This is a genomic window from Streptomyces sp. NPDC089919 (assembly GCF_040684615.1).
In the GTDB taxonomy this organism is placed as follows: domain Bacteria; phylum Actinomycetota; class Actinomycetes; order Streptomycetales; family Streptomycetaceae; genus Streptomyces.
Window position 1 is genome coordinate 1 of record NZ_JBFBGK010000015.1, and the last position, 57,671, is coordinate 57,671.

Annotated in this window: 39 protein-coding genes (1 of these 39 running past the window's edge); 21 read left to right on the forward strand and 18 right to left on the reverse strand. The window is 72.9% G+C overall.

Features of this window, described 5'->3' with window-relative positions:
• Positions 1–245: 245 nt before the first annotated feature.
• The 5 genes from AB0O40_RS09165 to AB0O40_RS09185 all read left to right on the forward strand — a co-directional run bounded on the left by AB0O40_RS09165 (position 246) and on the right by AB0O40_RS09185 (position 7,557).
• Positions 246–647, forward strand: a complete 402-nt coding sequence (locus AB0O40_RS09165; protein ID WP_365037289.1) for a peptidoglycan-binding protein — start codon at positions 246–248, stop codon at positions 645–647.
• A gap of 210 nt (positions 648–857) precedes the next feature.
• Positions 858–4,298 carry a phosphocholine-specific phospholipase C gene (locus AB0O40_RS09170; protein ID WP_365037291.1) on the forward strand — a complete coding sequence of 1,147 codons (3,441 nt, stop codon included), beginning with the start codon at positions 858–860 and terminating at the stop codon, positions 4,296–4,298.
• Between the two features lie 291 nt (positions 4,299–4,589).
• Positions 4,590–5,588 (forward strand): AraC family transcriptional regulator, encoded by a 999-nt coding sequence (locus AB0O40_RS09175; RefSeq protein ID WP_365037293.1) that lies wholly within the window; start codon positions 4,590–4,592, stop codon positions 5,586–5,588.
• Positions 5,589–5,640: 52 nt separating this feature from the next.
• Positions 5,641–6,558 carry a helix-turn-helix domain-containing protein gene (locus AB0O40_RS09180; RefSeq protein WP_365037295.1) on the forward strand — a complete coding sequence of 306 codons (918 nt, stop codon included), beginning with the start codon at positions 5,641–5,643 and terminating at the stop codon, positions 6,556–6,558.
• Positions 6,559–6,705: 147 nt separating this feature from the next.
• Entirely contained in the window at positions 6,706–7,557 is an 852-nt protein-coding gene (locus AB0O40_RS09185) for a carbohydrate-binding protein (protein WP_365037297.1), read from the forward strand.
• Positions 7,558–7,615: 58 nt separating this feature from the next.
• On the opposite strand, the gene AB0O40_RS09190 is transcribed toward AB0O40_RS09185, so the two are convergent.
• Together AB0O40_RS09190 and AB0O40_RS09195 are read right to left on the reverse strand one after the other, a co-directional pair.
• Complete coding sequence (locus AB0O40_RS09190) at positions 7,616–10,813, reverse strand: M28 family peptidase (RefSeq protein WP_365037299.1); 3,198 nt, start codon at positions 10,811–10,813, stop codon at positions 7,616–7,618.
• Positions 10,814–11,057: 244 nt separating this feature from the next.
• Positions 11,058–12,488, reverse strand: coding sequence for a helix-turn-helix transcriptional regulator (locus AB0O40_RS09195; protein ID WP_365037301.1), 1,431 nt, complete (start codon positions 12,486–12,488; stop codon positions 11,058–11,060).
• Positions 12,489–12,807: 319 nt separating this feature from the next.
• Here AB0O40_RS09195 and AB0O40_RS09200 point away from each other — a divergent pair, with 319 nt between their 5' ends.
• Positions 12,808–14,169, forward strand: a complete 1,362-nt coding sequence (locus AB0O40_RS09200) for an FAD-dependent oxidoreductase (protein WP_365037303.1) — start codon at positions 12,808–12,810, stop codon at positions 14,167–14,169.
• 108 nt (positions 14,170–14,277) lie between these two features.
• Here the strand turns inward: AB0O40_RS09200 and AB0O40_RS09205 are convergent, their stop codons facing one another.
• The 3 genes from AB0O40_RS09205 to AB0O40_RS09215 form a co-directional block, all read right to left on the reverse strand.
• Entirely contained in the window at positions 14,278–15,099 is an 822-nt protein-coding gene (locus AB0O40_RS09205; RefSeq protein WP_365037305.1) for a hypothetical protein, read from the reverse strand.
• A 93-nt stretch (positions 15,100–15,192) separates the two neighbouring features.
• Positions 15,193–16,935: a hypothetical protein gene (locus AB0O40_RS09210; RefSeq protein ID WP_365037307.1), complete on the reverse strand. Its 1,743-nt coding sequence runs from the start codon at positions 16,933–16,935 to the stop codon at positions 15,193–15,195.
• Between the two features lie 67 nt (positions 16,936–17,002).
• The gene (locus tag AB0O40_RS09215) at positions 17,003–18,481 is read right to left on the reverse strand and encodes a cytochrome P450 (protein WP_365037309.1); all 1,479 of its coding nucleotides are present in this window, start codon (positions 18,479–18,481) and stop codon (positions 17,003–17,005) included.
• Positions 18,482–19,061: 580 nt separating this feature from the next.
• Between AB0O40_RS09215 and AB0O40_RS09220 the strand changes: the two genes are divergently transcribed.
• Positions 19,062–25,721: an RHS repeat-associated core domain-containing protein gene (locus tag AB0O40_RS09220; RefSeq protein ID WP_365037311.1), complete on the forward strand. Its 6,660-nt coding sequence runs from the start codon at positions 19,062–19,064 to the stop codon at positions 25,719–25,721.
• On the forward strand, positions 25,722–26,210 hold the full coding sequence (locus AB0O40_RS09225; protein WP_365037313.1) for a hypothetical protein: 489 nt from the start codon (positions 25,722–25,724) through the stop codon (positions 26,208–26,210). It begins immediately after the preceding gene.
• 63 nt (positions 26,211–26,273) lie between these two features.
• Here AB0O40_RS09225 and AB0O40_RS09230 read toward each other — a convergent pair whose 3' ends face one another.
• The 3 genes from AB0O40_RS09230 to AB0O40_RS09240 all read right to left on the reverse strand — a co-directional run bounded on the left by AB0O40_RS09230 (position 26,274) and on the right by AB0O40_RS09240 (position 29,781).
• Complete coding sequence (locus AB0O40_RS09230; RefSeq protein ID WP_365037315.1) at positions 26,274–27,200, reverse strand: DUF4436 family protein; 927 nt, start codon at positions 27,198–27,200, stop codon at positions 26,274–26,276.
• Positions 27,201–27,376: 176 nt separating this feature from the next.
• Positions 27,377–27,940, reverse strand: coding sequence for a hypothetical protein (locus tag AB0O40_RS09235; RefSeq protein WP_365037317.1), 564 nt, complete (start codon positions 27,938–27,940; stop codon positions 27,377–27,379).
• A 356-nt stretch (positions 27,941–28,296) separates the two neighbouring features.
• Positions 28,297–29,781 carry an alpha/beta hydrolase gene (locus AB0O40_RS09240; RefSeq protein ID WP_365037319.1) on the reverse strand — a complete coding sequence of 495 codons (1,485 nt, stop codon included), beginning with the start codon at positions 29,779–29,781 and terminating at the stop codon, positions 28,297–28,299.
• A 316-nt stretch (positions 29,782–30,097) separates the two neighbouring features.
• Between AB0O40_RS09240 and AB0O40_RS09245 the strand changes: the two genes are divergently transcribed.
• The 6 genes from AB0O40_RS09245 (at position 30,098) to AB0O40_RS09270 (ending at position 39,964) form a co-directional block, all read left to right on the forward strand.
• Positions 30,098–31,405 (forward strand): sensor histidine kinase, encoded by a 1,308-nt coding sequence (locus tag AB0O40_RS09245; RefSeq protein ID WP_365037321.1) that lies wholly within the window; start codon positions 30,098–30,100, stop codon positions 31,403–31,405.
• 126 nt (positions 31,406–31,531) lie between these two features.
• On the forward strand, positions 31,532–32,632 hold the full coding sequence (locus AB0O40_RS09250) for a serine hydrolase domain-containing protein (protein ID WP_365037323.1): 1,101 nt from the start codon (positions 31,532–31,534) through the stop codon (positions 32,630–32,632).
• A 180-nt stretch (positions 32,633–32,812) separates the two neighbouring features.
• Complete coding sequence (locus AB0O40_RS09255; RefSeq protein ID WP_365037324.1) at positions 32,813–34,570, forward strand: VCBS repeat-containing protein; 1,758 nt, start codon at positions 32,813–32,815, stop codon at positions 34,568–34,570.
• Between the two features lie 831 nt (positions 34,571–35,401).
• Positions 35,402–36,826: a lamin tail domain-containing protein gene (locus AB0O40_RS09260; protein WP_365037326.1), complete on the forward strand. Its 1,425-nt coding sequence runs from the start codon at positions 35,402–35,404 to the stop codon at positions 36,824–36,826.
• Between the two features lie 124 nt (positions 36,827–36,950).
• A complete protein-coding gene (locus AB0O40_RS09265) occupies positions 36,951–37,721 on the forward strand; it encodes a GNAT family N-acetyltransferase (protein WP_365037328.1) in 771 nt (256 codons plus the stop codon).
• Between the two features lie 251 nt (positions 37,722–37,972).
• Positions 37,973–39,964: a calcium-binding protein gene (locus AB0O40_RS09270; RefSeq protein WP_365037330.1), complete on the forward strand. Its 1,992-nt coding sequence runs from the start codon at positions 37,973–37,975 to the stop codon at positions 39,962–39,964.
• Between the two features lie 99 nt (positions 39,965–40,063).
• Here AB0O40_RS09270 and AB0O40_RS09275 read toward each other — a convergent pair whose 3' ends face one another.
• A complete protein-coding gene (locus tag AB0O40_RS09275; RefSeq protein ID WP_365037332.1) occupies positions 40,064–40,846 on the reverse strand; it encodes a TetR/AcrR family transcriptional regulator in 783 nt (260 codons plus the stop codon).
• 87 nt (positions 40,847–40,933) lie between these two features.
• Here AB0O40_RS09275 and AB0O40_RS09280 point away from each other — a divergent pair, with 87 nt between their 5' ends.
• Together AB0O40_RS09280 and AB0O40_RS09285 are read left to right on the forward strand one after the other, a co-directional pair.
• On the forward strand, positions 40,934–41,323 hold the full coding sequence (locus tag AB0O40_RS09280; RefSeq protein WP_365037334.1) for a VOC family protein: 390 nt from the start codon (positions 40,934–40,936) through the stop codon (positions 41,321–41,323).
• Positions 41,324–41,438: 115 nt separating this feature from the next.
• Complete coding sequence (locus tag AB0O40_RS09285) at positions 41,439–42,107, forward strand: hypothetical protein (RefSeq protein WP_365037336.1); 669 nt, start codon at positions 41,439–41,441, stop codon at positions 42,105–42,107.
• Here AB0O40_RS09285 and AB0O40_RS09290 read toward each other — a convergent pair.
• Positions 42,061–44,358, reverse strand: a complete 2,298-nt coding sequence (locus tag AB0O40_RS09290) for an MMPL family transporter (RefSeq protein ID WP_365037338.1) — start codon at positions 44,356–44,358, stop codon at positions 42,061–42,063. The genes AB0O40_RS09285 and AB0O40_RS09290 overlap by 47 nt on opposite strands.
• A 174-nt stretch (positions 44,359–44,532) precedes the next feature.
• Here AB0O40_RS09290 and AB0O40_RS09295 point away from each other — a divergent pair, with 174 nt between their 5' ends.
• Entirely contained in the window at positions 44,533–45,705 is a 1,173-nt protein-coding gene (locus AB0O40_RS09295) for a histidine kinase (protein WP_365037340.1), read from the forward strand.
• Entirely contained in the window at positions 45,680–46,342 is a 663-nt protein-coding gene (locus AB0O40_RS09300) for a response regulator transcription factor (RefSeq protein WP_365037342.1), read from the forward strand. Before AB0O40_RS09295 ends, AB0O40_RS09300 begins: the two co-directional genes overlap by 26 nt.
• 23 nt (positions 46,343–46,365) lie before the next feature.
• Here the strand turns inward: AB0O40_RS09300 and AB0O40_RS09305 are convergent, their stop codons facing one another.
• The 3 genes from AB0O40_RS09305 to AB0O40_RS09315 form a co-directional block, all read right to left on the reverse strand.
• A complete protein-coding gene (locus tag AB0O40_RS09305; protein WP_365037344.1) occupies positions 46,366–47,337 on the reverse strand; it encodes a sensor histidine kinase in 972 nt (323 codons plus the stop codon).
• Positions 47,334–48,116 (reverse strand): MEDS domain-containing protein, encoded by a 783-nt coding sequence (locus AB0O40_RS09310; RefSeq protein WP_365037346.1) that lies wholly within the window; start codon positions 48,114–48,116, stop codon positions 47,334–47,336. The genes AB0O40_RS09305 and AB0O40_RS09310 overlap by 4 nt, the downstream gene beginning before the upstream one ends.
• 179 nt (positions 48,117–48,295) lie before the next feature.
• A complete protein-coding gene (locus AB0O40_RS09315; RefSeq protein WP_365037348.1) occupies positions 48,296–49,609 on the reverse strand; it encodes a lipase family protein in 1,314 nt (437 codons plus the stop codon).
• Between the two features lie 339 nt (positions 49,610–49,948).
• On the opposite strand from AB0O40_RS09315, the gene AB0O40_RS09320 reads away from it, so the two are divergent.
• Both AB0O40_RS09320 and AB0O40_RS09325 read left to right on the forward strand, forming a co-directional pair.
• Positions 49,949–51,184, forward strand: a complete 1,236-nt coding sequence (locus AB0O40_RS09320) for a cytochrome P450 (RefSeq protein WP_365037350.1) — start codon at positions 49,949–49,951, stop codon at positions 51,182–51,184.
• 251 nt (positions 51,185–51,435) lie between these two features.
• A complete protein-coding gene (locus AB0O40_RS09325) occupies positions 51,436–53,673 on the forward strand; it encodes a hypothetical protein (protein ID WP_365037352.1) in 2,238 nt (745 codons plus the stop codon).
• 53 nt (positions 53,674–53,726) lie between these two features.
• Here the strand turns inward: AB0O40_RS09325 and AB0O40_RS09330 are convergent, their stop codons facing one another.
• Both AB0O40_RS09330 and AB0O40_RS09335 read right to left on the reverse strand, forming a co-directional pair.
• Positions 53,727–54,632 (reverse strand): class I SAM-dependent methyltransferase, encoded by a 906-nt coding sequence (locus tag AB0O40_RS09330; protein WP_365037354.1) that lies wholly within the window; start codon positions 54,630–54,632, stop codon positions 53,727–53,729.
• A 52-nt stretch (positions 54,633–54,684) separates the two neighbouring features.
• Positions 54,685–55,062, reverse strand: a complete 378-nt coding sequence (locus AB0O40_RS09335; RefSeq protein ID WP_365037356.1) for a helix-turn-helix domain-containing protein — start codon at positions 55,060–55,062, stop codon at positions 54,685–54,687.
• 141 nt (positions 55,063–55,203) lie between these two features.
• Between AB0O40_RS09335 and AB0O40_RS09340 the strand changes: the two genes are divergently transcribed.
• Positions 55,204–55,611, forward strand: coding sequence for a Rid family hydrolase (locus AB0O40_RS09340; protein WP_365037358.1), 408 nt, complete (start codon positions 55,204–55,206; stop codon positions 55,609–55,611).
• Here the strand turns inward: AB0O40_RS09340 and AB0O40_RS09345 are convergent.
• From AB0O40_RS09345 to AB0O40_RS09355, 3 genes are all read right to left on the reverse strand, one after another.
• Positions 55,601–56,638: a helix-turn-helix domain-containing protein gene (locus tag AB0O40_RS09345; RefSeq protein ID WP_365037360.1), complete on the reverse strand. Its 1,038-nt coding sequence runs from the start codon at positions 56,636–56,638 to the stop codon at positions 55,601–55,603. The genes AB0O40_RS09340 and AB0O40_RS09345 overlap by 11 nt on opposite strands.
• Before the next feature lie 246 nt (positions 56,639–56,884).
• Complete coding sequence (locus AB0O40_RS09350) at positions 56,885–57,481, reverse strand: NAD(P)-binding domain-containing protein (RefSeq protein WP_365037362.1); 597 nt, start codon at positions 57,479–57,481, stop codon at positions 56,885–56,887.
• Positions 57,482–57,520: 39 nt separating this feature from the next.
• Positions 57,521–57,671, reverse strand: partial view of a 3'(2'),5'-bisphosphate nucleotidase CysQ gene (locus AB0O40_RS09355; RefSeq protein ID WP_365037364.1) — the end only. It continues 665 nt past the right edge of the window; the window shows 151 of its 816 coding nt (coding positions 666–816); the start codon falls outside the window, past its right edge — the gene reads right to left on this strand; it ends in the stop codon at positions 57,521–57,523.

Below are 57,671 nucleotides of genomic sequence, written 5' to 3' on the forward strand. Positions count from 1 at the left end.
GGCCATGTCCCAACGGCGGCCGTCCCGCGGGACGGCCGCCGGCCGGGATCTTCCGAGACGCGCTGGGACGGTCACCGCCCCGGGGCGCGGACTACGGTTCGCAGCGTCGACACCACGGCCCCGGTACCCATCAGCACTGCCGGGTGATCACGTCGACGCCACCGACGTGACCGCGAGGCGGCGGGATCCCCCCTGCCCGACCTGCCGGACCGTCGCACGCCACTCAGCGAAGGGCTCCATCACCCATGTTCAAGAAGATCGCCACCCGTGCCGGTGTCGTCGCCGCCGCGACCGCGCTCGCCGCCCTGGGCCTGGCCGGCAGCGCCGAGGCCAAGCCCGGCGTCCCGTACATCGGCTACGGCAAGACCAACAACACCCACGCCGTGTGGTGCGTCCAGCACCAGTTCAACTACCTCGTCCGCGTCAACGGCCCGTACCACCCGCAGATCGCGGAGGACGGCAAGTTCGGGCCCCAGACGGACGAGGCCATCCGCTTCCTGCAGAAGATGTGGTGGGGTGACGAGGGCACCGACGGCATCGTCGGCCCGGCCACCGGCGGGATGTTCCTCACCTGGGGCGACCCGGTCTACGGCACGGTCGCGGGCGAGCGGGGGTACTGCTACGACTACATCCCCAGCTACCAGTAGACCGACCGCGCCGGCCGGCACACGCGGTGGCCGCGGTGCCGGTCGGTGCTGCTCGCTTCCCCGGCCTCGGCTTGGCCCTCGGAGCTGCCGGGCGGGCCGGGGTGAGGGCAGCTGACCTGCGAGAATCGTTCGCGACCCGGGCGTGAACTCTCGGCGAACCCCTGGTCGGCGGGGTTTCGGGGGCAGTTCGCGCCCCATAGCCTCCCCTTCATGCACGACTTCTCGCGCCGCAAGGTCCTCGGCACGCTCGCCGCCGGCTCCGCGCTCTCCGTACTGCCGCCCTCCCTCCTGCAGGCCATGGCCGCGCCGATGCCGCGCGGGGGTCTGCGCGGCATCGAGCACGTGATCGTGCTGATGCAGGAGAACCGTTCCTTCGACAACTACTTCGGCACCCTCAAGGGCGTCCGCGGTTTCGGCGACCCGGCGGCGCTGCGGCTGCCGAGCGGGACGAGCGTCTTCGAGCAGCCGCGGGCCGGCGGCCCGGCCGTCCTGCCGTTCTCGGCGCGGCAGGCCGCGGTGGAGGCCGGACGGCCCGAAGGGGACATCCAGTACCTGGGGTCGCTGCCGCACGGCTTCGCCGACGGGGTGCAGGCCCGGGCGAACGGCTGGTGGAACGACTGGATCGCGGCCAAGGGCCAGAGCACCATGGCCCACTACGACCGGCGCGACATCCCGCTCCAGCACGAGCTGGCCGACCGGTTCACGATCTGCGACGCCTACTTCTGCTCGGTGTTCGGCTCGACGAACCCGAACCGGAACTACCTCTGGACGGGCACCACCGGGTTCGAGCCGGGCGGCGGCGGCCGGGCGGTCACCAACGCCGCGTACTCCTACGCGCACGCCGGCTACGACTGGACGACGTACCCCGAGCGTCTCGAGGCGGCCGGGGTCTCCTGGCAGATCTACCAGGAGTGGGACAACTTCACCGACAACGCCGTCGAGTACTTCAAGCCGTGGAAGCGGATCGGTCGCAAGATCCTCACCGCGGCCGGGTTCCCGTACGCCACGACCGAGGAGTTCTACGACAAGCTGTGGGACAAGGCGCCCGCCGAACGCGCCGACGCACTGGCCCGGTTCGACGCCGCCGTGGCCGGGCTGCCCGAGGACGAGCGCAGGCTCTTCCGGCGCGGCGCCCACCGCTCCGAGCCGGGCACCCTGGTCACCCGGATCAAGGACGACATCCGCAACGGAACGTTGCCCAGGGTGAGTTGGGTGGTGCCGACGGCGGCCCTGTCCGAACACCCCAGCTCCTCCACCCCCGTCGGCAGCGCGGGACTGGTCTACGACCTGCTCGACGCCATCGCGAGCGACCCCACGACCTGGTCCAAGACCGCCCTGTTCATCAACTTCGACGAGAACGACGGGTACTTCGACCACGTCCCTTCGCCCACCGCCCCGCGACCGGAGAGCGGCGAGGGGGACGACTGGACCGGCGGCCGGCCGGTCGGCCCCGGCCCCCGGGTGCCGATGACGGTGGTCTCGCCGTGGACGGTCGGCGGGTTCGTCAGCTCCGAGCAGTTCGACCACACCTCGGTGATCCGGTTCCTGGAGAAGTGGACGGGGGTCCAGGAGCCGAACATCAGCGCCTGGCGCCGCAGCGTCTTCGGCGACCTGACCTCCGTGTTCGACTTCGACCGGGCGCACCGGCAGCCCGAGGTGGCGCGTCCGGGCGCGGTCCCCGCCCCGATCGGCCGCTGGAACCCGGTACCGCCGGCCCGCCAGGCGCTGCCGGGGCAGGAGGCCGGATCGCGGGCGGCCCGTCCCTCGCCGTACCGGCTGTCGCTGCGCGCCACCGTCACCGAGGGCGAGGTCGGACTGCGGATCGGCAACACCGGCTCCCGGGCGGCCGCGGTCACGGCGTACCCGGGTGACGGAGCCGCGCCGCGGACCTCGACCGTCGCCGGCGGCGAGGCCGCCACCGACGCCTTCCCGGACGGGCCCGAGGGCTACGACCTCCAGGTGCACGGGCCGGGCTGGTCCCGGTGGGAGCTGCGCGGCGCCGGTGCGGGGGCCGAGGCCCACGTGGTGGAGCGGCCGGGCGCCCGGCGGGTGGACGTGGAGTGCGCGAACCCGTCGGACCGCACCCGTACGCTGCTCGTGGGCGAGTCCACGCACGCCCGCCGGGGTGAGGACCAGGTGGTCCGGGTCAGGCTGGCACCCGGCCGCAGGCGGACCGTGTCCGTTCCGCTCGCCCGGCACGGCTGGTACGACGTCGTGGTGCTGGACGAGGGCGACCCGCGCTTCCTGCGCCGGGCCGCCGGGCGGGCGGCCGACGGCCGTCAGGGCACCACCGATCCGGCCATCGGCTGCGCACCGGTGCTGACCGCGTCGATCGCGCTGCCGGAGCCGATGCCGCCGCTCAAGGCACCGCTGGTGCAGGGCAGTCCGTCCGAGGTCCTGGTGACCGTGCGCAATCAGGGCGAGCGCGTGCTGCGGGACCTGGGCGTCTCGCTGTCGGTCCCGAAGGGCTGGACGGCCGAACTGCGCGACCCCCTCCCCCGGCGGCTGGAAGGCGGCGGTTCCGCGGAGCTCCGCTTCACCGTGACCCCGGCCGCCGACGCCACCTCCGGGAGGCTGGCGGTCGCGGTGCGCGGTGAGGGCGAGGGGCTGCTGCGGACCGCGGACGCCCGGGTCCGGGCGGAGGTGGTCCCGGCCCTGAGCCTGACGCTCACCGCGCCGGCCAGCTCGCCGGGTACGGACGGCTGCGTGCTCTCCCCGGGACGGCCGCTGGCGGTGACGGCGACGTTGACCAACGCCGGGAACGTCCCGCTCACCGGGCTGACGCCGGCGCTGGCCGTACCGGAGGGATGGCGTGCCGTGCTCGCCCCCGGCGCCCCCGCGTCGGTACCCGCCCGGTCCTCGGCGAAGGCCGTGTGGGAGGTCTTCGCCCCGGATGCGGCGGCCCGTACCGCCGCGACGCTGAAGGCCACCGTGGCCGGCCGCGGCGCGGGCGGCGGCGCGGTGCAGCGGGAGTCGGCGCTGGCCGTCCGGGTCGGTCCGGTGATGAGCGGCTACCTGCTGGCCGAGGACTTCGAATCCCTCGCCCCGCTCCTGCAGCCGGCCGTGGACCTCGCCCGGCCCGGCCTGCGGGGCTGGACCCGGACGGCGCCGGAGGGCTGGACGGTCACCAACGCGGCCGGGATGCCCCAGGGCACCACGGAGCTCAACGGCTGGTCCTTCCTGTCGAAGGACTTCTGGTTCCCGGCAGGGCAGGAGCGGCAGGCGTTCGGCCGGTCCCTCGGGATCGTCGCCGTCGCCGACCCGGACGACTGGGACGACACCGGTGCCCCGTCCGGCCGCGGCTCCTTCGACTCGACGCTGGTCACCCCGGCGGTGTCGATCCCGGCCGGCACCCCGGCCCTGCACCTCGCCTTCGACTCCCACTACCGGCAGGAGAGCCCGCAGGAGGCCGAGGTGACGGTCACCTTCGACACCGGCGCCACCTCCCGGGTCGTGACCTACTCCAGCGCGGCCTCGGGGAACACCAACGGCGGGCGGGACCAGCAGAACCGCCTGGTGACCTGCTCCTTCCCGGTGCCCTCCGACGCCACCTCGGTGAAGATCGGCTTCCGTATCCACCACGCAGGCAACAACTGGTTCTGGGCCCTGGACAACGTCCGCCTGGGCACCACCCCGCCACAGGACGCCTGACCCCTTCCGGCATCCTCGCCCCCGGTCCCGTCCCTGAGCTGACGCCGCCCAAAACCCCCGTCCTCGGGCGGCGTCCGCTCATGACCGGGTCCGCGCGGGGCCCGGGGCGTCGGTGGGGGCGCCGGTCTCCCGTCGCCGCACCGACCCTCTGGCGCCCACTCTGCCAAGGCGCCGCGCAGCGCGCATTGGCCTGGCGTGCACACTGTCTTGACGGAGAGTCGACCCGCTGCCCGTGGCCCCGGGGGCCGGCTCGGTTGCGCGGGCCGCCGCAGCCGAGGTAAACCCGTGATCATGCTGCCCGAGAGAACGTTCCGCAGCGCGGAACTGACGCCCGCCGACCGGTTCGAGAGCTGGCGGGCCCTCATGTCGGAGACGCATGCGCCCATGGAGATGCGCAGCGAGCACGCCGCCGACTTCTGGGTGAACCAGCGCGTGATCTCGCTCGGTGGGATCTCGGTCTACCCGATGGAATGCCTTCCCCTGACCTTCCTGCGCACCCCGAAGCTGATAGCGAGATCGGACCCCGAGGCCTTCCACCTCTCGCTCATCAAGCGCGGGGCGGGTGCGGTGACGCTGGGCAAGGACACCGTGGTGCACGGCGTGTACGACATCCACACCAGTGACACGTCACGGCCGTTCGAGATCAGCTCCGGCCCCCATGCCGTCGAGATCATCGGGGTCGAGCTGCCCAAGGCACTGCTGCCGCTGCCTCCTGACACCGCCGGCCGGGTCATCGGCAAGCGCATCTCGGCCCGGGAGGGCATGGGAGCCCTGCTGGCCACCTTCCTGGACCAGGTGACCCGGGACAGCCGGTCCTACCGGGCCGTGGAGGGCCCGCGCCTCAGCGGCGTGCTGGCCGACCTGGTGGCCTCGCTCTTCGCCGGCGTCCTCGAGGCGGACCGGTCCCTGACCCCGGAGACGAAGCGGCGCGCGCTGGCCCTGCGCGTGATGGCCTTCGTCCGCGACCACGCCGACGATCCGTTGCTGGACGTACCCGCGATCGCCGCCGCCCATCACATCTCCGTCAGCTACCTCCACCGGCTGTTCCAGCAGGAGGGGGACGGGACCACGGTCGCGGCCTACCTCCAGGGCCGACGGCTGGCGCGCGCACGGCAGGACCTGGCGGATCCGCTGCTCCGGGGAGTTCCCGTGCACGTCATCGGCGCCCGGCGGGGCTTCCGGCACGCGTCCGCGTTCAGCCGGGCGTTCCGCGAGGCCTACGGCGTACCCCCCGCGGCGTTCCGCGCCCAGGCCCAGGCGCAGCACCGGGCCGAGCCGGACCTCTCCTAGGTTGCCCGGGATTGGTCTGGACCTGCGGAGGGGGTGGTCGCAGACTGCGGCGATGAGCGACCTGTGCAAGCCCCGCCTGCCCGCCATCCCACTGCACCGCCTGGAGGTGCCCCTGCCGCACCTGCTGCCCTTCGCCATCGGCACGTTCGACACCATCGGCCCGCTCTCCCGGGCGGCCTTCCCGCACCGGCACACCTTCTACGAGATCGTCTACGTCACCGGCGGCCGCGGCGCGCACGTCCTGGACCTGGCCCACAGGACCCTGGAGCCACCGCAGTTGTGTGTCATCACGCCCGGCCAGGTGCACCACTGGGCCGACGCCGACGGGCTCGCCGGGCAGGTGGTGCTCTTCAACGAGGACTTCCTTCCCCCCGACTCGCAGGACGCGGCCGCGCTGCGCACGCTGGCCACCCGGCCCGCTCACCCGCCCGGCGACGAGAGCGGGCCGATAGCGGCGCTGCTGGCCGACATGGGGCGCGAGTACCGGGAGCTGAGGAGCGGCTACCAGGGGGTGCTGCGCGCCAGCCTGCACATCCTGATCCTGCGCGCACTGCGCGCCGGTGCACCGGACGGCCGGCTTCCCGACCGCGATCGGGCCGATGAACTCGCCGCCGCGTTCACCCGGTTGACCGGCCGGCCGGGGGCGGCCCGGCGGTCGGTCGGTTCGTACGCCCGGGAACTCGGTGTCTCCGCAGGCCACCTGTCCACGACGGTGCGGCGGGCGACCGGCCGGACGCCGGCGAGCCTGATCCGGCAGCAGACGACCCTGGAAGCCAAACGCCTGCTGACCGGCACCCGGTTGACGGTGCGCCAGGTGGCGTCGGAGCTGGGGTTCGCGGATCCGGCGTACTTCTGCCGCTTCTTCCGGCGGGAGACCGGGTTGTCTCCCGGGCGCTTCCGGGCCGGGGCCGTCGGAAAGCACCACGATCCCCGGATCGGGTCCATCGCGGCCGCCCCGGACGATCCGTAGTTTTGCTGCTGGCCCACGCGGCCCGCCCGGATCTCCGGTGCAGGGCCGGGCCGGGTCCTTGCCATGGCGCGCCATGCTGCGCAGCACGCCCCCCACCCCATGGCAAGGGCCGATTCCCTTCCCCCTCGAGCATCAAGGAGTCGGCGCATGCCCGCGACAGAGCACCCCATCGGAGAACCCGCCGCCCACCACGACGGCCGGATCAGCCGCAAGAGCCTCCTGCACGGCGTCGCCGCGCTCGGCGCCGCTCCCCTGCTGCTGGGCGGCGGCGTGGCGTTGGCCCGCGACCGCACGGCGGCCGGCGCGGCCCCGGAGCTGACCCCTGACTGCCACGACGGCGACGAGCCGACCGTGGAGCAGACCGAAGGCCCCTACTTCAAGCCCGGCTCTCCGCTGCGCACCTCGCTGGTCACGAGCAGCACTCCGGGTGTCCGGCTGACCGTCAGCGGCTACGTCTTCGGCCTGGCCTGCCTCCCGGTCTCCGGCGTGCTCCTGGACTTCTGGCAGGCCGACGACAACGGCGCCTACGACAACGGCGGCTACCGGTTCCGTGGCCACCAGTTCAGCGACGCCCGGGGGGCCTTCAGCCTGACCACCGTCGTGCCCGGGCTCTACCCAGGACGCACCCGACACCTCCACGTCAAGCTCCAGGCCCCCGGTGGCCGGGTGGTCACCACCCAGCTGTACTTCCCCAACGAACCGCGCAACAGCACCGACACCATCTTCGACGCCCGCCTCCTGATGAACGTCCGTCAGGCGGGCCCGGCGCGTGAGGGCACGTACGACTTCGTGCTCGACGTGCGCCAGACGCCGACGACCCCGCCGAGCACCCCGCCGCCCACCACCGCCCCGCCGGCCGGTACCTGGGCCGCGGGCACGTCCTACCGCGTCGGCGACACGGTCACGTACGGGGGCTCGTCGTACCGCTGCCTCCAGTCCCACACGGCGTACCCGGGCTGGGAGCCCCCCAAGGTCCCCGCCCTCTGGCAGCTCTCCTGAACGCGGCGGGGCGGTCGGGGAACGTCCCCGCCCGCCCCGCCCTGCCCGTGCCGACGGGTCAGATGCGGCCCCACAGGGCCGGTACGTTCGGGGGTTCCCAGCCGGGGTCGGCCGTGTGGGCCTGGATGCAGCGGTAGCGGACGCCGTTGTAGGTGACGATGTCGCCGACGGCGTACCTGCCGCCCACCTGCCAGGTGGTCTCGCCGCCGCCACCGGTCACCGTGAGGGTGTAGGTGGTGGTGTGGGTGACCGCGCCCGTACCGGTGAGGGTGAGGGTGTAGGTGCCGCCGGCCGTGCCCGCGGCGACCTGGACGGTGGCGGTCGAGGACTGGCCGGAGAGCACCGAGGACGGGCTGAACGACACGGACACCCCGGACGGCGCGCCGGAGGCGGACAGTTGGACGTTCTGCGCGTTTCCGCTGACGGTGGCGGTGTTGACCGTGAACGTGGCGGAGGAGCCGGGATCGGCCGTGCCAGTCGCCGGACTGGCGCTGATCGAGAAGTCGTTCACCGGCGTGGTGTCCTGGCCGACGGCCGTCTTCCAGATGGTGTACGCGATGCCGTCCGCACTGCGGTTGAGCGCGGTGGCGTTGATGTTGGAGGTGGTGTCACAGGCGGAGTGGTAGCAGGAGTCGTAGGCGCGGCCGGCCGTGCCGCCCCACTTGGCGGCCTCGGAGGAGGACTTCACGGCCGAGGCGCCCGTGGCGTAGCCCGAGGTGGGGATGCCCACCTGCTGGAAGGAGTAGTCGTCGGAGCGGCCCTGTCCCTCGACGTTCTCCTGCGGGGCCAGGCCCAGCGAGTCCCAGTAGGCCTTCATCGGGGCCGCGGCCGCGGAGTTGAGGTTGTTGACGAAGTAGCCCGCGTTCGTCGAGGCGACCATGTCGAAGTTGTAGTAGGCCTTGATCTTCGCGCGCTCGGCGGCGGACAGCGTCCCGGCGTAGAAGGCGGAGCCGTTCAGGCCCTGCTCCTCGTCGGTCCACCAGCCGAAGCGGACCCGGTTCTCCATGGTGGGGTTGGTCTGCGCCAGGGTGAGTGCGGCCTCCAACAGCGCGGCGGATCCCGAGCCGTTGTCGTTGATGCCGGGGCCCGCGGAGACGCTGTCGAGGTGCGCGCCGAACATGCGGACGCTGTCGGCGTTGCCCTTCGGCCATTCCGCGATGAGGTTGTTGCCGGCGCCCGCCGTGCAGCCGGAGGTGCAGGTCTGCTCGGTGACGGTGTAGCCGGCGGCTTGGAGCTTGCCCTTGATGTAGGCGAGCGAGGCGCGGTAACCGGCGGTGGTGGAGCGGCGGTTGCCGCCGTTCTGCTGGGCGACGGCCTCCAGCTGGGACAGGTGGGCCTGCACCTTGGCGACGTCGACGTCGGGCGGGGTGCCCGGGTTGCCGTTGCCGCCGCCGACCCGCAGCGTGTACTGCGCGGTGTGGGTGGTGGCGCCCGCGGTGCCGGTGACGGTGATCGGGTAGGTTCCGGCGGCAGCACCGGAGGCGGCGGTGACGGTCATGGTGGCGTTGCTGCCGGAGGGGACCGTCGCCGGGCTGAAGCTGACGCTCACGCCGGCGGGGGCGCCCGCGGCCGACAGTGCGATCTGCTGCGAACTTCCGCTGACGGTGGTTGTGTTGACGGTGGCGCTCACCGAGGAGCCGGCGTTGACGTCACCGGCCGCGGGGTTGAGCGCGAGCGAGAAGTCGCTCTGCTGCCCGGTGCACGTCGGGTCGCCGGTCTGGGCGGTGATGCTGATCGCGTCCCAGGCCGCCTTCGTGGTGTTGAACAGGCCGCAGCTCGCGTCGAGGTTCTTGGCCGCGGTCAGCGTGGCGGTGCGGTAGCGCTTGTAGGTCATGCCGCTGGTCTTGAGCAGCATCCCGCCGTAGAAGATCCGGCCGGCGTTCTGGATGCCGACGCCGGTGACGGTGGAGTTGTTGCAGGTGGAGCTGGAGGGCTTGCCGCCGCCGGGGTTGGAGCCCTCGGCGAGCAGGTAGAACCAGTGGTTGAGCGGGCCTGCGGCCTTGTGCTCCTCGGTGCTGGGGATGGAGGAGGAGTAGCAGGCCGGGTCGCCGAGCGCCCCGGGGTTGTACATGTTGCGGATCGGGCCCTGGCCCTGCAGGTTGATCATCTCGCCGACGGTGTAGTCGGGCGTGTCGTAGGGGGCGGGTTCGCTGGCGTACGCCTCGGTCAGGGCGCCCATGATGTCGCCGGTCGCCTCGCCCAGGCCGCTCTCGTGGTTGGATCCGCCCGGGGTGTTGGAGTCCAGGCCGTGTCCGAACTCGTGGCCCACCACGTCCAGGCCGGCGATCCACTCGTTGGCGGTGTTGTGGCCGATGGTGATCGTGGAGCCGTCCCAGTAGGCGTTGACGTCGTTCAGGCCCACCCGTATCGGCCAGCTGCCGCCGTTGCCGTTGTGGCCGTTGCGGCCGAGCCAGTTCTTGAGCATGTCCGATTCCTTCTGCGCCGCGAACATCGCGTCGACGCAGCCGGTCTCACGGCTCGTGGGGTTGCCGGTGCCCCAGTCGTCGGTGGACTTGGTGTACACGCCTCCGTTGTAGTCCGAGCACTGCAGGCCCGGGCGGGTGCTGTCGCGCAGGACGTACGAGCTGCCCGAGCGCGAGGTGTCGATGGTCAGGGGGTCCGGGCCGTTCCACTTGCTGTGGCCGGTGCCGGCGCGTACGTCGTCGAAGGTGTCCACGACCCGGCCGGTGCGCGCGTCGACGAAGACGTGCAGCCGGCTGGGGACGCCCTGCGCGGTGCGCCCGGTGACCACGGTCTCCCAGGCGAGCGTGGCGCGGGCGCCCCGGGCGCGGACCACGAGGCGGGACTTCTCGGCCTTCTCGACCTTCGCCAGCTCGGTCCGGCTCCTCGCGGCGGCCCGGGCCGCGGTCACCAGGACCTGCGTGGGGACGGAGATCCTGGTCCTGGTCGCGGACTGGACCGAGCGGACCCGGCCGGTGCCGTCGGCCAGGACGACCGCGTCCCCGCCCACGACGGGCAGGCCCTTGTACGTGCGCTCGTAGGCGATGGCGTAGAGGCCCTTGAGCCAGGGGGTGACCTGGTGCCGGTCGTACTGCTCGTCGGGGCCCTTGGCCAGGGCGTCGACGCCGCTGTGCGCGGCCAGGTCGGCTGCCGCGACGGCGCGCGCGACGGGTGTGGGTGCCGGCTTGCCGGCGGGGGCGGCGGGCTGGGCGGCCGAGGCGAGGGAGGCCGGCACCACCACCCCCGCGAAGGTGACGGCCAGGGACACCCCGGCCACCACGGTCCTTCTGAGCATCGTGGCTCCTTGTGAGAGGTCGTCGAGCACCCGGCGAGGCGGATGTGAGCATGGCGGGCCACGGGTCGTGCGCACGGGGTGCGGCGGTGTCTCCACCGGCCCCGTCCGGGTGGTGCGCCATGCCGCCGGGTTGGCGGAACCCTCGCAGCGGCCCGGGCCCGGAGCAATGGCTTCGCGGGGCTCGTCCCGTCCTGTCAAAATCTGGCAACCCGGTCCGGGAACCGCACCGCCGGGCCCGGCGTTCTCAGCTGCGCGCCTCGGCCAACCGGCCCTGGTACGCGCGGACTTCCGGAGCGTCGGCCCAGTGGGTGAACAGCCGCTCGTGCAGGCCACCGAGCTCGGAGCTGACCATCAACTCCCGGGTGCCCACCGCCTCCTGGAGTACGGGGGCGGCCAGCGCGACGGCCGCGCCGGGGTCGCCCGCGCACGCCCAGCTGTCCGCCAGCCGGAGGGTGAGCAGCAGGTGCGTGCCGCGCATCAGCGGCGACACCTGGGCGCGCGAGCGGGCGGTGGCGTCGATCGCGCGGCGGGCCGTGGCCCGGTCGCCGGTCGCGGCGGCGAGGTCGCGCAGGGCTCCGCCGATCGCCGACTCCATCCGCATCTCGCCCTCGGCGCCCGCCAGCCAGGGCGCCTCCAGCTGGTCCCGGTGCCCGAGGCGGGCGAAGCCCTTGCGCGCGAGCGTGATGTGCCGGCGGCATTCGGCGGCGCCCTGTCCCAGCGCGTGGCACCGGGCCTGGTACAGGTGCGAGAGGGTGCCGGCCCAGCGCCGCCGCGGGTCCACCGCGCCGATCGCCTCCGCGTAGCCCAGCGCCGAGGCCGGGTCCTGGTCCAGCCGGACCAGGGTGCACATGTCGCTGAGCAGCGTGGCGCGCGCCGAGGTGTCCCGGACGGCGTCGGCCCAGCCCAGCCCGTGCCCGAACCACGCCATGCCGATGCTGCTCTGGCCGCGCTGCATCCGCAGGCGCCCGGCGACCTGGGCGTACTGCGCGGCGATCCGCAGCTGCCCGTACGGGAGCGGGCCGGCCGAATCGGCAGCCTCGGCCCACCGCACCACGGCCCGCAGCAGCCGCTCCACCACGAGCACGCCGTCGGTGGTGCTCTGGTGCAGTGCCCCGCGGATCAGGCAGGCCAGGGCGGCGGTGGCGGCGTGCAGGAGGTCCGGCTCCCGGGCGGTCAGGTCGGCGAACCGGGGCTGCGGCGCGGTCAGCGCGCTCAGCAGTTCCGGCGCCGCCGCCCGGTCGGGGGCCGCGCACCCGGCGGTGCCGTGCAGCGGACACGCGAGGCCTTCGGCGGGCAGGGCCGCCGGCCACAGGACCGGGTCCAGTGCGGGCCGCAGGCCGTCCGGGCCGGCCCCGGCGCCGCCGGTCCCGCTCCCGGGCGGGGCGGCGAACAGCCTCGGCCGGTCGGGGGCGTGCCGGGGGCCGTACGCCCCGGCGAGCGGCGCGGCGACGATCGCGGCCAGCGCGCCGCCGGTCTCCAGCAGGGCGTCGAGCCTGCGGACGAGTCCGGCGGGCGGCTCGCGGGTACCGGCCTCGAGCCTGCTGATGAGGCTGTGGTGGTAGCCGACGCGCAGCCCGAGCTGCCGCTGGGTGAGTCCGGCCCGGCGGCGCCAGGAGCGCAGGTGCCGTCCGAACTCGACCCAGGTCGGCGCTGCCCCTGTCGCCTCGACGGTCATGGCCCCTCCCGTTGGAGGCATCGCCTCCGGCAGCGTGACGCTCGGATTCCGCTGGGACGAGCTTCCAGCCGCCACGGGCCGGGTACGGCGTTCCGGCGGTCGACTTGGCCGGAAAGGTTCCCAAATTGGTCTGAACCAAGCTGTCTGCTGTCACCTCGGGCACGGCTCGACGCCGCCGGGGGCCGCGCGGCGGGGGGCCTCCCGGGTCATAAGTTCTGCTTATGGGGTCATAAAGACGACCCGGGTACTTACTTAGGGTCGCCTTAGTTTACAGTTCTTCTTGATCGTATCGAGATATGACGTTCGAAGGGATTTCCCCATGCCTCGCCCCCTGCGCGTAGCAATCGTCGGCGCCGGTCCCGCCGGGATCTACGCCGCCGACGCGCTGCTCAAGTCCGAGGCAGCCGCCGAACCCGGTGTGTCCATCGACATCTTCGAGCGGATGCCGGCCCCCTTCGGCCTGATCCGCTACGGCGTCGCCCCGGACCACCCGCGCATCAAGGGCATCATCACCGCCCTGCACCAGGTGCTCGACAAGCCGCAGGTCCGCCTCTTCGGCAATGTCGACTACCCGACCGACATCACCCTCGACGACCTGCACTCCTTCTACGACGCCGTGGTCTTCTCGACCGGCGCCACCGCCGACCGCGCGCTGGCCATAGCCGGCCTGGAGCTCGACGGCTCCTACGGCGCCGCCGACTTCGTCTCCTGGTACGACGGCCACCCGGACGTGCCGCGCACCTGGCCGCTGCACGCGGAGAAGGTCGCGGTGCTCGGCGTCGGCAACGTCGCCCTGGACGTGGCCCGGATCCTGGCCAAGACGGCCGACGAACTGCTGCCCACCGAGATCCCGCCGAACGTCTACGACGGCCTCAAGGCCAACAAGGCCCTGGAGGTGCACGTCTTCGGCCGCCGCGGCCCGGCGCAGGCCAAGTTCAGCCCGATGGAACTGCGCGAGCTCGACCACTCGCCGAACATCGAGGTCATCGTCAACCCGGAGGACATCGACTACGACGAGGGCTCGATCGCGACCCGCCGCGCCAACAAGCAGGCCGACATGGTCGCCAAGACCCTGGAGAACTGGGCGATCCGCGACGCCGGCGACCGCCCGCACAAGCTGTTCCTGCACTTCTTCGAGTCGCCCGCCGAGATCATCGGCGAGGACGGCGCGGTCGTCGGGCTGCGCACCGAGCGCACGGAGCTCGACGGTACGGGCAACGTCCGGGGCACCGGGGAGTTCACCACCTGGGACGTCCAGTCGGTCTACCGGGCCGTGGGCTACCTCTCGGACGAACTCCCCAAGCTGCCCTGGGACGTCGAGTCGGGCACCGTCCCGGACGAGGGCGGACGCGTGATCGAGGCCGGCCGGCCCAAGCAGTCGACGTACGTCACCGGCTGGATCCGCCGCGGCCCCATCGGACTGATCGGGCACACCAAGGGCGACGCCAACGAGACCGTGGCGAACCTGCTGGCCGACCACGCCGGAGGCCGCCTGTCGACCCCGGCCGAGCCGGCCCCGGAGGCCGTGGACGCCTTCCTCGCCCGGCGCGGCGTGCGCCACACCACGTGGGAGGGCTGGCACCGCCTGGACGCGGCCGAGAAGGCCCTGGGCGAGGCGGAGGGCCGCGAGCGCGTGAAGATCGTGGAGCGCGACGCCATGCTCGAGGCCAGCGGGGCCTGACGGCGGCTCGACCACAGCCGCGGCAGCGCCGGCCGGAACGCACGGGTCATCCCCCGGGGCCCCTTCCGGCCGGCGCTGCCGTCTTCGCGGAGCCGCCCGTGCCCGGGCTCAGGAAAACGTCTGGCCGAGGATCGCCAGGCGGGCCAGATAGGTCATGAACGCGATGCCGCAGAGTCCGACGAGGACGAAGAAGGGGCCCAGGGTGATGTCGAAGAGCCGGGTGGACCCGTCCTGGAGCACGACGACGTCCGACGGGTCCCGCAGGTCGTAGGCGACCTGGACGGACCCGGCCCCGCCCGGGTGGGAGACGACCCGCGAGACGCCGCCGCCGTCCGTGTACCGGAAGGTCATGGGGTCGTCCGCCGGGGTCGCGACGACGGTGACACCGCGCCTGCGCAGCAGCGTCTCCTTGAACCACGGCCCCACGGACACCAATCCGATCCACAGGGGCAGAGCGGCCAGCACACCGAACGTCGGGACGAACACCGCGCCGGCCATGGCGGTGCGCTCGTGGCCCACGAAGGCCACGGTCACGGCCAGGGCGAGGACCCCGCCCAGATACCCGAGCATGACCTGGCCCAGCCTGCGCCGGTACCGCTGGAGCGCGGTCGTGGTGACGGTGCGTACGACGACGAGTGCGCCGCCGTCGACGTCCTCGACGGGGTCGGACAGCAGTGCGTTCACGCCGTCGGCGAAGACGACGGCCGCAGCCGCGCTCACGCCCTCGATCCGGTGGCGGGACGGTGTCGTCCCGGCCGGCGCCCTCAGCTCGACCGTGACGCTCCGCGCCTCGGCACGGACCCGGGCGACCGCACGGAAGGGGATCGCCAGCTTCTCACCGGGGCGTTCCAGGACCAGCCCGTCCGGCTCCGGCCCCAGCACGGTGGCTCCGCGGCCCCGTAGGACCGGTATGGAGAACGTGTTCGACATGTGCAAGATCGTAAGGCCCGACGCGCCCGCCGCGGGGCACACGAGTCGGGCGGCGGAGCGCGTCCGCTGCCCCTCGCCGGCCGCGTCGGGGCCTCAGCGGCAGGTGTCGGCGATTCCGGTGACCAGGCGGTCGTAGGGGTTGAGGCCGGCGAGTTCCACTGCGCCCGTGGTGACTCCGAAGAAGGCGCGCCGGACGCGCAGGCCTTCCGCCGCGGTCAGGCGGTAGGTCTGCCTGACCGCCTGGTCCACGTCCATGAACAGTCCGGCCGCGGTGGCACCCGCGGGCGGCCGGGTCAGGACGACCTGGTGCCAGATCCGGCCGATGAGCGGGCGCAGTGCGGCTGCCGGAGCGCCGCCGGAGATCCCGCTCTGCGCCAGCGCGGTGTCGTAGAGGCGTTGCCAGTGCTCCGCGAGCCGGGCCAGGTCGTGGAGGGTGTCGGCGTCCTCGCAGCGGGCGAGGACGGAGCCGGCCTCGGCGGCGCAGCGGGCGGAACCGATGCAGTCGGGCAGGCATCTGCGCAGGATGCGCCGGGTGTTGTCCTCGAGGGTGCGGGGCGTGCCGGTCTGCCACAGCGGGGCCCAGGCCGGTGCGTGGAGCTCGCTGCCGGGCGGGAGCGTGCAGCCGGTGCTGCGCAGTCGGCGCCCCGGAGGTGGCAGCGCGTACGCGCCGGCCACCGGGCTGCCGGGGCGGCCCAGCGCGGCGAGTTGGCGGCCGACGAGGTAGCGCGGCACCAGGAGGTACCACAGGCAGGCTCCCATGGAGAGCTCGGCCGCCTCCTGGTGGCCGCTGTGCCCGCACCCGCAGGCCAGGGCCGCGTCACAGGCCTCGGACAGGGCGGTCCCGTAGCCGGCGGCGCTCCGGTGGCCGCCGCACGCCAGGGCCAGCAGGAGGGTGTTGAAGCACTCCCGGTGCACGTAGTCGGACACGGCGTCGACGATGTCGTTGTAGCGCAGCAGGTTGTCGACCGCCCGGGCGATGGCGGGGCAGCTGCGGGTCGATGCGAAGACGCCCTGGTCGTCGCCGACGTGCCGGTAGTGGTCGGTGGCCAGCATGACCCGGTGGTGCGGGACCATCGCGCCGTCCCACCAGCGTGCGCGCAGGAACTCCTGCGGCGAGACGGTGGTACCGGCCGGCCCGGACGCGGTCCTGGGCACGGCGTCCGTCAGGGCATCCTTGACGGTCATCAGGCCGCCGACGGCGACGATGTCGTGGACGGTCCGGTCCACGGCGGTCCCGGCCAGGCATGCGAGGCCTTCGCTGGCCGCCACCAGGTAGGGGTGGTGCCCGCCGGCACCGGAGTCGTCGCGGGCGTCGGCGAAGTCCACGGCCGTGGTCAGGCACAGCACCGAAGCGCACAGGTCGTGCAGCCGGGCGTCGTCGCCCCGGATGAACTGCCAGGTGTAGATGCTGCCCCACAGCTCGCGCATGGCCATGATCGGGTCCGTTGCCTGCGCGTTGCGCCGCCGGTACTCCGCCCACAGCTCCTTGACCTCGCCGCCCTTGCGCGGGGTGATCCGGGCGAGGGCGGCGAGCCCGGCGGCGGCGGGTGTCGCGCCCTCCCGCCACAGCCGCGCCGCCTGGACGGCGACCGTGCGGCGGACGGTGTCGGCCATCGGACCCGCCAGTACGGACCGGCGCACCCCGTCCGAGTAGACGGCTTCGAGGATGCTGCGCGCCGCCCGGTACCCGTCCTCGCGCAGGGGCATGGTGTGCGACCGGTAGGGCCGGTAGCGCGGGGCGTCGACCATCCGGGTCCCCGCGGCCGCGGGGACCGGGCCGGGGCCGTCGGCAGTCGTGCGTACGGCGGACAGCAGGTGCGCCGCCTGCTCGTTCACCAGGCCGCAGGCAGCGGCGTCCCAGATGTCGGGAAGGCCGTTCGTCCCGTTCCCTTGCGGCGCGAGGTCAGCGATCACGGCGGGCCCGGGGCGCGATGTGCCGGGCGGGACCGGTCGCGGGCTCCGGCGCCTGGTCGACCGCCGGAGTCCGGGTCGTGGGCGTCGCGGCCGTGGCCGACCGGGCGAGCACCCGCATCCTCAACTGCTGCGGCCGGAGCACGGCGCCGCGAGCGGGACGGACCGGTGTGCCCTCGACGTGCTCCAGTCGCCACCGGGCCGCGACGGTGGCGAGCGCCAGGGTGGCCTCCATCAGCGCGAAGGTGTCACCGATGCACTTGCGCGCTCCCCCGCCGAAGGGAAGGAAGGCGTCGCGCCGGCGTGCGGCCGGTGCGTCCGGCGGCCGGGGTGACCAGCGGTCCGGATCGAAGGCGGCCTGGTCGGCGTGGATCTCCTCGGTACGGTGGATCAGGTAGGGGCTGCAGACGACGGAGGTGCCGCGGGGCAGCTCGTAGCCGCCCAGCACCGTGTCGGCGGTGACGGTGCGCGTGACGAACCACACCGGCGGGTACAGCCGCAGCGCCTCCAGGACCACCTGGCCGGTCAGTCCCAGTCCGGCCAGGTCGGCGTGGGTCGCGGCCCTACCGGCCAGCACCCCGTCCACCTCGCGGTGCAGCCGCTCCTCGACGGCGGGGTGTTCGGCGAGGAGGTGGAGGGCCCAGGCCAGCGTGGTCGCCGTCGTCTCGGTCCCGGCGAGGAAGAACGCCAGGATCGTGTCGTTGATCTCACCGTCCGTCAGGCCCCCGCCGTCCGGCCCTGCGGCACCGTCGGCGCCGGGCTCGCCGTCACGGGCCGCCAGCAGGGCGGAGAGCAGGTCGGCCGGGCCGGACGGGGCGGCGCGTCGTTCCTCGATGACCGCTTCGATCGCGGCCCGCAGACGGATGCGCGCCCGGTCGTAGGCGCGGTTGCCGGGGGTGGGCAGCCGGTCGAGCGGGGGCGGCATGAGCATGCGCCGGTAGATGCCGTCACCGATGGTGGTGATGTCGTCGAGCAGCCGGCTGCGCAGCGGGGCCGGCAGGCTGTCGGAGAACAGCGTCGTCGTCAGCACCTCGGACGTCAGCGTCATCGCCTCGGTCCGCACGTCCACGACCTGTCCGTGCTGCCAGGACGTGGTCATCGCGGCCGCCCGGCCGGTCACCGCCTGCGCGTAGTCGGCGAGGCTCGCGGCGCGGAAGGCGGGCTGGACCAGCCTCCGTTGCCGCCGGTGGGTGCCGTGTGGACAGTTGACCAGACCGCTGCCGAGGATCTCCCGGATCCGGTGGTAGAGCGGCCCGCCCTTGTCGAAGGTGCGGTCGTCGCGGAGCACCTGACGCGTGAGTTCGAGATCGCGGACCAGGACCAGCCGGCCGGGCCCGATCCCGATCTCCACCACGCCGCCGGTGGCCGCGGGGCCGGTCAGGAACCCGAGCGGGTCGCGCAGCAGCGGCCACAGGTGACCGAGCAGCGGTATCCCCGAACCCGCCCTGGGCACCGCGTTCGAAGTCTTCATGAGTCCCTTTCCGGCGGGCCGTCGACGTCCCGGTAGTCCTTCCCCCGCCGGACCCCCGCGAAGACCCCCTGTGCGGGTCGGGCGGCATCCCGTCCCGGCTGCGGGACGGTGGGACGGGATGGCCGGGACGACGGGACGGCCCGTCCGGGCCGTTAGCTTCCTGTCGGCGCCGTCCAGCGCGACACCTGCCGCAGGACACCGTCCGACGGAGCGCCGCCGCCTCGACACCTCTCCGGGACCCCCACATGCGTCTACGCCCTGCCGCCGTGCCCGCCACGGCCGCGTCCGGCCGCCCTCGGCGACCGCTCCTCGCACCGGGTCCGCACGCGCACGGCGCCGAACCGCCCCGTGAGCGAGGTCGATCGGTGAGCCCCGTCCCGTCCTGAGCCCGCGCGCGCCCCGTGGCCGGCGCCGCCGGCTTCCCTCGGCCCGGCGCGGTCACGGCCCGGCGGCCGTCCATGTTTCCCGGCCGGTCCGGCGCTCCAGCCGGCCGGACCGGCCGGGGTTTCGGCCGCGCTGGCGGATCCAGCGCGGTGTGTCCGGGGCGCGCACACGGCGCGCCCCGTTTCAGGGGGTTTTCGTGTCGCGATACAGATGGCCGAAACTGGGAGTACCAGGGACGGCCCTGCTGGCCCTGTCCCTGCTGGCGGCCGCACCGGTCCCGGCGGCCGCGTCCTCGCGGGCCGCGGCCGCGGCCGTGCCGGCGCCCGGTGGGCAGGGGCCCGCCGAGTCGGCCGGTCCGGCCGCGGACGTGCTGGTCAACGGGTGGGGTGACAGCGCGGGTTACCACCTGGCGGTGGGTACCGGAGCGGGTGGCTACGCCTGGCGTGAGGTGGCGGTCGTGCGGCCGGGAGGCATCGACGATGCTTCGTGGACCGGCTACCAGTGCGTGTCGGGGGACGGGCGCTTCGCGGCGCTGACCGTTCTGCCGGCCTCCGCCGTCAACCGGGCCGAGGCCCGTGACCACGGCGCCTTCGCCTACTCGGTGGACCTCGAGAACGGCGCGGTCAGGCCGGTCGCCACCGGCGTGGCCTTCAAGTACCACTCCCCCGGCTGCGGGCTCGGCACGGACGCGACGTTCGTCGTCAACCCCGGCCAGAACCAGCGCAGTACGCAGGTCCTCTCGGTGGCCCTGCCCACCGGAAGGATCCGCAGCACGGTCACCGTGCAGGGGCAGGTGACCTCCGTGGTCCCCACCCCCGACGGCCCGGTCGGCGTGCTGGGCGCCGCACTCGTCCGCATCCCCGCGCCCGCGGCGGGCTCCGCCGTGCCCAAGGTGCTCGCCGAGGTCGACGGCCACGCCTACGACCTGCGGCCCGCCGCCGCCGGGACGGTGGACTTCGCAGTGCAGTCCGAGCGCGCCGAGCCCTCGAGGCTGATGCGGTTGCGCTCCGGCAAGGTCACCTCCGTCGGGCACGGCTCCCAGCGGTCGCTGCGCCTGATGCAGGGCCGCGCGGGCCACTCCATCGCGGTGGGTGCCAGCGACGTCGCAGCCGGCTCCGGGATCACCCGGGTCACCTCCAAGGGCCTGCCGAACGGGGTCACCGCGGTCTCCCTGGACGGCGGCGCCGTGATCGGCGACGGCGAGCGGACCACCCCGGACGCGCCCCTGGTGCTGGCCACCAAGGACGGCCGGCTCCTGAAGCGCCCGGCAGCGAAGTCCGCCAAGGGCGCGGTCACCACGCTGCCCACCCCGCTGAGCCGGCCGGTCACCCCGCCCCCGCAGCGGAGCACGTCCCTGGGCGCCGCCCCGAGCGCGCTCTCCGGCTCCGGCACGCCGTGGACGAAGCAGTCCGCGCCCTCGGCGGTGGCGGCGGCCCAGACCACTCCGAAGTGCGCGGTGGACCGGCTGGCCGAGAACCGGCAGGTCATGCAGCCCGGTACGGCGCAGGTGTCCTGGGCGGTCGAGATGGCCGAGCAGGGCCTGCTGACGGGCTCCTCCTACACGCGCCCGGCCGGCTACGCGAACCTGGGCCTGGCGGCGTACGCGCCCAACGGCGACTTCGGCAGGGTGGCTCTCAAGCACCCGGCCGGGGACACCTTCGACTCGGTGCCCCGCTCGCTCTACCAGGCGATCGTCGCGCAGGAGAGCAACTACAGCCAGGCCTCCTGGCACGCCCTGCCCGGTATCGCGGGCGGCGCCCTCGTCGGCGACTACTACGGCGCCGGCGGCTCGATCACGCACATGGACTACGCCAAGGGTGACTGCGGCTACGGTCTGGGGCAGATCACCAGCGGCATGTCCAAGGGCGACACCGCCTACTCGGTGAACGGCCAGACGAAGATCGCCGTCGACTACCAGGAGAACGTCTCCGCGGGCCTGGTGATCCTGGAGAAGACCTGGAACCAGCTCTACGACGCGGGCATCACCGTGAACGGCGGCAACCCCCGCTACCTGGAGAACTGGTACCTGGCCGCCTGGGCCTACAACTCCGGCATCCAGCCCACCGCCGCCTTCGGCAACACCACGGGCTGCGTCCCGAGCCCCACCTGCACCGGCCCGGACGGCACCTGGGGCCTGGGCTGGGCCAACAACCCGGCCAACCCGGACTACCCGCCGACCCGCGCCCCGTACCTGCGCACCTCCTACGCGGACGCCTCGCACCCGGCGAGCTGGCCGTACCAGGAGCGCATCATGGGCTGGATGGGCCAGCCCATCCTGCGCTTCAACCAGCCGGCGTACGCCAGGCCCGACTACCACGGCGGCAAGACCTGGCTGCAGATCCCGCCGGTCGGCTCCTTCTGCACCGCCGACAACAAGTGCGACCCGACGGGCGCCCAGAACCCCAAGAACTGCACCCTGGCCAGCCTCCAGTGCTGGTGGCACTCGCCGGTGACGTTCGTCCCCGACTGCGCCACCACCTGCGCCACCAGCGCGTACACCGCCTCGGCGGGCTCGTCCGAGCCGGCCGTGGTCGCCCCGCACCCGCACCCGCCGACCTGCTCGCTCGACGCGAACAAGGTGGGCAACGCCGGCTACGGCGCGCCGATCGTCGTGGACGAGTCGCAGAGCCAGCCGCCGCTGAACCGGGCGGGCTGCGGAGCGTCGAACTGGTCCCAGGGCGGCACGTTCACCTACACCTACGGGACGAACGCCGCGGGTGACCCGATCGGCGCCATCGACACCCACCAGCTGGGCGTCGGCTTCGGCGGACACGTGCTGTTCACCCACACCGAGGACGGCTCCAACCCGGACCTGGTCAACACCGGTACCTGGACGCCCAACCTGCCCAAGCTGCAGTACTACAAGATCAAGCTGCACTTCCCGTCGACGGCGGCCTCCGCCACGAACGTCGTCTACACCATCAACCCCGGTGGCGGGGTGAGCCCGTGGAAGATCCGGGTGAACCAGGACTGGGGATCCGAGCAGTGGGTCACCATCGGCACCTTCGCCATGCAGAACGGCGGCAACGTCAAGCTCACCAACAAGAGTGAGGTCACCGGCTCCGGCAACATCAACTACGCCGACTTCGACGTCGCCTACGACGCCGTCGCCTTCATCCCGCAGGGCGGCTCCCCCGGCGTGCCGATCGGCGGTCCGCCCGGCATCAAGGACGCCCCCAAGGGCAGCAACCCCTCCTGGATCCAGTGCGGTTGCGTGCGCCGTACCGCGGGCGACCCGGTGGACACCAGTACCGGCTACTTCGGTGAGACCGTCACCGACCTGACCACCCCGGGCCGCGGCGCGCCGCTGAACTTCTCGCGCACCTACGCCTCCGCCCTGGCGAGCCCGGCCGGCCCGAACGCGGCCCTGGCCGTCAACGGCCCCTTCGGCTGGGGGTGGACGTACTCCTACAACCTCTCGGCCACCACCGACGGCCCGACCGGGAACGTCACGGTCAAGCAGGAGGACGGCTCCCAGGTCACCTTCGTCAACACCGCCGGCAGCTACGCGCCGTCTGCGCCGCGCTACAACGCGACGCTGACCAAGTCCGGTTCCACGTACACCTTCACCCGGAGGTCCAAGGAGATCTTCACCTTCGACACCGCCACCGGGCACGTGCTCTCGGCGACCGACGTGGCCGGCAGCAAAGCCGGCCCGGCCTACGCCACCACCATGGCGTACGACGGCTCCGGCCGGCTGTCCACCGTCACCGACCCGGGCGGCCGCACGTACACGCTGACCTGGACCGGCACCCACATCACGGCCCTGTCCGACTCGGCCGGCCGCAAGGTGACCTACGGCTACGACGCGGCGGGCAACCTCACCGACGTCTACGGCGTGGGCACCACCCGGACCCCGGCACTGCGGGACGACGACCACGCCACGTACGGCTACGACGCGGCGCACCTGATGACCACGATGCGCAAGCCGGTGCAGTTCGGCTCCACGGCGACCCCGGCCCCGGTCACGACCAACGTGTACGACGCCGCCGAGCGCGTGATCAAGCAGACCGACCCGGTGGGCGGCACCACCCTCTTCGAGTACGGTCCGGACGCCGCGGCGGGCCTGACGGCCGGTCAGACCCGGACCACCGACCCGGCGGGCCAGAAGACGCTCTACACCTACCAGAGCGGCATGCTGACCTCCGAGACCCGCGGCTTCGGCACCGCCGACGCCGGGACCTGGACGTACACCTACGACCCGATCAGCATGGGCATGACGTCCTCCAGCGACCCCAAGGGCAACCTGCAGACGTTCGCCTACGACGACCACGGCAACCGGATCTCCGAGAGCGATTCCCGGGGCTTCACCACGAGCCACGTCTACGACGACACCGACCACCTGCTGACCACGGTCGACCCGGCCGGACTGCGCACCGACTTCGGGTACGACGAGAGCGGGCACATCGCCGCCACGGGCAGCGGATTCGGCCAGCTCACCAGCACCACGGCGGCGCCGGCCGACGGCACGCTCCCCGCCCGTACCAGCAACGTGTACTACGAGGACCCCGCCCACCCGGCGGACGCCACCCGCACCGTCGACCCCCGCGGCAACGCCACCCTCGTCACCTATGACGCGAACGGCTACGTCACCAGCAGCACCGGCGCCGAGGGCGACAAGACCCTGTACGGCTACGACGCCGGCCGGGGCCTGCGGACCTCGGCCGTCTCGCCCCTCGGCACGGCCGCCGGCACCGCGGTGGGCTGCACCCCGCCCGCCAAGGGCTGCACCACCTTCGGATACGACGCCTGGGGCCACAAGAACCGGACCGTGGACCCGCTGGGCCACGTGACCTCGGCGGTCTTCGACGCCAACGGCAACATGGTCTCGGCGACCGACGCCAACCACCACACCACGGTCAACGGCTACGACGCCTTCGACCGCAAGACCAGCATCACCCGCCCCGACACCACCACCACGCAGACCGTCTACAACGGTGACGGGACCATCGCCAAGACCATCGACGCCGCCGGCGCCGAAACCCTCTACGGCTACGACGGCCAGCGCCGCCAGAGCACCCGCACCGATCCGGCGGGCCGGGTCACCAAAATGACGTACGACGCCGCCGGCAACCTCGCGACCAGCACCGACCCGCAGAACCGGGTCACCACCTACACCTACGACCCGGCGGGCAAGCCGGTCACGATCTCCTACTCGGACGGCACCACGCCGAACGTCACGGCGATCACCTACGACCCGGCGGGCCGCAAGACCGCGACCACCGACGGCACCGGCACCACCACCCGCGCCTACGACACCTTCGGCGAACTGCTCACCCTGACCAACGGCGCCGGGGCGGTGACCGCCTTCACCTACGACGCCGGCGGCAACCAGGCCACCCTCACCTACCCCGGCGGCACCGGCCGCACGGCCACCCGTACCTTCGACAAGGCCGGCCGGCTGTCCGCCCTCCAGGACTGGAACAGCAAGTCCACCATCTTCGGGTACGACGCCGACAGCCACTGGACCTCCACCACCTACCCCAACGGCACCGTCGCCACCACCGGCTGGAACGACGCCGGACAGCGCACCTCGGACACACTGAAGAAGGGCACCACCACCCTCGCCGACCTGACCTACACCCGTGACCTCGTCGGCCAGCTGAGCGGCGAGACGCCCACCGGCGTCCCGGGCGGCGCCCAGACCTTCGGCTACACGGCGAACGACCAGATCAAGAGCACCACGAGCGGTTCCACCACCACCGGCTTCGACTACGACAAGGCCGACAACCCGGTCCTGGTCGGCGCCGTCAAGCAGGTCTTCGACGCGGCGGGCCAGCTGTGCTGGTCCACCACCGGCACCGCACCGGCCACCCCGGCCTGCGGCACCCCGGGTTCCGGGGCGACCACCTACACCTACGACCCGCAGGGCAACCGCACCAGGACCACGACCGGAGCCGGCGCGGTCACCACCTACGGCTACGACCAGGCCAACCGCCTGACCACGGCCACCACCGGCGGGACCACGGCCGGCTACCGCTACGACGCCGCCGGCCTGCGCGCCTCGAAGACCGTCGCCGGCGCCACCACCGCCTTCGCCTGGGACGGGCAGGACACGCCGAACATGCTCTACGACGGGACCACCAGCTACCTCTACGGTCCCGCGAACACCCCCGTCGAGCAGATCGGTGCCACTGCCAGCCAGTGGTACTTCCACGACCAGCTCGGCTCGACCCGGGCCCTGACCGACGCGGCGGGCACGGTGGGCGGCAGCTACGCCTACACCCCGTACGGCACGGTCACCGGCCACACCGGGACCGCGTCGACCCCGCTGCAGTACGCCGGCCAGTACACGGACGCGGAGACCGGCCTGGTCTACCTCCGCGCCCGCTCCTACGACCCGGCGACGGCGCAGTTCCTCACCGTCGACCCCGCGGTGCGCAGCACGCGCAGCGCGTACGGGTACACCGGCGGCAACCCGCTCAACGGCTCCGACCCGTCGGGCCTGTGGACCGGGGGGCTCTGCCTGAACATCGGCATCGGCTTCATCTGGGGCTTCCACGCCCAGGGATGCCTGGAGATCGACGACGACTGGCACGCCGGAGTCAACGCCACCGGCGCCAACCTGGTGGCCACCCCGAGCGGCGGCCTCGGCATCGGTCTGCAGGGCAGCGACGCGGATACGATCGACGACCTCTCCGGCCCGTTCAAGACGTGCGGGGCCAGCGGCGGCGCAGGCGTCACCGGGGGCGGCGACTACTCCTGGGGAAGCGACAGCAAGGGGAACGACGTCCACCTCGGCGAGGTCGGGGCAGGCCTCGGTCTCGACATTCCCTTCCCCGTCGAGGGCCATTTCGGCGAGAGCAACACCACGAACGCGTGGCACCTCTCCAACCTGTGGGATTGGATGTTCTAGATGCCTTCTGAGCAGTGGGAGCGTGCGGACCGCGACCCCGCGGCGATCGTCCTGCGGGTGTTCTTCCTGCCCTTCCTGGCGATCCCCGTGGGGTGCCTGGTGGTGCCCGTCGTCATGGCGTTCCACCACCGGCCGGGGCCCTGGGGGTACGTGATCATGCCGCTCGCGGCGCTCGTGCTCCTCAGGCTCTGGACCCTGCTCTGGCGGCTCACCCGGATCGGGATCTACGTGGGTGACGCGGGGGTCAAGGTGATCACCCCCCGCGTCACCGTCATCCCCTGGCACGAGGTGGAGGGCGTGGAAACCCGGCCCCTGCACGCCTGGAGCCGGGGGACGGTCAGGGGCGACGTCCTGTGGATCGTCCGCAGGGACGGGACCGCGGCCTGGACACTCCTGTCCCGCCGGTCCCCGATCGCCCTGGTCTCACCGGGCGCCTTCGAGCGCACGGTGGACCGGCTGGAGCGGGAACTCCGCTCCCGCTCGCAGTAGTACGACCGGTAGGAGGCGGGGCCCGGTGCGCGCGCACCGGGCCCCGTCCCGCGTGGGGGCGCCTCAATCGAGTCGCGGCGCCCGCGGACGTGTCGCTGCGGCCGCCTCCGGATCGTCGTCCACTGCTTCGTCGGCCGGCTGCGTCTCGCTGTGGATGCCGCTGGCCGCGACCGCGATCAGGCAGGCGGAGATGATCGCCTCGGCCCACAGGAAGGACGTGTAGTCCAGGAGGGAGCCCATCGGTGGACCTCCCGGGGCCGTACCGCGGAAGCCCGCGAGCGCGAAGAGCGTGGCGGCCATCCAGCCCATCGCCGGCCACACCAGCCCGCGCCGCTGGCTGATGATCACCCAGGTCGCGCCCAGGACGGCCAGGGCCAGGCCCCACATGACCGCCGTCATGAACCAGATGAGAACGAACGTGCCCCGCGAGCGCGTGATGGCCAGATCGAAGCCCGTGAAGGACGGCTCGGCGTACTTCTTGGTCACCGAGGGCTTGAACGCGGCGTCCTCGTCGCGCAGCGCGAACAGGACCGGTACCGGTGTGTCCTGGTTCCCGGCGCGCGCGGTGAAGCCGATGTTCGTGGCGTACTCGTCGAAGGGGTAGTCGGAGACCGTCGCACCGCTGAGGGAGACCTTCATGTCCTGGTAGGAGACCTGCTGGCCGGCTTTGAGGCGGAAGTCGCCCTGGATCAGGGAGGAGCTGGTCACCCGCAGGTCAACGGCCGGAGTGAAGGGGTCACCTGCGGCGCGGAGCCGGCCCTGGGGCTGGACCAGCACCCGCAGGGTCATCTCCCGGGTGACCGGGTCGACCTTCTGGATGGCGGCGTCGACGGTGACGCCGCCGTCCTGGCGCGCTCCGGTGCTGTACGTCCGGCCGCGGACCTCCCGCTCGTTGACGTACAGGCCGGCACCGACGGCGATGGCCAGGAGGATCGCGGCGAGCGGCAGAAGTCGGCGGGCGAACCGGGTGGCTTGCGTGGGAGGAGACATCGGGTGTTCTGCGCAATCAGGAGTAGAGGGCTGCCCGGCACGGCCCCCGGGTACACGAGACACACGGGCGCCGCCGGACTCGGCTGCCCGGCGGCTCCTGCGACTTTGGTGCGCACGCTGACGGCCGGTCCCGGCGCTCGCCGGCCGCCGCGCCCGGGGCAGCCGGCGGGGCGGTGTCAGGAGGCGCTGGCCTTGCTGACGGTCCCGGTGGTGGAGAGGACGAAGGTGCGGCCGTCGATCGTGGTGCTCGCGCTCTTCCCGTGGGCCTCGAGCGTGCCCTTGAAGACCGGGCCGCGCGCGATCTCCGCCCGGACGGTCTGCGAGGAGGCGTTGACGGAGACCTTCGCCGTCCAGCCGCCGCCGAGGCTGGTGACGCCCTTGGACTGCCAGCCGCCCGGCAGCGGGGACGTGGACGCGGCGGCGGTGGTCTTGTAGACCATCCCGCCGGGGGTGAGGGTGAAGGTGGTGGTGCCGAGCTTCACGGTGGCGATGTGGCCGTTCGCCTTCAGGTTGGCCTTGACGGCGCCGTGGCGGGCGATGTCGGCGCGCGCGGTCCGGGCGGAGGCGTTGAAGTCGATGCTCGCGGTCCACCCGTCACCGAGGTGGACCAGGTCCTTCGCCTGCCATCCACCGACAGCGTGGTGACCGGTCTCCGTCTGGCCGCCCGGCGCGTCGCCGATGTCCAGGACCTGCCGTGCCTCGACACGGCCGCTGCCCGCATCCGCCGGAGCAGGGTTCACGGCGGCGAAGGAAGCCACCGCGGAGGCGGCCAGAGCGACAACAGCACCGGCCGTGACCACGGCCAGACGGCAAGAACGCGAAGAAGTACGCATCGAAGGTTCTCCTAGAAACCAGATCCGATCTGAGACGGATTCCGTTCAATTACGCCGCATCTGCGGCTTTGACACCCACGACGCTACGGACCCCGTCCGTAGGACACCCCTCCGTTGTGTAACGACTGGCCCAACACCCCGGCCACCCGATCACGACCACAACAAAAGGCCAGTTCAGAGCCGCTTCAGGACCTTCGCAACCAACCTGGTGGGACCAACGCCCCCCACTTCCGAGGACGGCGACTGGGCGTCGCGGCGGCACGTCAGCTGCAGGTGCGGTCCTTCGCGGGGAGCCGGCCCGTCGTCAGGTAGCGGGTGACGTCGGCGTCGGCGCACGACGGGCGGCCGCTCACCAGCACTCCGTGGCCCTCACCGCCCGCGACCGTGATCATGCGGGCGCCGTGCAGAGCTCGCCGCATGCCCTTGGCCATCTCCCGTGGAGTCTGGGGATCCCATTCGTTCTGCACGATCAGCGCGTCGACGTCGTTGTCCACCACCGTGGCCTTCTCACGCGGAGCGGACTTCCAGAACGCACAGGGCTGGACGTTGGCGCCGAAGTCGCCCGCCAGCGGGCGGGCTGCGCGGTCGCGGATCGCGTCGCGGCGGTACCGCTCGGGATCACGCGGCCAGTGCCGGCCCTCGCCGCACAGAACGGCCCAGGCGGCGGACACGGCGTTGTCGACGTCCGGCGCTCCCTCTGCCGGCTCGGGTGGCGTGGGCACGGCCGTGCCCGCACCGGTCAGCGCCGGGGTGCCCGCCGCCGCGGCCCTGAGCGCCACGATGAAAGGCGTAACGGCCTCGACCTGCACGAAGGCCCGGTACTGCGCCCGGATCGCGTCGCCGTCGAAGGGCTGGCCGTCCAGCACGATCGGCGTGCGGTCGGCACGCGCGACCAGATCCCAGAACGCCGCGCGCACCGCCTGCGGGGTCGCACCCAGCCCGTAGGTCGCATGGCGGGCCGCAGCCCACTGCGTCCAGCGGGTGAAGGCGAGTTCGGCGGCTCCGGTCGCCCCGCGCAGCACACCGCGCCAGACCAGCGCCGGGTCCAGTGCGCTGTCGAGCACGAAGCGGTCCGTCCGGCGGGGGAACATCTGGCTGTAGACGGCACCCAGGTACGTGCCGTACGAGTGCCCCAGGTAGGAGATCTTCCGCTCGCCCAGCGCGGCCCGGACCACGTCCATGTCCCGCGCCGTGTTCCGGGTGGTGATGTGCGGCAGCAGTGCGCCGGACTTGGCCCGGCATTTGTCCGCCACGCTCCGGGCCCGGTCCACGTCCTGTCCGAACGTCCGTGCGGAGTAGGGGTGGTTGAGGACCTGCTCGTCCGGCGCGAGACCACAGTGGACCGGCGCGCTGCGTCCGACGCCGATCAGGTCGAAGCGCTCGCGTACCGCCGGCGCCAGCAGCGGCGCCATCCCGGCCGGCATGGTCAGCCCCGGCCCTCCCGGACCGCCGGGGTTCATGAGCAGGACACCGCGCCGCTTCGTAGCGCTGGCGGCCTTCATCCGCGACACCGCTATCCCGATGGTCCTGCCGTCCGGACGGCCGTAATCCAGCGGCACCTTCACCACCGTGCACTGCAACGATGCCGGCTCGTCGGACGCGCAACGCTCCCAGCGCAGTTGCTGCTGCCGCCCGAACCTCCCGAGCGGCTCCTCGGCCGCGAACGCGGTCGCCGGCGTGAGCCCCGCCAGCACGGCCGTCACCGCCCCGGCCGTCAGGATGGAAGTCGTCGGTCCAGCTCGCAGCACGTGCTGCCCCCAGTTCTGCGGAGTTCGGTTCCTCGGATCACCTCAGGTCGCCGATCGTGCGACACCGCGCCCCGTCTGCCACCAGCCGGTCTCCTGACCAGACCCGAGGCTTCCGATCCAACCCGTCGCGCCGGGACCGGACCAGGCAATTCCACCCGCAGATCCGTGCGGTCGCAGTTCTGCAGGTTCCCCGGCCGCTCCCGGGGGATTCGGCGGCGCTCATGTCCAGGCGGTTCCGGGGGTGGTGCCAGGTTCACCGTCGATGCGGAGGCACGGTGCATGGCACGGCCCTTGCGTGGCGCCTTACCGTCAGGGCATGAAGATCTCCCGGGCGCTGCGGCGCAGAGTTGTTCGGGTCCGGCGGGACACCGGTTTCCTGGCGGCCGGGATTCCACTGCACCTTGCGCTGGTGCCGTTGTGGAGCTGGCTGGCGAGTGCCGTGACGTCGAGGGCGTGGCCGTGGGTCCCGCTCCCGTTCGCGCTGCTCCTGCTCGGAGTCCCCGTGCTCACCGCCGTGCAGCGGCGCCGTTACCGCGTACTGCTGGGAGTGGAGGTCCTGCGGCCGCCGGCCGGGCGCGAGCAGCGGTGGCCGAGGCGCGCTCTGCGGTGGCTGTCCGCGGCCACGACCTGGCGGCAGGCCGGCTACCACCTGCTCGCCGGTCCGCTGCTGGCCGTGGTGGAGCTGGGGGTGCTCGCCGCGTGGGTCGGGGGCCTGGTCGGTACGACCGTCAACGGCTGGGCCTGGACGCTGCCGGCCCCGGTTCGCCTCGATCATTTCGACTACTCGACCCAGGTGGTGTACTACACGGCGGCCGGCGTGCTGCTGCTGTGCTCCGCACCCTGGCTGACCGGGGCGGTGACCCGCGCCGAGAGCCGGATCGCGGTCGCGCTGCTCGGGACCAGCCGCTCCCAGCGGCTCCAGCAGCGTGTCGAGCGCCTGTCCGAGAGCCGCACCGACCTGATCGACGCCGTCGACTCCGAACGCCGCCGCATCGAACGCGACCTGCACGACGGCACCCAGCAGCGCCTGGTCTCCCTCGCGGTCAACCTGGGCCTGGCCAAGGCCACGCTCACCGACCTGCCGGAGGAGGCCCGGACCGTGATCGGCGAGGCGCACCGCGAGGCGAAGGAGGCCATCGCCGAACTCAACGACCTGGTACGCGGCCTGCACCCGGCCGTACTCGAAGACCGCGGGCTGGACGCGGCGTTGTCCGGGCTGGCCGCCCGGGTACCGGTCCCGGTACGGCTGCGGGTCGACCTGGAGGGGCGAGCGGCGCCCGCCGTGGAGTCGGTCGCCTATTTCGTGGTCTCCGAGGCGCTCACCAACGTCACCAAGCACGCCCGCGCGACCCGCGTGGACATCACCGTCGAACAGGTCCGGAGAATGCTGCGCGTGCACATCACCGACGACGGGATCGGCGGCGCCGACACCTCCGCCGGCAGCGGCCTGCGCGGGCTTGCCAAACGGGTCGGCGCGGTGGACGGCACCTTCCACGTCAGCAGTCCGGTCGGGGGCCCGACCACCATCGCGGTGGAGCTGCCCCGTGGTCGGCACCCGGCAGGACCCCGCGCGGCCGATCCTGCCGGTGCTCCGGTGCGCGGGGGCGAACCTGACGGGCCGTGATGTGTCAAGGGGGGTGCCCGCCTTCCTCTTCGGGGGCCGGGCGCAATGATCTCGGGTCGGCGTCTTGGCAGAGTCGTCGTCAAGCGACCGGTCGGCCCGACCGGCCTGTGATCAGGGGGAAAGCTCATGCACCGCACGTCAATCGCCACCGCGGTTCTGCTCGCCACGGCAGTCATCGGGGTATCCGTCCCCGAGGCGGTGGCCCGGCCGGTCGACCCGGTGCAGCGGCAGCTGGACCTGCTCGTGAACAGCGACGGCGTCCCGGGCGCGCTGGCGTACGACGGCAGGGCGACGCGTACGGCCGGGGTCGCGGACCGGGAGACGGGACGGGCCATGGTCGACGAACGGGGGCGGATCCGGCTGGCCAGCGACACCAAGGCGTTCACCGCGACGGCCGTCATGCGCCTGGTGGCTGACGGGCGGATCCGCCTCGACGACAACGCCGGCCGCTACGTGCCGCAGCTGGCCGGACGGCGCATCACCGTCCGGCAGTTGCTCAAGCAGACCAGCGGTCTGCCGGAGTACACCGCGCTGGTCGACTGGACCCGGCCCGGCACGTCGGAGGAGTACCTGGCCCTCGCGCTCGCGGAGAAGCCGGTCTTCGATCCCGGCAGCGACTGGGGCTACTCCAACACCAACTACCTGGCACTCGGCATGGTGATCGACAAGGTGTCCGGGGTCGGCTTCCGCGCGTACATCGAGCACACGATCCTGCGCCCGCTGCACCTGGACGACACCTACTGGCCCGCACCGGGCGAGCTGTCGCTGCGCGGACCGCACGCCCGCAACTACGGCATCCACCCGGCCGCCCCGGAGGCCGGCCGGGTGGACGTGACCGAGCTCCCCGGTTACGAGTTCGGCGCGTCCGGCGGCCTGGTCTCCACGCCGAAGGACCTCAACGCCTTCTGGGACGGACTGTTCGGCGGCCGCCTCCTGCCCCACTGGGCCCTGCACCAGATGACCCGGGACACCACCGCGATCGGCGGACGGGACGTCTACCCGGCGGGCAGCCGCTACGGCTACGGCCTCGCCTCGATCCCGCTCAGCTGCGGCGGCGTCTACTGGGGCCACGGCGGCGACCTGCCCGGCAACTCGGTGGGCGGCGGCCGCGCCACGGCGGGCCGCGGGACCGTGACCGTCTACACCACGACCTGGGCCGCCGAAGGCGACAGCCTCCGCCACCTCCAGGCGGCGGTGGACGCGGCCCTGTGCACCAGGCGCCGCTAGGCCGATCCCCTCAAGCGGGGTCGCGCCCCAACTCCCCAGATTTCGAGCGTCGGTTGTCAGTGGCACCGCGTAGTCTGCACGGACGGAAGCGGGGGACGGTTCACGTGCCGACGCGTGGTTTCGGGCATGCGCAGGACGCTGCCCGGGCGTGCCCCGCAGGCTCGATCCTCAGGGGGGATCTTGACTACACCACACCGCGGGCGACTGCGTGCGCTGGCCGCCGGGAGCGTACTCGCCCTGGCGGCCGGCGCTCTGTGCGCCGCCCCGAGCACTGCCGCCCCGCTGCACCGCGCGCCGGGTACCGCCGTCGCGCCGCCCACGACCGCCCCGGTGCCGGGGGCGGTCTCCGACACCGTGCCGCGTCGCGCCGGCGGGCACCCGACCGTCGTCATGCCGCGTCTCGTCCCACCGTCGGCGCGGGTGACCACCGCCGCCAAGCTGCGGCACGACGTCGACGGCGACGGCCAAAGTGACCTGATCACCGTGGAGTACGACCAGGTCACAGCCGTCTACCTGTCCTCGCTCCACACCTGGAGCGAGTACACCATCCCCAAGGACGACCCCGAGTCCGCGTTCAAGGACCTGCTGCCGGTGGGCGACGTGGGCGGGACGACCCAGCCCGAGCTGCTCTCGCTCACGTTCGACGGTGTCATCACGCTCTACGAGGCGGGCGTGAAGAGCGCGTCCGCGCCCAAGTGGTCCGGCACCGGCTGGCAGGCCTACAACCGGGTCATCGCCACCGGTGACGTGACCGGCGACCGCCGTCCCGACCTGCTGGCCCGCGACCACGCCGGGGGGCTGTGGCTGTACACGGGGACCGGGAACGTCAGCAGGCCGTTCAACTCACGGGTCAAGGTCGGCTCCGGCTGGGGAATCTACGACCAGATCGTCGGCGCCAACGACGTCGACGGCGACGGCATCGGCGACGTGGTCACCCGCACCCTGAACGGCGACCTGTGGTTCCACAAGGGAGCCGGCAGCGCCACCGCCCCGCTCAAGCCTGCCGTCAAGGTCGGCACCGGCTGGAACACGTACAACATGATCACCGGCTCGGACGACGGCAACGGCGACGGCAAGAGCGACCTGCTCGCCCGCAACAAGGCCGGCGTCCAGTACTGGTTCAAGTCGATCGGCGGCGGCAAGTTCGCCGCACCCGAGTACTTCGGCGACGGCTACGAGGAGAACCGCTTCATCGTCGGCGCGGGCACCACCCAGCTCTACGGCAAGGGTCAGAACCTCATGACCCAGAAGGCCGACAACCTCATGGCCAAGTGGTACGCCCTGGCCAACGGCGACTACCTCTCGCCGCCGGTCAACGCCGGCAGCGAGACGCCCGGGTCCCGCACCACGTACGCCACCGCGCTCAACAGCCACAACCACGCCGCCTACGTGCAGAACATCGGCAGCGACCTGTACATCCGCGGCAGCAAGGTCAGTTCGGCGTGGAACTACACCATGATGGCCGGCCCCGGCGACCTCACGGGTGACGGCAAGGGCGACCTGCTCAGCCGTGACTCCGCCGGGGTCCTGTGGCTGCACCCCGGCGACGGGGCGGTGTACACGAAGCTCGGCGCGCGCATCAAGGTCGGCACCGGCTGGAACACGTACAACTCGCTCGTCGGCTCCGGCGACTACTCCGGCGACGGGCGGCCCGACCTGCTCGCCCGCGACACCACCGGCCGCCTCTTCCTCTACAAGGGCACCGGCACGTCCACCGCGCCGTTCGCCGCCCGGGAGCAGGTCGCCACCGGCTGGAACATCTACGACGCGCTGGTCGTGCCGGGTGACATCAACGGCGACAGCAAGGGCGACGTGCTCGCCCGCCTCCCGGACGGCGTGATGTACCTGTACACCGCCACGGGCAACGCCGGCACCGCCACCTTCGCCCCCCGGGTGAAGTTCGGCACCGGCTGGAACATCTACAAGACCATGATCTGAGCCCGCGCGGCCACCCGGCCGCCCGGAGCAACCACCAGCGCCCGCCCGCCGATCCCGGCGGGCGGGCCCCGGCCCGTGGTGAGCCGTCCAGAACCTCGCGACTCCCCTGCCACGCGGCCATGACCGCCGCCCCTCCGGCCTCGATGGACGTGACCGTCCCGGCGAAATCGGCCAGGGGCGTTGGGGGGCGGGTACAACGGCCGTGCAGCACCTGCGCGGTCGTTCAGCCGTCGACCCGCTCCGGGCGGTACAGCCGGCCGTAGGCGCTGTCGGCGAAGGCCATCATCCGGGCCTGGAGTGCCCCGGTGGTCGACCGGTACCGCTCGGTGTCCCGGGCAGGCCGAGCCTCCTGGGCCAGCTCGCCCGCGAGCCATTCGTCCGCGTCGTCGATGAGCGCCTGATGGGCGCACCTTCCGCATCTGCCGCCGGGTGGTGTCGACGGACAGGATGAGATCCGCGTACGCGGCCCGCTTGCGCGTGACGGTCTCGCTCTCGCGCTGCGCCGCGTACGCGAGCCGGGCCGTGTCCAGTTGAGTGCGCGCCTGCATCCGCGCCACCAGCCAGGACACCAGCGCGCCGACTACGGCTCCGCTCGCTCCCAGACCCGCCCCCACGACCACCGCCCACTGCCCGTCCATGGCCGAGACGTTAAGGGACCGGGGAGGCCGTCCGGAAGCCGGCCCCGGGTCCGGGCCGTCGGGCCCCGGTGGTCGGGCGGGGAGTTCGCCGGCCGTTCTCGAGGCGTCCTCCTGGGTGGCGGAGTCCTGTTCGGCCGGGTCCGGGACCGTCGGGCCGGCTGCTTCGCTTCCGACAACTCCAGGATGGACACCAGTGACCGTATCGACCGCTCGCCGTCGGCGTCGTTCCCTTTCCCGGCTCCTCGTGGCCGCTCCACTCCTCGTCGCGGGCGCGCTGACCGGCGTACCCGCCGCCCACGCGGCCGCGGCGGACGAGGTCCGCGTGAACGAGGTCGTCACGACCGGCGACGTCAACGACTCGATCGAGCTCTACAACACGGGCACCGCCACGGTCGACGTCTCGGGCTGGATCCTCAAGGACGACGACAACAGCCACTCCTACAAGATCGCCTCGGGGACCAGGCTGGCGCCGGGCGCCTTCCGGGCCTTCGACGTCAGCGGGAAGTTCGGGCTGGGCTCGGACGACGAGGCCCGTCTCTACCTGGCCGACGGCAAGACCCTGGTCGACGGCTTCGCCTGGAGCGACCACTCCGATGCGTCGTGGTCCCGCTGCGCGGACGGTACCGGCGCCTTCAAGCAGGTGGCCACGCCCACCCTGGGCGGCGCCAACAGCTGCGGCACCGGCGGCGGCTCGACGACGCCGGTCGCATGGCCCGGCGGGAGCGGCGTGACCACCGCGGACGGCTCCAACGTGTTCGGCCAGGACCTCAGCGGCCTCTTCCAGGAGGGCAACGTCCTGTGGGGCGCGCAGAACAGCGGCAAGCTGTGGCGCCTGGTCCGTGACGGGTCCGGTGGCTGGAAGCCCGACACCGCCAACGGCTGGTCCTCCGGCAAGGCCCTGCGCTTCCCCGGCGGCTCCGGCAGCCCCGACAGCGAGGGCGTCACCCTGACCGGTGCCGGTTCGGCCGGCGGGGCGTTCGTCGCCAGCGAGCGCAACGGCGACGCCTCCGGCACCAGCCGGCTGTCGGTGCTCAAGTACGACGTCGGCGGCTCGGGCTCGTCGCTGACCGCCGCCAAGGAGTGGAACCTCACCGCGGACCTGCCCTCGACCGGCTCCAACCTCGGCCTCGAAGGGATCACCTGGGTCCCGGACACCGCGCTGACCGGCGCCGGGTTCAAGGACGCCTCGACCGGCGCCGCCTACGACCCGGCCCGCTACGCCGGGCACGGCGGCGGCGTGTTCTTCGTCGGCGTCGAGGGCACCGGCATGGTCTACGGCTACGTCCTGGCCGACTCCGGTTCGTACACCCGCGTGGCCTCCTTCAGCAGCGGGCTGTCCGGCGTGATGGAGCTGCAGTGGGAGCCCCAGGCTGCGCGGCTGTGGGCGGTCTGCGACGACACCTGCGACGGCCAGCACCGCACCCTGAAGATCGGCACCGGCGGCGCCTTCGCCACCACCGCCGTCTACAACCGCCCGTCCGGCATGCCGAACTACAACAACGAGGGCTTCTCCCTCGCCGGCGCCGACGAGTGCGTGGCCGGCTCCAAGCCCGTCTACTGGTCCGACGACGCCAACGACGGCGGCCACGCCCTGCGCAGGGGCACCATCAGCTGCTGACCCGCCGGGATCCCGGCGCGCAGCCTGAGCCCAGGGCACGAGGTACGCGCGGGGCGCTCGAGCACCGGTGGGGACGCGGCGAAAATGCCTGGGGCGGCGGGGAGTTGGGCACTACCGTGGGGCGATGACAACAAGATCAACGTCGGCAGCTCAGCCGCCGGTCCTGACCTTGGCCGATGCGCCCCTGCGGCAGGCCCGCAACTCCGCCGCCTTCTGGGCCGCGACCGGCCGGAGCCGGGGGCATGCGGTCATCCGCCGCGCCGGGTTCCTCGCGGTCGACGGCGATGCGCGCGCCGGTCTGCGCGTCCTCATCCAGGAGCCGGTCCTCCAGCCGGACGAGGTGGCCGAGGTGGCCGAGCTGGTGCGCCGGGCCGCGGGCTCGGTGAACGTCGAGGATCCGTTCAGCTCGACCGATCTGGGCCACCTGGACCTGCGCAGCTGGCAGATGCCCGTCATGCTGCGGCAGCCCGGGCCGGCCTCCTCCGAACCGGCGCTGGAGGTGACCCGGGTGGCGCGGCCCGATGACCTCCAGGCCGCCGAGCGGATCGTGATCGAGGGTTTCGAGCTGGGCGGGTTCGAGCCCCATCGCCCGGGCGAGCTGTTCCCGGCGGCGCTGATCGAGCAGCCGGGTGTGGACGTGTTCGTGGCCCGGCACGAGGGCGTGCCTGTGGGAGCGGGCGTCAGCGTGGTGGACGAGGGCGTCGGCAGCCACTACTGGATCGCGACCTCCTCGTCCTTCCGGTCCCGCGGCGTGGGGCGGGCCGTCATACTCGGCTCCCTCGCCCCGCTCGCGCACCTGCCGCTCACACTCACCGCGTCGAAGCTGGGCAGGCCGCTGTACGAGTCCCTGGGCTACAGCGTCGCGGCGCCCTCCACCTGGTGGGCCTCCCGGTAACACCGCCACCGCCGCGCCGGCCCCGGCCGGCCGGTGGTGCGGGCGCCGCGGGCCGCCCGTCGGCCGAGCCGGCTGGCCGTCCGGGTGCGCCGGCCGCTGCGGCGGGCTGTCCGGATGACCGGTCCGTCACTCCTGGGGGTGGAACACGGCGGTCCAGTGGGCGCACCCCCGGCCCGCCGCGGCCCCGGCCCGGCCCGGTGTCCCCGAAAGCTGGGGGACCCGAGGAACCGACGGACGGAAGTGGTTCGCGCATGCCCCAGCACTCCCCACGGCGCCGGGCCGGGCGCGCCGGCGCCGCCGGTGCCGCCGCCCTGGCGCTCGTACTCGGCCTGCCCACGGCGGCAGCGGCCGCTCCCGGCGATCTGGACCCGGGCTTCAGCGGCGACGGCAAGGTCGTCACGGACGTGACCGGCTACGAGAACGTCTCGGGCATGGCCGTCCAGCCCGACGGCAAGATCATCACGGTGGGCGACGGCTACTTCGACGAGACCAGCGGCGACTTCGTGCTGGTGCGCTACAACGCCGACGGCAGCCTGGACACCACCTTCGGCGGCGACGGGATCGTCAACACCGACTTCGACTTCAACAACGACGAGGCCAGGGCCCTGGCCCTGCAACCCGACGGAAAGATCATCGCGGTCGGCGGGTCCACCTCGATCGCCGACTACGGCGACTGGGTGGCCGCCCGCTACAACCCGGACGGCAGCCTCGACCCGACCTTCGGCACCGGCGGCAGGGCGGTCACCGACATCGACCCGGACGCGATCGAGACCGCCCTGAGCGTGGCCGTGCAGCCCGACGGCCGGATCGTGGCGGCCGGCCAGAGCCTCGCGAGCTGGGTCGTGGTCCGTTGGAACGCCAACGGCTCCCTGGACCCGGCCTTCGACGGCGACGGCAAGGCCGTCACCACCTTCCCGGGCGGCACCTTCGCCGCGGCCGCCGACCTGGCCCTCCAGCCCGACGGCCGGGTGGTCGTCGCCGGGACCGGCCCCGGCGGCGTCACACTCGCCCGCTACAACACCGACGGCAGCCTCGACCCCGCCTTCGACGGCGACGGCCGGGCGACCCCCGGCTTCGGGGCCAGGGCCCGGGGCGTGGCCCTCCAGTCCGACGGCCGGATCGTCGTCGCGACCGGCGACGACAACGCCTTCGGGCTGGCGCAGTTCACCGCCGGCGGCGCCCTGGACCCGACGTTCGGCAGCGCCGGCCGGGTCACCACCAACTTCGGACCGGAGAGCGCCGACGCCGCGGACGTCGCCCTCCAGTCCGACGGCCGGATCCTCGTCGCGGGCCGGTACGCGGGCGACTGGGCGCTGGCCCGATACAACACCGACGGCGCCGCGGACACCTCCTTCGACGGGGACGGCCGGCTGACGACCGACTTCGGCGGCCCATCCGAGCAGGCCTCCCACGTGGCCCTGCAGCCCGACGGGAAGATCGTCGCCGGTGGGGTCGTCGGCCAGGCCAACAGCCTCACCGCCGACCGCGGCGTGGCCCGCTACCTCGGCGGTGGCGGCACCACTCCCCCGCCGCAGGCGGCGGACCTGTCGGTCACCGCGTCGGGTACGACGACGGTGAGCATCGGCGACCAGGCGACGTACACGGTCCGGGTGACCAACGCGGCCTCTTCCACCGCGACCGCGACGGGCGTCTCCCTGACCGACTCCCTCTCCGGAGCCGGCGCCGCCCTGATCTCGGCGGTGCCCTCCCAGGGCACCTGCACCACCACCGCGACGGGCGCGACCTGCGCCCTGGGCAGCCTGGCCCCCGGCGCGAGCGCCACGGTCACCGTGACCGCCGAACCGCGCACGACCGGCACCCTCCGGGACACCGCGTCCGTGACCGGCTCCCCGCAGGACCCGAACACCGGGAACAACAGCGCCAGCGCCACCACCTCGGTCAACAACGCGCGGGGCTGCACGATCGTCGGCACCTCCGGCACCGACACCCTCACCGGCGGCTACGGCAACGACGTCATCTGCGCGCTGTCCGGCAACGACACCGTGCGTGCGGGCTTCGGCAACGACACCGTCTACGGCGGGCCGGGCAACGACAACCTCGACGGCGGCTTCGGTGACGACACCATGAACGGCGACCGCGGCAACGACGTCCTCACCGGCTACTACGGCAACGACCGCCTGACCACCACCGACGGCGTGAGCGCCAACGACACCGCCGACGGCGGCACCGGCACCGACACCTGCACCACCGACCCCGGCGACACCCGCATCAGCTGCCCCTGACGGACGGCCGACCGTGCACCCCCGCCGGCGCCGGCCGGGCGAGACCCCCGCCGGCGCCGTGCGGCGGCGCGAGACGTCAACGGGACGCCGGAGACCGGATCAAGGCGACGAGTGCGCCTCGTCCCTGCGGTCGATCAGGGTGGCGAAGGCGTCGAGGACGCGGTGCAGGCCGAAGGTGTAGGCGTGGGCTGGGTCGTGGGCGCTGTTGTGCGCGGCTCCTGCGGCTGCGCCGACGCGGACGGCGGTGGGGTAGACGCTCTCGTCGAGGACCCGGGCGAGGAGCGGGGCGTTCAACTCCCACCACTGCTGGTCGTTCAGGGCGCTGTCGTGCTGGGCGGCCCGAGCGTCGGCGGCGGCCCGGGCGCATGACTGCACGAAGGTGAGCAGGTGGGTCAGGCAGTCGTCCATCTCGACGTCGCTGAGGCCCAGGCCGTCGAGCCCGGACAGTTCGTGCTCGTACTTCGCCATCTGCCCCGGCCCTAGCGGAGGCCTGAGGGTGGAGACGGCTGCGGCCCAGGGGTGGCGTTCGAAGAGGGCTTTGTTGGCCTCGGCGATGGCGGTGACGCGTTGCCGCCAGGGCTGTCCGGCGGTGTCGGCGCGGGGCATGCGGGCGTAGGCGGCATCGAGCATGAGGTCGAGGAGCTCGGCCTTGCCGGGAACGTAGGTGTACAGCGTCATCGGCACCACGCCGAGGTCCTTGGCCAGCCGGCGCATGGTCACCGCATCCAGGCCTTCGGCGTCGGCGAGGGCGGTGGCGGCCTGGACCACCGCGTCGATGCTCAGCCCCCGTCGCGGCCCTCGTCGCTGGTCGGTGGCGGCGCCGCGCCACAGCAGTCGCAGGGTGTTCGCGGGGTCGCCCGAGCTGGTTCGTTCCGTTGCCACGGCGACATCCTCTCGCACCCAAACTCTGTACGGTGTACGTTGTACGTCGTACAGAGTATTGCTCGTGGAGAGTCCGGAGGATTTTTGATGAAGATCACCTCTAGTGCCGTGTCGCTCAACGTCGATGACGTCGCCGCATCCAGCGCCTTCCTGACCGAGCACTTCGGGTTCCGCGAGGAGATGGCGGCCGACGGCTTCGCTTCCCTCGCCCGCGACGACGCCGGCATGAACGTCATCTTTCTGCGGCGGGGCCTCGACAGCCTCCCGGCAGACCAGCGCGACGAGCACGCCGCGGGCCTGATCCTCGCCTTCGTCGTCGAGGACCTCGAAGGCGAGCTGGCACGCCTTCGCTCCGAGGGCGTCGCGATCACCATGCCGCTGACCGACGAGGAGTGGGGTGAGCGGGCCTTCCAGGTGCGGGACCCCAACGGCGTCATCGTCCAGCTCGTCGACTGGAACGCACCCACCGCCCGCTGAGGCAACCGGCCGCGCCCCCTCTCGTGTGCCGCTGCGGTCACGCAGGGGCCGCCCCAATCCGGATGCGGCCGGACCACGGCGTGGCTAGGCTCCGCCGCGGGGGTGAGCCATGGGGATGTCCCTTCTGTACCAGGTGCTCGAGCCGCTGCCGGATGCCTCCGGCGCGCTGGGGCGGGCCCGTGCGCTACTGGCCGAGTTCGGCGAACCGGAGGACGATCCCTGTCCCGGCGTCGGGCCTGCCGTCACCGCGGAGCAGTTCCGGCACGCGCGGCGCTACTTCACGCTGGGCTGCCTCACCAGGACGGACGGAGGCAGCCTTCGGCCGGCGGAGCTGGGCGAGCTGTGGCACGTGATCAGCCGGACCGGGGCCCTCGCCGCCGTCCACGACTACGGGGCGGACGTCGAGCTGCGCCCGGAACTCGCCGAGGCCTGGCCCTTGCTCGAAGCAGCGGGACTCCAGGTGGAACTGCGCGCCTGGGACACCCCGCCCTTCCCGGAGACCGATGAGCACTGCACGGAGGCGGAGCTGGACACCGTGGTCCGGGCCGCGGGCCCGCTGGAACTCGGCGTGTACTGGTACGCGGCCTTCCGCGGGCTGCCCTCGTCGAAGCTCTGCGGGGTCCAGCTCTGCCTGAACAGCCGGTGGTCCCCGTCCGGGGGCACCGTGCCCGCCCCCGGCACCCACGCGGTGTACCTCTCCATCGGCACCCGCAACCGCGACGTCGCGGACACGTGGCTCAAGGACACCGGTCTGCGTCTCGGGCCCGCGCTCTGGGGGTGGTAGCGCCGAGGCCCCACTTGGCCTCGCCCGTGGCTGCCTCGCCGGGGTCGACCGGGCTGCGCGGGAGGATCCGGTCCAGCCAGGCCGGGAGCCACCAGTTGGTGCGGCCGAGGAGGGTCATGGTCGCCGGCACCAGCACCATGCGGACGAGCGTGGCGTCGATGAAGATCGCGGTGGCCAGGCCGAGGCCGAACATCTTGGTGGAGGGGTCGTCGGCGACGGCGAAGGACAGGAAGACCGCCACCATGATGAGGGCGGCCGAGGTGATGATCCGGGCGGTGCGCGAGACGCCCTCGACGATCGCCGTGCCGTTGTCGCCGGTGCGCAGGTACTCCTCGCGTACCTGGGAGAGGAGGAACACCTCGTAGTCCATCGACAGGCCGAACAGGATGGCGAACAGGAACATCGGGATGAACGACACGATCGGAACCGTCGCCTCCAGCCCGATGAGTGCGCCGCCCCAGCCCCACTGGAAGACCGCGACCATGACGCCGTAGGCCGCGCCGATGCTCAGCAGGTTCAGCAGCACCGCCTTGAGCGGCACGAGGACCGAGCGGAAGACCAGCAACAGCAGCAGGAACGACATCGCGAGCACGGCGGCGACGAACAGCGGCAGGCGTTGGCTGGTGCGCCGGCCCACGTCGGACAGGCTCGCGGCGGCGCCGCCGACGTGGGCCCTGGCCGGGCCGTGCCCGATCGCCGTGGGCAGCACGTCGGTGCGCAGCCGGGCGATGGTGTCGGCGGTGGCCTCGTCCTGAGGGCTGGTGGTCGGGAACACCACGAGGGTCGCGATGCCGGTGGCCCGGTCGAGCTGGGTCGGAGCGACGGAGGCGATGCCCGGATCCGCGGCGACCGCGGTGACCAGGCGATCCACCACTCCCCCGTCGCCGGCCGGGTCCGCGGCGATGACGAGGGGGCCGTTGGTGCCCGGGCCGAACCCCTCGGTGACCAGGTCGTAGGCGCGGCGTTCGGTGCGGCTCGGCGGCAGGGAGCCGTCGTCGGGCAGGCCGACGCGCAGGCCGAGCACCGGCAGCGTCGCCGTCAGCAACAGCCCCGCCGCACCGACCGCGTAGGGCACCGGGTGCCGGTTGACGTGCCCGATCCAGGGCCGCCAGCCGGCGGCCGAGGCGGCGCCCGCCGCGGTGACCCGACGGCGGTCGGTCCGGCCCGCCGGCCGGGCCCGAAGCGCCCGGACGATCCGGCCGGCCCGGCCCAGCCGCGGACCGGCCGCGCCGAGGAAGGCCGGCAGGAGCGTCACCGACGCGAGCACCATGGTCAGGACGACGATCGAGACGGCCAGGCCGCCCACCGTCATGAACGGGACGTTCGCGACCGCCATGCCGAGGATCGAGACGACGACGGTGCCGCCGGCGAAGACCACGGGCCGCCCCGCCGTCGCCACCGCCCGTCCGGCCGCCTCGTGCGGGTCGAGCCCGCGCCCGAGGTGGTCCCGGTGTCTGGCCAGCACGAACAGCGCGTAGTCGATGCCCACTCCGAGGCCGACCATGCTGCCCAGGACCGGTGCGAAGGTGGGGACGTCCGTCACCCCGGCCAGGACCGTCATCGTCGCGACGCCGACGGTCAGCCCGAAGACCGCCATGCCGATCGGGAGCGCGGCGGCGACGAGCGAACCGAACGCCAGGAACAGGATGGCAGCGGCGGCCAGGATCCCGATCAACTCGCGTACGCCGCCGCCGGGGTCGGAGAAGGCGTAGAAGAGGCTGCCGCCCATCTCGATCCGCAGGGGCAGCTCGGCGCGCAGCCGGTCACCGAGGCCGACGAGGGCGTCGAGGTCCGCGGCCGACAGCCGGCTCTGGTCGGGGTACTGGATGCGGACGACCGCGATCCGTCCGTCGGACGAGACGAGTCCGTCGCGCACCGCGGCGTCCCGGCCGGCGTCGAGGGCCCGCGCCGGGTCGCTCGTACCGCGCACGTGCGGCAGCCCCTGCACCTCGGTCTGCAGGCGCGTGAGGGCGGTGCGGGCGCTGCTGCTGCCGAAGAAGGTCGCACCGCTGTCCCGGGGCGTGACCACGACCTGGGCGGTCATGCCCTCCTGGCCCGTGCCGGCCCGCTCGATCAGGTGCGCGGCCCGTTGGGAGTCCAGTCCCGGAGCGGTCATCGAGTCCACGGTCCGCCCGCCGAAGGCGACGGCCGCGAGGACGGCGAGCACGGCGGCGAGCAGCCATACCGCGATCACCCGCCAGGGATGCCGGGCGGCGCTTGTGCCCAGGCGCAACAGGGCTGTTGAGAGCATCGGGTCCTCCAACCACGTCGGCAGCCGTCGTTGTACGGCCGCCGGTCCGAGGCTCGTCGCCACGGCGTTCCGCGCCATCGGCCCGCGGGCCGCGGATCCGTCGGCCTCAAGTCGGAGTGCGGGCCCGTCCTTTCGGACGATGCGCGATACGCCGGGGTCTCTACGCTGGGAACCGTGCTCCGAGACGACCTGCGAACCCTGTGGACCGAACCCCGGCCGCCCGCCGCGCCCGTCCGGGTGTGGCGGGACTGGGCGCTGCTCACCGCGTGCCTTGCCGGTGTGGTGCTGGAGGCCGTGCTGCGCGCCGACGTCGTATGGCGGCCGGTGGCGGTGGTGTCCGCCGTGTGGCTGTCCCTGCTGCCCCTGTGGCGCCGGACCCGCCCGTTGGCGGTGGTGACGCTGGGGTTCGGCTCGTTGGTCCTGCTCACGGTGGCCTCGCTCGTGGCCGCACCGCGCGAGCCCGTCGGGCTGTACACCGGCGCGGTCGTGCTGGTGCTCGTGTACGCGCTGCCCCGGTGGGGGTCGGGACGGGAGATCGTGCTGGGCGGCGCGGTGATCCTCGCGACCGGCGCGCTGTGCGTCCTCGCGGACGGGACCCCGGTCGTCGAAAAGCTCGTGGGCTACGTCTTCCTGCTGCTGCCCGGCGTGATCGGGGCCGCCGTGCGGTTCCGGGGGACGGCCCGCGAGCGGCAGTTGGACCAGGTCCGCTCCCGCGAGCGTGAACAGCTCGCCCGGGAGCTGCACGACACGGTGGCCCACCACGTCTCGGCCATGGTGATCACCGCCCAGGCCGGCCGGGTGCTCGCGGGCACCGATCCGGCCGCCGCGGTCCAGGCGTTGGAGGGGGTCGAGGAGGAAGGGGCGCGCACGCTGGAAGAGATGCGCGCCATGGTCGCCACGCTGCGGGACCGCGGGATCGGCGCCGAACTGGCGCCCCCCGCCGGAGTCGCGGACCTGGAGCGGCTGGTGCGCACCCCGGGCGGCCGGCTCCGGGTCGACCTGGGGCTCGACGGCGAACTGGACGCGCTGCCCCCGGCCTTGGACGCCGCCGTGTACCGGATCGTGCAGGAGTCGGTGACCAACGCGCTGCGCCATGCGGTCGACGCGACCGAGCTGGTCGTACGGGTCGCCGCCGAAGGGCCCACGGTACGGGTGAGCGTGCGCGACGACGGGCGGCGCACCGGCCGGGGTCGCGACGGATACGGACTCACCGGACTACGCGAGCGGGCGACCCTGCTCGGCGGCACCCTGCACGCCGGCCCCGGTACCGACCGGGGCTGGCACGTCGACGCCGAACTGCCGAGGGCAAGGAGCCGCAGCGGTGTCCATTCGCGTCCTCGTCGCTGACGACCAGGCGATCATCCGCACCGGGTTGCGGATCATGCTGAACGCCCAGCCCGGCATCGAGGTGGTCGGCGAGGCCGCCGACGGGCGGGAGGCCGTGCGTCTGGCCCGCGAACTGCGCCCCGACGTCTGCCTGTTCGACATCCGCATGCCGGTGCTCGACGGGCTCGAGGCCACCCGGCTGGTCGCCGGCCCGGGCGTCGCGGACCCGCTGGCCGTGGTCGTCATCACCACCTTCGACCTGGACGAGTACGTCTACGGCTCGCTGCGTGCCGGCGCCCGCGGATTCCTCCTCAAGGACACCGGACCGGACCTGCTGGCGCAGGCCGTGCGGTCGGCGGCCGACGGTGAGGCGCTGATCGCGCCGAGCGTCACCGTCCGGCTGCTCCAGGCCTTCTCGGACCTGCCCGCCGGCCGGCCCGTGGCCCAGCCCGTCTCCCCCGTCACCGCACGGGAGGAGCAGGTGCTCCTCGCCGTCGCCCGCGGGCTGACCAACACCGAGATCGCCGATGCGCTGCACATCAGCCTGAGCACGGTGAAGACGCACCTGGCCAGCCTGATGGCCAAACTCGGTGCCCGCAACCGGGTCGAGATCGCGATGTGGGCCTACGAAACGCGGCGGATCCTGCCCGGGACCTGAGCGGGGGGGGCGGCTCTGCCGTGTTACGCCTGCACGTCCGTGTGCAGGCGTACGGTGGTGCCCTGTTCGGGGGTGGAGCGGATCTCGACCAGGTCGCAGAGCTGGTGGGCCAGCCACAGGCCGCGGCCGCCGAGCTGCCGGGCCGACGGCCGGATGCGCCCGGCCATCGGGTCGGTGATGTACCCGGCGTCCCGGAACTCGCACAGGAACACCGAGTCCTGGATCCAGGTCCGCACGGTTCCGCGGCCGCCGCCGTGGACGATGCTGTTCGTGGCGATCTCGGTGACGGCGACCGCGAGCTTCGACTGCTGCTCCTGGGACACGCCCGCGTCGGACGCGCACTGGGCGACCTTCGAACGCACCGCGGCCAGGTCCCCGTGGGCGTAGCTGAGCTCCTGGTACGGATCGCACGGGGCGGACAGCAGCTCGAAGGGGTACTGGCCGTCCTCCAGGAACGAGCCGTTGGGCACGTACCGGCCGTCCTCGTGGATCAGCGGGTGGCAGCGGGAGACGTACCGCAGCGCGGCCTCGTCCTCGTCGGCGGCGTCGTACGGGCACAGCATCGACCAGGCGGAGCTGCGCGCGAAGGCCTGGTTCAGCAGCCACTCGTGGTGGCGCAGCTCCGAGAGGTGGGCAGCGTTGCGGGCCTGGCTCCAGGCGGTCTCCCCCACCCCCCGCACCGGCCGGCCTCCCTCGCCTCGCTCCTCCAGCCAGGCGGTCCAGGCGGCGACGAGCCGTCCCGGATTCGGTCCGGCCGTCGCGGTGTCGACGAAGGTGACGGCGGGCTCGCCGGTCAGCTCGCCCCGCAGGAGCGACGCCTTGGCGGCGGGGACGGCGACCACGACCGCTTCGTCGGCCTCCAGCGCCTCACGGATGAAACCGAGGGTGCCGGCCATGAACTGGTCCTGACCCCGGTACGGGTACAGCTCGTGCCGGAAGCGGGCCTCGGCGCCGGCGGCCGGCCCGGGGGTTCCCGGCGGCTGGGTGGTGCTCATCCGGCCATCACCACCGGGACACCGGGCGCGGCGTATCCCGCGAGCTCCCAGCACAGCCGCACGGTCTCGTTGGCGCCCTCCACCACGATGTGCCGTCCGGGGAGGTGGTTCGCCGCCTCGACGAGGGCTCCCATGCCGGCGGCGTCGATCATCTCGAGCCGGTCGAAGCACAGCCGCATCCTCGGCGTGTACCCCACCGCCGCGCGGAGCGCGGCATTGAACGCCGCAGCACCCTGGGAATCGATCACCCCGTCCACGCTCCAGCTGTCGGCGCCCGTGCTGAACATCCGAAAGGCCGGACGCTCTGCACGTGTGCCCATCTCGTGCGGGTGCACACTCGCCACGTATTCCAGCGTATCCGCCTGCCACTGGGACGGCCTGAACGCGCACAGCACCATCGCGCCGCACTCCGAGGCGAACTCGTCGAGCCTGAGCTCCTGGGACAGCAGGTCGTGCGCCGCACCGGGGTCCGTGACCGGCATGCGCTCGGCAAGGACGCGTACCGAGCGGTAACCCTCGCGGGTCGCGGTACGGGCCTCGCGCTTCACCGCGGCCAGCACCGAGTCGGTGTCGCTCAGATTGGGCAGGTCGAGCACCACCGCGGCCGAGGCCAGGGACTTGTCCTCGGCAACGCCGCCGGCCGCTCCGACCACCACGATCTTGTCCCCGTACAGGGCTCCGTCGGCCAGGTAGGCCCGCGCCGTACCGGAGAAGGGAGCAGCCGGGTCGACCAGCCAGCAGACATGATCGCCGACGTCCACCTCGTCCAGCGTCGCCAAAGCCCGTGCCGCTCTCACCTCGCCCCTTCCCGGCCGACCGGCCCCATCCACAGATCAGACTACTGCGCCCCTGCGTGACGCTCTCGCTACGGCCGATCCTGCGGCAGAGCCTCGACGCGGACGCGAAAGCCCCCGGGCGGGGTGGATCCCGCCCGGGAGCCTGCGTCACGTCGTGGGGGTCAGGGGCAGTTGGAGGGGGCCGGGCGGCCTTCGAAGCGGTCGGCGATCCAGGTCAGGTACTGGGATTCGGCGACGTCGGGGATCGTCTGGTGCGTGGCGCCCTGGTACTTCGTGTACTGCAGGCGCTGGCCGAAGCGGCAGGCCCGCTTGACGTACTCGTCGGTGGAGTTGGGGTTGATGACGGTGTCGGCCGTCCCCTGCATGACGAGCACCGGCACCAGGGACTTCACGAGCCCGGCGGTGTTCTCCCGGAAGCGCTGGTGCCAGCTGGCCGGCACCTCCGACAGCGGCTTGAACAGCGTGTCGAGCTGTCCGGTGTTCCCCAGGTTGTTCTGGACCACGTCGGAGAAGTGCTCGATGCAGGCCACCCCGTCGCCGCGCAGCGCCTCCAGACCGGCGGGCTTGAGCACGTCCGTGGCCTTCAGCTCCGGGTAGGCGGCGAGGAAGCCCCGGTAGACGTTGATGCGCAGGACGGCGTTGTGCGCGGCCGAGGTGGCATCGGTGGGACCGGGCAGCACCAGGCCCTCGAAGTCAGGCCCCAGGTTGGCCGCGGGCGCCAGTGCCGCGACGCCGACGAGCTGGGTCTCCGGGGTGTACGAGCGGTAGTTCTGGCCGGCGAAGAGCGCCGCGCCACCGCCCTGCGACCAGCCCAGTACGGCCGCCTTGCGGTTCGCGTGGGTGTCGGTGATCTGCCGGGCCGCCCGGACCGAGTCCAGGACGTTGTTGGTCTCCGTCACGGCGACCGTGTACTGGTGCACGCCCGGGGTGCCCAGGCCCTGGTAGTCGGTGCCGACCACGACGTCGCCGGAGCCGAGGAACTGCGTCAGCGCGGGGACGCCGACGTCGATGCCCCACGGGCTGTCGTAGGTGAAGTAGTCCACCAGGTCGACGGCCGGGTTCGGGACCGCGGAGGGCGCGCACATGCGCGGTCCGCCGACGGTGCCGTGGGCCCATGCGACCACGTTGCGGCCGTGCCGGGGCGCGGGGGCGTCGGGCCAGGCCACGATGCCGGAGACCGCGACCCGCGTGCCGTTCTGGAGCGTGGAGAGGTAGAGGATCCGGCAGGCGCGGGCGCCGTCCGGCGCATCGACCCGGCGGGCCCAGATCAGGTCGCCGTGCTCGCCCTCGGGCAGCGGCGACGGCGGGTCGTAGAACTTCTCCCCCTCGGGGCCGACCGGCACGCCCGGAGCGCACAGCCCCTTGCCGCCCTTGCCGCCGCCGGGATTCGTGCTCGCGGTGGCGCCGGTGGCGCCCCCCAGCGCGAGGACCGCCGCCAGGCCTGCCGCGGTGATCGCCGAAAGTCGTCTTCTCATTCAACCGTCCGTTCGCTCGGTGCCCGGCAGAGCGTAGGGAGGACGGGACGAATTGTCACGGATAGTAATGAATAGCCCGGTTTGTGTCGTCTTCGTGTCGTCGGCCGACCGCTGCCGGCGCGCCGTGCGCGCCCCCGCCTCCGGCTGTCCGTGGACCGCGCAAGGCGCCGGCCGCCGGAAGGAACGAGGCGGCCGGGACGGCTGTGGGCAGCGCGTCGCGGGGGAATTCGGCGGGGGCGTCGACAGCCTGGCCACGGTGGACGGGGCGGTGTTTCCTTGCAGCAGAGGCCGGGCACGACGGCGCCGGCGCGGCAGACGCCAAGCTGACGGGGGACTTCCATGACCGCCGCTCACGACATCCCCGATGTCCCCGACATCCTGTCCCGGGAGTTCGCGGACGACCCGTACCCCACCTACCGGGCCCTGCGCGAGAGTGCCCCGCTCCTGTGGCACGAGCCGACGCAGAGCTACCTCGTCTCGCGTTACGAGGACGTCGCCCGCGCCTTCAAGGACAAGGAATCGCTCTTCACCACCGACAACTACGCCTGGCAGGCCGAGCCCGTCCACGGCAAGACCCTGCTCCAGATGAGCGGCCGCGAGCACGCCACGCGGCGCGCGTTGGTGGCGCCGGCATTCCGCGGCAACGAGCTGCGGGAGAAGGTCGTTCCGCTCATCGAGCGCAACGCCCGCGAGCTGATCGACGGGTTCCGCGCGCGGGGCTCGGTGGACCTGGTCAGCGGCTTCGCCGCACACTTCCCGATCACCGTCATCGCCGACATGTTCGGGCTGGACCGTGCCGGGCAGAAGCAACTCTGCCTCTGGTACCGGGCCTTCGTGGCGTTCACGGCCAACCTGGCCGGCGACCCCGAGTGCGCGGCGGCCGGGGTCCGGGCCCAGGCCGAGTTCGCCGCGTACATGCTGCCGGTCATCAGGGGCCGGCGCGAACACCTCGGTGACGACCTGCTCTCCGCGCTGTGCACCGCCGAGGTCGACGGGGTGCGGATGAGCGACGAGGACATCAAGGCCTTCTGCAGCCTGCTGCTGACGGCGGGGGCCGAGACCACCGACAAGGCCATCGCCGGGCTGTTCTCCAACCTCCTGGCCGATCCGCGGCAGCTCGAGGCGGTCCGTACCGACCGCACCCTGATCGACCGGGCCTTCGCGGAGACACTGCGCCACAGCCCGCCCGTCCACATGATCATGCGCCAGGCGGCCGTCGACGTCCGCCTGAGCGGTGGCACCGTCCCGGCCGGCGCCACCGTCACCTGTCTGATCGGAGCGGCCAACCGCGACCCCGGGCGCTACAAGGACCCCGACCGCTTCGACGTCTTCCGTGAGGACCTGACGGCGAACACGGCCTTCTCCGCCGCCGCGGATCACCTGGCGTTCGCGCTCGGCAGGCACTTCTGCGTCGGCGCGCTGCTGGCCAGGGCCGAGGTCGAGATCGCTACCAACCAGCTGCTCGACGCCATGCCGCACCTCCGGCCGGCCCCCGGCTACGACCCGGCCCAACAGGGCGTGTTCACCCGTGGACCGAAGTCCCTCCTCGTGGACTTCACCCCGACCCCGGCCTGAACCGGGCTCCGGCCGGGCCGTCCGCTCCGCGTGGGTCGGCCACCGTCGGCGCGGGCCCCGAAGAATCCGGCATTCGGTACAGGGCGGCCGACTTCACCCACGAGCCCTGGGGGGTCGTTCCCGCTGGTGAGGGGGCTGTTAACGTCTGCGGAGACCAGGGGCGGGGTGGGGATCCGCCGACCCGCGGCGCCGTCGCGCGTCCGCCACCGAATACGGCGCCCCGGTCGGTTCGGATCCACTGGGGGTAGCACGTGTCCGGTTCGCAGATCACCCGAGGAGTCCTGGTGGGCTCCCTGGCCCTCGGCCTGGCGGCCACCGCCGGGCAGCCGGCCGTCCCGGCGCAGGCGGCGTCGCAGCCCGCCGTCGCCCGACCGTCCTCGTCCACCGCTTCGCCACTGGTCCGGATCGCACCCCGGGGCGAGCTCCTGGGCGTCGGGTCCCACGGCTTCTCCTGGGCCGACCGGCAGGCCGAGCGGATCCGGTGGACCGCCTACGACGGCCGCCGGACCGTGGACCTCGGGTCTACGCGCCAGGAGCGGGGTCACCTCTACGAGTGGGACGCGGACTCGTCCGACCTCGTCGCCCGGGTCGAGTACGACGACAACTGGGGGCTGCGGCAGGTCACGCTGTTCGACCCCGTCACCGGCACGTCCCAGGCCGTCGACCTCGCCGGGACCGAGTACGTGGGCACCTACGGCGGTGACGTCCTGGTGAAGCGGCCCGCGGCAGGCTCCGGGGCCGAGTTCCGCCTCGTCGGGATGCACGACGGGGTGCGCACCGAGCGCAGGGTCACCGGCCTGTCCCCGGCGAAGACCTGGGTCGTCACCGGCTCTTCGCCGGGCCTGCTGACGATGGAGGAGAACCTGGGCCAGGCCTATGAGGGCGGCACGGCCGTGGTCGTGGACCTGGCCAAGGCCGCCGTCGTGACCCGCCAGACGGTCCCGAAGATCCGCTACAACAATCGCGCCGCCGCCGTATCGGCCACGCACACCGCGCGGCTCACCTCCCCGAGCAGTGCCACATCCGCCACGCTGACCGTGCTGGACCGGGCCACCGGGACCTCCCACAAGCTCACCATCCGCACCCAGCCCCAGCCCGTCATGGCACTGCTCGGCAGCACCTTCGCGGTCTACGGCACTGCGGGCGAAGCCCACTCCTACACCGGTGCGCGGGCCGCCGCCCTCAAGGCCGTACCGCTCTCCGGCGGCACCCCGCGCACCCTCCTCGACCACGCCGGCCAGGTGCTCCGCACCCCGGACGGCTCCCTCGTCGCGCGGGGCGGCACCCTGGCCCAGGGGCAGGGACTGTTCCGGATCTCGCTCGTCTCCGGGCGGCCCGTGGTGAAGAAGATCGCCACCACGGGCGAGCCGACCCGGGTGGTGGTCCTGGCCACGGAGGCACCCGCGGTGGCCGATCCGGACAAGGGGCCGTGGCGCATCCGCTGGAACCTCAGCCGCCGCAACGTCCGGCCGTACCTGACCATCACCCACAAGGAGACGGGCAAGTCGGTATCCCGCTACGTCGCCCCGCCGCGCGATGACGCCGGCTGGATCGAGTACCCCTGGGACGGCGGGCTGGACGGCGGTGGCGCCGCCCCCGACGGCGCGTACTCCTGGAAGGTCACCTTCGAGCCGATCAACGGGATCGGGCCCACCGCGAAGGCCGGCGGCGACCTCACCGTGAAACGGGCCGCACGCCCCTCCGGCCACGACTTCAGCGCCAACGGCACCGCGGACGTGCTGGAGCGCGGCACGGACGGCGTCCTGTGGCGCTACGACACGTACGCCTTCCGCTCCCGGGGCACCACCGCAGTCTCCGGCGAAGGCCTGGAGCGCGTCGGGGGCGGCTGGAACGCCTACGACGAACTCGTCGCCGCCGGGAACCTCGGCGGCCCCGCGGTGGGCGACCTGCTCGCCCGGGACCGCACGGGCACGCTCTGGCTGTACGCGGGCAAGGGCGCCACCGGCACCTTCGCGGCCCGCACCAAGGTCGGCGGCGGCTGGAACGCCTACACCGCGCTGACCGGCGGCTCCGATGTCACCGGGGACGGCCGCGCCGACCTGCTGGCCCGGGACCGCTCCGGCGTCCTGTGGATGTACCGGGGCACGGGCAGCCTCGCCAAGCCGTACGCCCCCCGGGTGCGCGCGGGCAGCGGCTGGAACGGCTACGACCGGATCACCGCGGTCGGCAACATCGCCGGCGGGCCGGCCGGCGACCTCGTCGCCCGCGACGCCTCCGGCACCCTGTGGCTCCACGCCGGCAAGGGCGACGGGACCTTCGGCGCCCGCACCCGTATCGGCGGCGGCTGGAAGGCGTACCAGGCGCTCGTCGCCGCCGGCGACTACAACAAGGACGGCTGGTCGGACACGCTGGCCTTCGGTGGCGGCCGGGCCTACGTCTACTGGGGCACCGGCAACCGGCAGGCCCCCTTCTCCCCGCGCGCCCTGGCCCCGAACGTCGGCTTCGACACGGACGCCAAGCTCGCCTGACGCTGCAAGCCCGGCGAGGGGCACAACGCTTGGTGGGGCGGCGGGGCGTCCCGTCACCTCCCGCGGTGTGCAGCGGGCTTGGACAGGTCCGGGTCGTGCACTTCCGCGAGGGCCACGCGGCCGGACCTCAGGGAGGTCGAGCCGTGTGCGGGAGTGCCGAGGGCCCGGCCGAGCGTGTGCAGGTCCTCGTCCGACAGCACCCGCAGGCCGTGCGCCGCGAGGAGTTCGGTCATCTGCCGGGGCCGCCACAGCGAGCGCCAGGGCTCGCCCGCCAAGGCGGAATGCCGCATCAGCCGCGCCAGCAGCCGGCCGGCTGCCGCCCGGGCCGACGGGGTCTGGTAGTTGAGGACGAGCACGCTGCCGGGGACCGACCGGGCGGCGAGTGCCGCCACCGTGGCCCGCACCTCCTCGCGGGTGAGATAGGGGACGACGCCCTCCCACAGCCACGTGGTGGGCGCGGACGGGTCGTGCCCGGCGGCGTCCAGTGCCGCGCCGAGGTCGTCGACGGCGAAGTCGACCGGTGTGAACCGCACCGAGCGGGCGGTGGCCGGGGGCGCGGCGGCGAGGCGGGTGCGCTTGTCCTCCTGGGACGCCGGATGGTCGACCTCCCACACGTCCGTGCCGGCGAGCCCGGGCAGCCGCCAGGCACGGGTGTCGAGGCCGGCGCCGAGGATCACCAGTTGGCCGGTGACCCGGGCGCTCAGGGCGTCGTCGATGGCGACCGTGCGCGGCACGACCACCTCGGCGCAGGCCCGGACGCTCTCGTACCCGATGCGCGCCGACCAGCCGGTCGGCGGCGTACCGGCCCGCACCTCGCGCACGGGCGTCAGCTCCGCCTCGCTGAGCAGCCGGACGGCCACCGGATCCGAGAACCGGCCGCCGCCCCGTCCGTCCGCCGCCGCCCTTCCCTGGCAGACCAGCACCGCAGTCCGGCTCGCCGCACGCCCGCTCTCGCTCATGCGGCCCATTCAACACCCCGACCGGCGGGGCGGCGTCGTGCGGTGGCAGCGGTCAGGCCACGAAACGGTGGCGTGCCTCCTCGATGTGGGTGAGGTGGCGCTGGGTCCATTCGCACATGACGTCCACGGCCGAGCGGAGAGCCCGGCCGGGCTCCGTGAGGGAGTATTCGACCTTCGGCGGCACGGTCGGGTACACGGTGCGCACGATGAGCCCGTTGCGCTCGAGCATCCGGAGGTTCTGGGTGAGCATCTTGTGGCTGATGCCCTCGACCCGGTTGCGCAGTTCCGTGAAGCGCAGGGTCTGTTCGCCCACGGCCTCGATGATCAGGAGTGCCCACTTGTTGGCGACGTCCGAGAAGATCTCGCGTGCCAGGGAGTCGGCGCGCCTGAGGTCCGCATCCTCGGGACTGCCGCTGAGCTGCTTGGTCACCCTGAGGTTCCCTTCTCACCAAAAAGTGCGTTCTTCCAGGTCGACGCTCACTCTCCTACGGTTACCGAGTAACCACAAGTGAGCGCAGCGTCCGTCGTGAGACCCGGCGGCGCGGCCCCCGGCCTCATGACAGGAGCAGGCATGACCATCGCACTGGCGGACCCCGCAGGACTGGTGAAGGTAGACCTCTACCGGCAGACGGCGGTCGCGACGGGGACGCGGCTGGTCTTCGTCGCAGGACAGGTCGCGTGGGACGTCGAGGGCGCGGTGGTCGGCGCCGGGGATCTGGTGGCCCAGGTCGAGCAGTGCTACCTCAACCTCGCCACCGCCCTCGCCGAGGTCGGTGCCTCGTTCGATCACGTCGCGAAGCTGACGGTCTACGCGGTCGACTGGACCCCGGACAAGATGCCCCTCTTCGCCGAAGGCGTGGCCCGGGCAGCCTCGAGGCTCGGGCCGCTCCCCGCCCCGCCCCTCACCGGGATCGGGGTCGCGGCGCTGGCCGACCCCGCCCTGCTCGTCGAAGTCGAGGCCGTGGCGGTCATCGACTGACCGGAGCCGGCCCGGAGCCCGGCCCCTGCCGGCCTGGCCGGGGCGGGGCCGCGACGACCGAGCGGGCGTACTCGCTGGGCGTCTGGCCGTACTGCTTCTTGAAGGCCCGGGTGAAGTGGCTGCTGTCCGCGAACTGCCAGTGGGCGGCGAGTTCCGAGATGCTCAGGCGGCCCGAGGGCGAGCCGAGGGCCACCCTGGCCTCGTGCAGTCGCCGGTGGCGGATGTAGCTGCTCAGGTGCTCACCCGTCGCGGCGAACGCCCGGTGCAGGGTGCGCACGGAGACGCTGAGTTCACGTGCGAGCATCTGCGGGGAGAGCCCGGGATCGGTGAGGCGGCGGTCCGCGAGGTCCTTGGCCGCCCGGGCCAGGGCGGGGGCCAGCCGGGGTTCCACGTCGTCGAAGCGGCCCTTGGCCACTGCCTTGGCCAGCTCGACCAGGGTGTTCTGGGCGGCTGCCACTCCGGCCGGGCCGAGGTCGCCGACGGTCAGGTGGATCAGGTCCGTGAACCCCGTGAGCAGCCGCATTTCGGCCGAGTCTGCGGACCCGGCCACGGCCCTCCTCCCGAGCAGGGGTCTGAGCTCGGCGGAGGGCAGGACGAGGAACTTCGCCGTGAGGTCGGCGCTCGTCTCGAAGGCCGTCAGGCTCCCGAGGTGCCGGACGAGGAACTGCCCGGCCGATACGGTCTGGTCGCCGTGGCCGGGCGCGCCGCCCAGGGTCCAGGTGCCGCGCCGCACCACGTACATGGCGACCATGTCCTGGTCGCCGCCGGGGACGTCTGCGGTGCGGGTGGCCGAGGCCGCATGGAGATCGGCGACCGCCGCACCGTGCACCTTGGTCACGTTGCCCTTGACCCGGAAGTCGCCGCTGGTGTCCGGGCTGAATGCGGGGAGTTGGAAGACGTCGTCGCCGATCTGCGTCTCCCAGCCGCGCCGGAAGGCCGCGAGTCCCTGGTGTGCCGCGCCCGGGGCGGTCGAGTCCACCGTCAACACGCCGCGGGCGCTGTCGGCCGCCGCCCCGGTCCCGTGCATCCTGATCCGCTCCCTCGTATCCATCGCTCCAACGGCCGGTGGTGCTCTGGAGAACGCCGTCGAAGCCCCTGCGGCACTGGGAGGATCTTCCTACAAGTGGCCCGCATGCTGGCAATCATGGAGTGGGGTCGGAACTTTCGTACCGGTGGAAGAAGTTGAGCACCCGTGTATGTGCCGGGGTGACCGGGCCTGTCCGGGTCCGGCCACCGACGGCACAGGTCGGCCGCTACCGTGCGGTCCGACGCGTCAGCGGGCGATCGAGATCGCGAACGGGGCGAACCCGGTGGCACGGATGACGTGCGGGACGAACAGGATCGCGGCCTCCGTGGCGCGGGCGGTCCGGATCCCGCCCAGGTCCGTGATCCACTCCTCGCGCCAGCCGAGGTCGGTGAGCAGTTCGCGGACGGTCTGCTTGGCCAGGGGGTCCTCTCCCGAGAGGAACACCGTCGGTGGCTGGCTGAGCGCGGCCGGCGAGGTCATCACGGGGAAGAGCATGGTGTTGAGGGTCTTGACGACCTGGGTGTCGGGGAGGGCTTCCTGAAGGAGCTCGGCCAGGCTGCTGCCCGGGTGGATCAGGTCGGCGGGCAGCCCGTCCGGCCCGTCGGTGGTGGCGTTGGAGACGTCGATGAGGATCTTCCCCCGCAGGTCGTCGCCCAGGGCGGTGAGCCGCTCCAGTGAGCCGGCGCCGGGGGTGGCGTTGATGACGACCCGGGCGCTGCGGGCGGCGGCCGCCGCGGCGCCCGGAGCCCTGTCCGCCACCGATACTTCGTGGCCCGCCCGGTCGAGGGCCGTGGCCAGGTTGCCGCCGACGCGGCCGTTTCCGAGTACTGCGATCTTGGTCATGAGGATCTGGTCTTCCGTACGTGCACGTGAGGGGTGCGGTCAGCGTGAGAGGGTGGCGACGGCTTCGGTGTGGATGCCCGGCGCGGCGGCCAGGAAGGTGTCGCTGTGCGGGGTCCAGGGGCGTCCCTGGGCGTCGGAGATCCGGCCGCCGGCCTCGGTGACCAGCAGCGCTCCGGGCAGCAGGTCGGCG

Coding starts and splice junctions, on each gene's coding strand:
- AB0O40_RS09350 (WP_365037362.1), bottom strand. CDS start 57,481: ATGACCAAGATCGCAGTACTCGGAAACGGCCGCGTCGGCGGCAACCTG.
- AB0O40_RS09180 (WP_365037295.1), top strand. CDS start 5,641: ATGAGCGACCTGTGCAAGCCCCGCCTGCCCGCCATCCCACTGCACCGC.
- AB0O40_RS09200 (WP_365037303.1), top strand. CDS start 12,808: ATGCCTCGCCCCCTGCGCGTAGCAATCGTCGGCGCCGGTCCCGCCGGG.
- AB0O40_RS09165 (WP_365037289.1), top strand. CDS start 246: ATGTTCAAGAAGATCGCCACCCGTGCCGGTGTCGTCGCCGCCGCGACC.
- AB0O40_RS09315 (WP_365037348.1), bottom strand. CDS start 49,609: ATGAGAAGACGACTTTCGGCGATCACCGCGGCAGGCCTGGCGGCGGTC.
- AB0O40_RS09215 (WP_365037309.1), bottom strand. CDS start 18,481: ATGAAGACTTCGAACGCGGTGCCCAGGGCGGGTTCGGGGATACCGCTG.
- AB0O40_RS09345 (WP_365037360.1), bottom strand. CDS start 56,638: ATGCACGGGACCGGGGCGGCGGCCGACAGCGCCCGCGGCGTGTTGACG.
- AB0O40_RS09320 (WP_365037350.1), top strand. CDS start 49,949: ATGACCGCCGCTCACGACATCCCCGATGTCCCCGACATCCTGTCCCGG.
- AB0O40_RS09250 (WP_365037323.1), top strand. CDS start 31,532: ATGCACCGCACGTCAATCGCCACCGCGGTTCTGCTCGCCACGGCAGTC.
- AB0O40_RS09270 (WP_365037330.1), top strand. CDS start 37,973: ATGCCCCAGCACTCCCCACGGCGCCGGGCCGGGCGCGCCGGCGCCGCC.
- AB0O40_RS09245 (WP_365037321.1), top strand. CDS start 30,098: ATGAAGATCTCCCGGGCGCTGCGGCGCAGAGTTGTTCGGGTCCGGCGG.
- AB0O40_RS09280 (WP_365037334.1), top strand. CDS start 40,934: ATGAAGATCACCTCTAGTGCCGTGTCGCTCAACGTCGATGACGTCGCC.
- AB0O40_RS09230 (WP_365037315.1), bottom strand. CDS start 27,200: ATGTCTCCTCCCACGCAAGCCACCCGGTTCGCCCGCCGACTTCTGCCG.
- AB0O40_RS09190 (WP_365037299.1), bottom strand. CDS start 10,813: ATGCTCAGAAGGACCGTGGTGGCCGGGGTGTCCCTGGCCGTCACCTTC.
- AB0O40_RS09305 (WP_365037344.1), bottom strand. CDS start 47,337: ATGAGCACCACCCAGCCGCCGGGAACCCCCGGGCCGGCCGCCGGCGCC.
- AB0O40_RS09225 (WP_365037313.1), top strand. CDS start 25,722: ATGCCTTCTGAGCAGTGGGAGCGTGCGGACCGCGACCCCGCGGCGATC.
- AB0O40_RS09330 (WP_365037354.1), bottom strand. CDS start 54,632: ATGAGCGAGAGCGGGCGTGCGGCGAGCCGGACTGCGGTGCTGGTCTGC.
- AB0O40_RS09340 (WP_365037358.1), top strand. CDS start 55,204: ATGACCATCGCACTGGCGGACCCCGCAGGACTGGTGAAGGTAGACCTC.
- AB0O40_RS09205 (WP_365037305.1), bottom strand. CDS start 15,099: ATGTCGAACACGTTCTCCATACCGGTCCTACGGGGCCGCGGAGCCACC.
- AB0O40_RS09290 (WP_365037338.1), bottom strand. CDS start 44,358: ATGCTCTCAACAGCCCTGTTGCGCCTGGGCACAAGCGCCGCCCGGCAT.
- AB0O40_RS09185 (WP_365037297.1), top strand. CDS start 6,706: ATGCCCGCGACAGAGCACCCCATCGGAGAACCCGCCGCCCACCACGAC.
- AB0O40_RS09195 (WP_365037301.1), bottom strand. CDS start 12,488: ATGACCGTCGAGGCGACAGGGGCAGCGCCGACCTGGGTCGAGTTCGGA.
- AB0O40_RS09170 (WP_365037291.1), top strand. CDS start 858: ATGCACGACTTCTCGCGCCGCAAGGTCCTCGGCACGCTCGCCGCCGGC.
- AB0O40_RS09285 (WP_365037336.1), top strand. CDS start 41,439: ATGTCCCTTCTGTACCAGGTGCTCGAGCCGCTGCCGGATGCCTCCGGC.
- AB0O40_RS09265 (WP_365037328.1), top strand. CDS start 36,951: ATGACAACAAGATCAACGTCGGCAGCTCAGCCGCCGGTCCTGACCTTG.
- AB0O40_RS09175 (WP_365037293.1), top strand. CDS start 4,590: ATGCTGCCCGAGAGAACGTTCCGCAGCGCGGAACTGACGCCCGCCGAC.